At 41.7% G+C, this 57,671-nt stretch carries 60 protein-coding genes (2 of these 60 only partly in view); 48 read left to right on the top strand and 12 right to left on the bottom strand.

Annotated features, from left to right (window positions below; translation table 11 throughout):
• The 5 genes from FGG15_RS08585 to FGG15_RS08565 all read right to left on the bottom strand — a co-directional run.
• A protein-coding gene (locus FGG15_RS08585; RefSeq protein ID WP_138835200.1) for a VCBS repeat-containing protein crosses the window boundary here: on the bottom strand, positions 1-2,211 show its 5' portion. 1,131 nt of this gene lie to the left of the window's left edge; the window shows 2,211 of its 3,342 coding nt (coding positions 1-2,211); it begins with the start codon at positions 2,209-2,211; the stop codon falls past the left edge of the window.
• An 82-nt stretch (positions 2,212-2,293) separates the two neighbouring features.
• Positions 2,294-3,661, bottom strand: coding sequence for an arylsulfotransferase family protein (locus FGG15_RS08580; RefSeq protein ID WP_138835198.1), 1,368 nt, complete (start codon positions 3,659-3,661; stop codon positions 2,294-2,296).
• Between the two features lie 154 nt (positions 3,662-3,815).
• Entirely contained in the window at positions 3,816-5,093 is a 1,278-nt protein-coding gene (locus FGG15_RS08575; RefSeq protein WP_138835196.1) for a hypothetical protein, read from the bottom strand.
• Between the two features lie 35 nt (positions 5,094-5,128).
• A complete protein-coding gene (locus FGG15_RS08570; RefSeq protein ID WP_138835194.1) occupies positions 5,129-6,850 on the bottom strand; it encodes a SusD/RagB family nutrient-binding outer membrane lipoprotein in 1,722 nt (573 codons plus the stop codon).
• Between the two features lie 19 nt (positions 6,851-6,869).
• Positions 6,870-10,121, bottom strand: a complete 3,252-nt coding sequence (locus FGG15_RS08565) for a SusC/RagA family TonB-linked outer membrane protein (RefSeq protein WP_138835192.1) — start codon at positions 10,119-10,121, stop codon at positions 6,870-6,872.
• Between the two features lie 345 nt (positions 10,122-10,466).
• Between FGG15_RS08565 and FGG15_RS08560 the strand changes: the two genes are divergently transcribed.
• From FGG15_RS08560 to FGG15_RS08380, 37 genes are all read left to right on the top strand, one after another.
• Positions 10,467-11,246 carry a hypothetical protein gene (locus FGG15_RS08560; RefSeq protein WP_138835190.1) on the top strand — a complete coding sequence of 260 codons (780 nt, stop codon included), beginning with the start codon at positions 10,467-10,469 and terminating at the stop codon, positions 11,244-11,246.
• A 182-nt stretch (positions 11,247-11,428) separates the two neighbouring features.
• A complete protein-coding gene (gene rpsL, locus FGG15_RS08555; protein ID WP_031445118.1) occupies positions 11,429-11,803 on the top strand; it encodes a 30S ribosomal protein S12 in 375 nt (124 codons plus the stop codon).
• Positions 11,804-11,809: 6 nt separating this feature from the next.
• Positions 11,810-12,286 carry a 30S ribosomal protein S7 gene (rpsG, locus tag FGG15_RS08550; RefSeq protein WP_138835188.1) on the top strand — a complete coding sequence of 159 codons (477 nt, stop codon included), beginning with the start codon at positions 11,810-11,812 and terminating at the stop codon, positions 12,284-12,286.
• Positions 12,287-12,294: 8 nt separating this feature from the next.
• On the top strand, positions 12,295-14,421 hold the full coding sequence (gene fusA / locus FGG15_RS08545) for an elongation factor G (protein WP_138835186.1): 2,127 nt from the start codon (positions 12,295-12,297) through the stop codon (positions 14,419-14,421).
• Between the two features lie 12 nt (positions 14,422-14,433).
• On the top strand, positions 14,434-14,739 hold the full coding sequence (gene rpsJ, locus FGG15_RS08540; protein ID WP_007094989.1) for a 30S ribosomal protein S10: 306 nt from the start codon (positions 14,434-14,436) through the stop codon (positions 14,737-14,739).
• Positions 14,740-14,898: 159 nt separating this feature from the next.
• Positions 14,899-15,516, top strand: coding sequence for a 50S ribosomal protein L3 (rplC, locus tag FGG15_RS08535; RefSeq protein ID WP_138835184.1), 618 nt, complete (start codon positions 14,899-14,901; stop codon positions 15,514-15,516).
• Positions 15,516-16,145 (top strand): 50S ribosomal protein L4, encoded by a 630-nt coding sequence (gene rplD / locus FGG15_RS08530; protein ID WP_138835182.1) that lies wholly within the window; start codon positions 15,516-15,518, stop codon positions 16,143-16,145. The genes rplC and rplD overlap by 1 nt, the downstream gene beginning before the upstream one ends.
• Positions 16,146-16,152: 7 nt before the next feature.
• Positions 16,153-16,443 (top strand): 50S ribosomal protein L23, encoded by a 291-nt coding sequence (rplW, locus tag FGG15_RS08525; RefSeq protein WP_138835180.1) that lies wholly within the window; start codon positions 16,153-16,155, stop codon positions 16,441-16,443.
• Between the two features lie 9 nt (positions 16,444-16,452).
• Positions 16,453-17,277, top strand: a complete 825-nt coding sequence (gene rplB / locus FGG15_RS08520; protein ID WP_138835178.1) for a 50S ribosomal protein L2 — start codon at positions 16,453-16,455, stop codon at positions 17,275-17,277.
• Positions 17,278-17,289: 12 nt separating this feature from the next.
• The gene (gene rpsS / locus FGG15_RS08515; protein WP_097047030.1) at positions 17,290-17,568 is read left to right on the top strand and encodes a 30S ribosomal protein S19; all 279 of its coding nucleotides are present in this window, start codon (positions 17,290-17,292) and stop codon (positions 17,566-17,568) included.
• A gap of 7 nt (positions 17,569-17,575) precedes the next feature.
• Positions 17,576-17,983 carry a 50S ribosomal protein L22 gene (gene rplV / locus FGG15_RS08510; protein WP_138835176.1) on the top strand — a complete coding sequence of 136 codons (408 nt, stop codon included), beginning with the start codon at positions 17,576-17,578 and terminating at the stop codon, positions 17,981-17,983.
• A gap of 8 nt (positions 17,984-17,991) precedes the next feature.
• A complete protein-coding gene (gene rpsC / locus FGG15_RS08505) occupies positions 17,992-18,708 on the top strand; it encodes a 30S ribosomal protein S3 (protein WP_073181012.1) in 717 nt (238 codons plus the stop codon).
• Positions 18,709-18,728: 20 nt separating this feature from the next.
• A complete protein-coding gene (gene rplP / locus FGG15_RS08500) occupies positions 18,729-19,148 on the top strand; it encodes a 50S ribosomal protein L16 (RefSeq protein ID WP_097047032.1) in 420 nt (139 codons plus the stop codon).
• A 19-nt stretch (positions 19,149-19,167) separates the two neighbouring features.
• Positions 19,168-19,359 carry a 50S ribosomal protein L29 gene (rpmC, locus tag FGG15_RS08495; protein WP_138835174.1) on the top strand — a complete coding sequence of 64 codons (192 nt, stop codon included), beginning with the start codon at positions 19,168-19,170 and terminating at the stop codon, positions 19,357-19,359.
• A gap of 12 nt (positions 19,360-19,371) precedes the next feature.
• A complete protein-coding gene (rpsQ, locus tag FGG15_RS08490; protein ID WP_136465042.1) occupies positions 19,372-19,632 on the top strand; it encodes a 30S ribosomal protein S17 in 261 nt (86 codons plus the stop codon).
• Between the two features lie 2 nt (positions 19,633-19,634).
• The gene (gene rplN, locus FGG15_RS08485; protein WP_073181004.1) at positions 19,635-20,003 is read left to right on the top strand and encodes a 50S ribosomal protein L14; all 369 of its coding nucleotides are present in this window, start codon (positions 19,635-19,637) and stop codon (positions 20,001-20,003) included.
• 17 nt (positions 20,004-20,020) lie between these two features.
• A complete protein-coding gene (gene rplX / locus FGG15_RS08480) occupies positions 20,021-20,332 on the top strand; it encodes a 50S ribosomal protein L24 (RefSeq protein ID WP_138835172.1) in 312 nt (103 codons plus the stop codon).
• Between the two features lie 2 nt (positions 20,333-20,334).
• Positions 20,335-20,886, top strand: coding sequence for a 50S ribosomal protein L5 (gene rplE, locus FGG15_RS08475; RefSeq protein ID WP_138835170.1), 552 nt, complete (start codon positions 20,335-20,337; stop codon positions 20,884-20,886).
• Position 20,887: 1 nt separating this feature from the next.
• The gene (gene rpsN / locus FGG15_RS08470; RefSeq protein WP_116218582.1) at positions 20,888-21,157 is read left to right on the top strand and encodes a 30S ribosomal protein S14; all 270 of its coding nucleotides are present in this window, start codon (positions 20,888-20,890) and stop codon (positions 21,155-21,157) included.
• 17 nt (positions 21,158-21,174) lie between these two features.
• A complete protein-coding gene (rpsH, locus tag FGG15_RS08465; RefSeq protein WP_138835168.1) occupies positions 21,175-21,573 on the top strand; it encodes a 30S ribosomal protein S8 in 399 nt (132 codons plus the stop codon).
• 19 nt (positions 21,574-21,592) lie between these two features.
• Positions 21,593-22,135, top strand: coding sequence for a 50S ribosomal protein L6 (rplF, locus tag FGG15_RS08460; RefSeq protein WP_138835166.1), 543 nt, complete (start codon positions 21,593-21,595; stop codon positions 22,133-22,135).
• 11 nt (positions 22,136-22,146) lie between these two features.
• Complete coding sequence (gene rplR, locus FGG15_RS08455; protein ID WP_138835165.1) at positions 22,147-22,500, top strand: 50S ribosomal protein L18; 354 nt, start codon at positions 22,147-22,149, stop codon at positions 22,498-22,500.
• 6 nt (positions 22,501-22,506) lie between these two features.
• A complete protein-coding gene (gene rpsE / locus FGG15_RS08450; RefSeq protein ID WP_138835163.1) occupies positions 22,507-23,031 on the top strand; it encodes a 30S ribosomal protein S5 in 525 nt (174 codons plus the stop codon).
• Between the two features lie 54 nt (positions 23,032-23,085).
• Positions 23,086-23,265 carry a 50S ribosomal protein L30 gene (rpmD, locus tag FGG15_RS08445; RefSeq protein WP_055397075.1) on the top strand — a complete coding sequence of 60 codons (180 nt, stop codon included), beginning with the start codon at positions 23,086-23,088 and terminating at the stop codon, positions 23,263-23,265.
• Between the two features lie 13 nt (positions 23,266-23,278).
• Complete coding sequence (gene rplO, locus FGG15_RS08440; RefSeq protein ID WP_138835161.1) at positions 23,279-23,731, top strand: 50S ribosomal protein L15; 453 nt, start codon at positions 23,279-23,281, stop codon at positions 23,729-23,731.
• A gap of 11 nt (positions 23,732-23,742) precedes the next feature.
• Positions 23,743-25,089, top strand: coding sequence for a preprotein translocase subunit SecY (gene secY, locus FGG15_RS08435; RefSeq protein ID WP_138835159.1), 1,347 nt, complete (start codon positions 23,743-23,745; stop codon positions 25,087-25,089).
• A gap of 74 nt (positions 25,090-25,163) precedes the next feature.
• On the top strand, positions 25,164-25,379 hold the full coding sequence (gene infA, locus FGG15_RS08430) for a translation initiation factor IF-1 (RefSeq protein ID WP_014031991.1): 216 nt from the start codon (positions 25,164-25,166) through the stop codon (positions 25,377-25,379).
• Positions 25,380-25,383: 4 nt separating this feature from the next.
• Positions 25,384-25,500, top strand: a complete 117-nt coding sequence (ykgO, locus tag FGG15_RS08425; protein WP_013621733.1) for a type B 50S ribosomal protein L36 — start codon at positions 25,384-25,386, stop codon at positions 25,498-25,500.
• Between the two features lie 2 nt (positions 25,501-25,502).
• Positions 25,503-25,877 (top strand): 30S ribosomal protein S13, encoded by a 375-nt coding sequence (rpsM, locus tag FGG15_RS08420; RefSeq protein ID WP_138835157.1) that lies wholly within the window; start codon positions 25,503-25,505, stop codon positions 25,875-25,877.
• 140 nt (positions 25,878-26,017) lie between these two features.
• Positions 26,018-26,410, top strand: a complete 393-nt coding sequence (gene rpsK, locus FGG15_RS08415) for a 30S ribosomal protein S11 (RefSeq protein WP_138835155.1) — start codon at positions 26,018-26,020, stop codon at positions 26,408-26,410.
• A gap of 97 nt (positions 26,411-26,507) precedes the next feature.
• Complete coding sequence (gene rpsD / locus FGG15_RS08410) at positions 26,508-27,113, top strand: 30S ribosomal protein S4 (protein WP_138835153.1); 606 nt, start codon at positions 26,508-26,510, stop codon at positions 27,111-27,113.
• Between the two features lie 18 nt (positions 27,114-27,131).
• The gene (locus FGG15_RS08405) at positions 27,132-28,124 is read left to right on the top strand and encodes a DNA-directed RNA polymerase subunit alpha (protein ID WP_097047045.1); all 993 of its coding nucleotides are present in this window, start codon (positions 27,132-27,134) and stop codon (positions 28,122-28,124) included.
• 63 nt (positions 28,125-28,187) lie between these two features.
• Positions 28,188-28,688: a 50S ribosomal protein L17 gene (gene rplQ / locus FGG15_RS08400; protein WP_138835151.1), complete on the top strand. Its 501-nt coding sequence runs from the start codon at positions 28,188-28,190 to the stop codon at positions 28,686-28,688.
• A 97-nt stretch (positions 28,689-28,785) separates the two neighbouring features.
• Positions 28,786-29,898: a glutamine-hydrolyzing carbamoyl-phosphate synthase small subunit gene (carA, locus tag FGG15_RS08395; protein ID WP_138835149.1), complete on the top strand. Its 1,113-nt coding sequence runs from the start codon at positions 28,786-28,788 to the stop codon at positions 29,896-29,898.
• A 116-nt stretch (positions 29,899-30,014) separates the two neighbouring features.
• Positions 30,015-31,307 (top strand): phosphopyruvate hydratase, encoded by a 1,293-nt coding sequence (eno, locus tag FGG15_RS08390; protein WP_138835147.1) that lies wholly within the window; start codon positions 30,015-30,017, stop codon positions 31,305-31,307.
• Positions 31,308-31,421: 114 nt separating this feature from the next.
• Positions 31,422-32,966, top strand: a complete 1,545-nt coding sequence (locus FGG15_RS08385) for a glycogen synthase (protein ID WP_138835145.1) — start codon at positions 31,422-31,424, stop codon at positions 32,964-32,966.
• Between the two features lie 123 nt (positions 32,967-33,089).
• Positions 33,090-34,373, top strand: coding sequence for a citrate synthase (locus tag FGG15_RS08380; RefSeq protein ID WP_138835143.1), 1,284 nt, complete (start codon positions 33,090-33,092; stop codon positions 34,371-34,373).
• A gap of 48 nt (positions 34,374-34,421) precedes the next feature.
• On the opposite strand, the gene FGG15_RS08375 is transcribed toward FGG15_RS08380, so the two are convergent.
• Positions 34,422-34,889 (bottom strand): hypothetical protein, encoded by a 468-nt coding sequence (locus FGG15_RS08375; RefSeq protein ID WP_138835141.1) that lies wholly within the window; start codon positions 34,887-34,889, stop codon positions 34,422-34,424.
• Between the two features lie 288 nt (positions 34,890-35,177).
• Between FGG15_RS08375 and FGG15_RS08370 the strand changes: the two genes are divergently transcribed.
• The 4 genes from FGG15_RS08370 to FGG15_RS08355 all read left to right on the top strand — a co-directional run bounded on the left by FGG15_RS08370 (position 35,178) and on the right by FGG15_RS08355 (position 40,032).
• Positions 35,178-36,092, top strand: a complete 915-nt coding sequence (locus FGG15_RS08370) for a dimethylarginine dimethylaminohydrolase family protein (protein ID WP_138835140.1) — start codon at positions 35,178-35,180, stop codon at positions 36,090-36,092.
• Positions 36,093-36,180: 88 nt separating this feature from the next.
• Positions 36,181-38,025, top strand: a complete 1,845-nt coding sequence (locus tag FGG15_RS08365) for an FAD-dependent oxidoreductase (RefSeq protein ID WP_138835138.1) — start codon at positions 36,181-36,183, stop codon at positions 38,023-38,025.
• Between the two features lie 94 nt (positions 38,026-38,119).
• Positions 38,120-39,049, top strand: a complete 930-nt coding sequence (gene ctlX / locus FGG15_RS08360; RefSeq protein ID WP_138835136.1) for a citrulline utilization hydrolase CtlX — start codon at positions 38,120-38,122, stop codon at positions 39,047-39,049.
• A gap of 62 nt (positions 39,050-39,111) precedes the next feature.
• A complete protein-coding gene (locus tag FGG15_RS08355; protein WP_138835134.1) occupies positions 39,112-40,032 on the top strand; it encodes a TolB-like translocation protein in 921 nt (306 codons plus the stop codon).
• 56 nt (positions 40,033-40,088) lie between these two features.
• Here FGG15_RS08355 and FGG15_RS08350 read toward each other — a convergent pair whose 3' ends face one another.
• The 3 genes from FGG15_RS08350 to FGG15_RS08340 form a co-directional block, all read right to left on the bottom strand.
• Positions 40,089-41,186 (bottom strand): IPT/TIG domain-containing protein, encoded by a 1,098-nt coding sequence (locus FGG15_RS08350; RefSeq protein WP_138835132.1) that lies wholly within the window; start codon positions 41,184-41,186, stop codon positions 40,089-40,091.
• A gap of 266 nt (positions 41,187-41,452) precedes the next feature.
• On the bottom strand, positions 41,453-42,934 hold the full coding sequence (locus FGG15_RS08345) for a peptidase associated/transthyretin-like domain-containing protein (protein ID WP_138835130.1): 1,482 nt from the start codon (positions 42,932-42,934) through the stop codon (positions 41,453-41,455).
• A 98-nt stretch (positions 42,935-43,032) separates the two neighbouring features.
• The gene (locus FGG15_RS08340; protein WP_138835128.1) at positions 43,033-43,458 is read right to left on the bottom strand and encodes a hypothetical protein; all 426 of its coding nucleotides are present in this window, start codon (positions 43,456-43,458) and stop codon (positions 43,033-43,035) included.
• A 106-nt stretch (positions 43,459-43,564) separates the two neighbouring features.
• Between FGG15_RS08340 and argS the strand changes: the two genes are divergently transcribed.
• Genes argS through FGG15_RS08325 form a run of 3 tightly spaced genes read left to right on the top strand, consistent with a single transcriptional unit; the run spans position 43,565 to position 46,940 of the window.
• Complete coding sequence (argS, locus tag FGG15_RS08335) at positions 43,565-45,343, top strand: arginine--tRNA ligase (protein ID WP_138835126.1); 1,779 nt, start codon at positions 43,565-43,567, stop codon at positions 45,341-45,343.
• The gene (locus tag FGG15_RS08330; RefSeq protein ID WP_138835124.1) at positions 45,343-46,161 is read left to right on the top strand and encodes a zinc-dependent peptidase; all 819 of its coding nucleotides are present in this window, start codon (positions 45,343-45,345) and stop codon (positions 46,159-46,161) included. Before argS ends, FGG15_RS08330 begins: the two co-directional genes overlap by 1 nt.
• Positions 46,162-46,166: 5 nt before the next feature.
• Positions 46,167-46,940 (top strand): phosphatidylinositol-specific phospholipase C/glycerophosphodiester phosphodiesterase family protein, encoded by a 774-nt coding sequence (locus tag FGG15_RS08325; protein ID WP_138835122.1) that lies wholly within the window; start codon positions 46,167-46,169, stop codon positions 46,938-46,940.
• Between the two features lie 16 nt (positions 46,941-46,956).
• Here FGG15_RS08325 and FGG15_RS08320 read toward each other — a convergent pair whose 3' ends face one another.
• The 3 genes from FGG15_RS08320 to FGG15_RS08310 form a co-directional block, all read right to left on the bottom strand.
• Entirely contained in the window at positions 46,957-49,524 is a 2,568-nt protein-coding gene (locus tag FGG15_RS08320) for a TonB-dependent receptor (RefSeq protein ID WP_237561778.1), read from the bottom strand.
• Complete coding sequence (locus FGG15_RS08315; protein ID WP_138835118.1) at positions 49,505-50,416, bottom strand: FecR family protein; 912 nt, start codon at positions 50,414-50,416, stop codon at positions 49,505-49,507. Before FGG15_RS08315 ends, FGG15_RS08320 begins: the two co-directional genes overlap by 20 nt.
• 153 nt (positions 50,417-50,569) lie before the next feature.
• Positions 50,570-51,067, bottom strand: coding sequence for an RNA polymerase sigma factor (locus FGG15_RS08310; protein ID WP_138835116.1), 498 nt, complete (start codon positions 51,065-51,067; stop codon positions 50,570-50,572).
• Positions 51,068-51,178: 111 nt separating this feature from the next.
• On the opposite strand from FGG15_RS08310, the gene FGG15_RS08305 reads away from it, so the two are divergent.
• The 4 genes from FGG15_RS08305 to FGG15_RS08290 all read left to right on the top strand — a co-directional run.
• Entirely contained in the window at positions 51,179-52,930 is a 1,752-nt protein-coding gene (locus tag FGG15_RS08305) for a hypothetical protein (RefSeq protein WP_138835114.1), read from the top strand.
• Positions 52,931-53,029: 99 nt separating this feature from the next.
• Complete coding sequence (ffh, locus tag FGG15_RS08300) at positions 53,030-54,358, top strand: signal recognition particle protein (protein ID WP_138835112.1); 1,329 nt, start codon at positions 53,030-53,032, stop codon at positions 54,356-54,358.
• Positions 54,359-54,473: 115 nt separating this feature from the next.
• On the top strand, positions 54,474-55,358 hold the full coding sequence (gene folD / locus FGG15_RS08295) for a bifunctional methylenetetrahydrofolate dehydrogenase/methenyltetrahydrofolate cyclohydrolase FolD (protein ID WP_138835111.1): 885 nt from the start codon (positions 54,474-54,476) through the stop codon (positions 55,356-55,358).
• Positions 55,359-55,426: 68 nt separating this feature from the next.
• Positions 55,427-57,671: the 5' portion of a sensor histidine kinase gene (locus FGG15_RS08290; RefSeq protein WP_138835110.1), read on the top strand. It continues 920 nt past the right edge of the window; the window shows 2,245 of its 3,165 coding nt (coding positions 1-2,245); it begins with the start codon at positions 55,427-55,429; its stop codon lies beyond the right edge, outside the window.

The raw sequence follows: 57,671 nt of genomic DNA, 5'->3' as shown, positions 1-57,671 counted from the left end.
TTCTGCGAACTCATTGCCGCCGCTAACCACATAGAGGTCCAAGTCCTGATCTCCATCAAAGTCAAAAAACATCGATTCCATATCCTCAAAAGAAGCATCATTGGCTAGGGCAGGGCAGGGCAATTTTTTGAATCCCGCATGGGTTTGCACGTACAGTTGCCCAGATTGTCCTGAAGCTCCGCCAATATGAAGATCTAACTTTCCGTCATTGTTGATATCGCCCTTGGTAATAAAAGGACCTAAATTGGACTGTTTATAAGGGAGTAGGATCTCTTTTTCAAAATCGTCAAAGGGATTTTCCTTGTGTGTGAAGTCCAAGCCTATGTTTCTGGCATTTAGCTCTTGAAATAGGTTGTTTTTCCGTTTGGTTTGATGCGGTAAGGAGGCATCTTCTTCCTTAAAAACTAGGGTAGAGTTTGCTGGAACATTGATTTTTTGCTCCATTTTCCCGGATTTCCAATAGACGGATACCGTATCAATGGTTTGTTGGGGGCCAATACCAAAGAGTGCATTGGGCTCTTGGGCGGACCGATAGCCTCGCACCCTTTTTATTTCAATCATCTGGGAGTTTTCCTTGGTACTGATAACGACCTTGGCAAATTCCTCAGAGCTATTTCCTTCTGTAATGACCTTAAGATAATTTCCTTTTCCCTCCTCAACGGATAGATTTTTATAGACAAAGGCGGCATCGTCCATGTTGTTGACCACCAAGTCCAAATCTCCATCATTGTCCAAATCCCCACTGGCTGCACCATTGCTAAACGAAAAGTCATCCAAACCCCATTCTTGGGAAACGTTGTCGAATTTTAAGGTAGACGTGCTTTTGTACATAATGTTGGGCAGCCTTTCGGAAGGCATAGACTCGTAGAGTTGCTGTTTTACCTGGAGAGGTACGTTGTTACCATACCTTTGTCTTGCTTCAAAAACCTTTCTTTGAAGGTCATTGTCCAGGGCATAGCGTCGGTATCCATTGGTAATATGGATTTCCTTTTGTCCATCCAAATCAAAATCGTTCATGAGGACAGACCAGCTCCAATCGGTATTTGCCACACCGGAAAGTTGGGAAATATTGTTGAATTTTAGGTTGCCAATATTTTTTTGAAGGGAGTTGTACATATATTGGTGCTGAAAATCCCTTTTGTTCACTAAATAATCAAACCTACTGGTACTCATGGAGGCCATTAGGGTTTTGGAGCGAACATGATCGTTGGCGGCCATGTCCAACACAAAAATATCTTGGAGATTGTCATTGTCAATGTCCGCAATGTCCATACCCATACCATAGAAGGAAATTTGGTTGGTTGTTTCCTTGATACGGTCCGAAAATGTTCCATTTTTATTGTTGAGGTAGAGTACATCTGGAAGGTAATAATCGCTTGCTAAATAGATGTCCAACCAGCCATCTTCATCAATATCCGAAATGGCAAGTCCGAGCCCGAAAATCGGTTTTTCCAGACCAGCTGCCCGGGTTACATCCACAAACTTACCTCCATCGTTTCGATACAGATGGGATGAATTATAGTAGATGCTTTCAGGATTTGATTTAATGTAACGTTCCAGGCTTATAGGGTCAAAACCGTAAAGCTCATTTTCATTCATGACCATGCAATCCAGGTCGCCATCCTTATCATAATCGAAGAATGCTGATTGTGTACTTATGCCTTCATCAGCAAGTCCAAAAGCCGCTGCACTTTCAACAAAGGTTCCATCCTTTTGGTTGATAAACAACAGATTTTTACGTTCCTGACGATTTTTTGGACCCCCTTGGGAAAAGTAAATATCCATCCAACCGTCAGCATTAATATCCGCAAAGGTTACCCCATTGGACCAATGTTTTCCAGTATTGATACCGGATGATTCGGTTATATCCTTAAATCTAAGTTCCCCTTGATTCAAATAGATTCGGTTTGGAACTTGATTTCCACAGAAAACCACATCCAAAAGGCCGTCATTGTTCAAATCTTCCATGCCTACCCCAGCACCATTGTAGAAGTAATCATAGTCAAAAAGATTTTCCATGGTACCTACATCATGGGTAATGGTGTTGCTGAAGCTTATTCCGCTATGCGTGCTTTCCAGTTTTTGGAAAAGCTTCTCTTCTGCAATCTTTGGGATTGGATCTGTGGAATTAGCACTGTCCTTTTTGTCCGTACCACAACCCATCATAAAAAGGAACAGGGATACGTATATATATGTATGAATCTTGGGCATGGGCAAATTCAATTAGTAGCGGAATATACTATATTATTGAAAGCTAAAAGTTGACATTGGTCAATAATTCAACCAATAATCGCTATAGTCCAAGAGCAACTATCCCAGGATGGTCTGTTTCGTAATGATAGGATCTCCAATAGAATCCTGGTGTATGAAATTTCCAAACCACTTCGCCAGCTTCGGTAACTTCCCAAACGCCAAAATCGCCTTCGGTTATAAGTCTGTTACCACTGGGAATCCTTACCATACCGGAAACTCTAGGAGCGAAAAGGTCTGCATCCGTAAAACTCCAAGCTACAGCCGGCTCGTTATCTTCGTTGGCTTGCAGTTCCAGTGGGTTTGGCAACTCAAGTTCATAGGCTGTGGACTGTTCCAAATCTGCTCCGTTGGAGTAAATTGAAAACTTCCCTACATCTGCACCGTCCAGTAATCTAGGATGATGGTTGTTTCTAAACAGTCTCTCACCCAATGCATTATTGTAGGCTTTTGGATTCCCAAACCTGTAGATTAGGTCGCCACCCATACCAAAGTTGCCCCCAGAACTGGTGGAAGCTTCTGCTGTGGTAGTGCTATGGTCTATTACCCAGACTTCGTGATAGAAGTTTACACTTAGGAAAATCAAATCGTTGTTTTCATCATATTCAAGACCGTTTGCATGCATGATGTCCCCTTCCTTATCGGTCACATAATTTAGGTTGATACGATTGGGATTGTCTGCTATTACACCAAAATTGTCCTTGGTGTCATCATGATCTTGGACCAGATGGTCCCAGGCATGCCATTCCCAAACAATTTCATCCGTGGTAGGGTCTACCTCGATAATAGCTTCTGGAAAAATAGGAATATCCAAGCTAGAACCTGCTTGTTCTGCCTGTTCTGCGGTTCTTCTTTCCCAAACAATGGTAATCACATTTCCATTGGGGAGCAGTTCAACATCGTGATGGGTAATATAGTCTAGTGAAGAATAATCGAAATTCCAATCTACGGTACTATCTGGATTTACAAATTGGAGTTTACCTCCCTGACCTCCGTATTGGATGTCCGGGTCCTCTGCTTTCATAATACCCAAAAGACGACCATCTTCCAGCAGTTCTACATCATTGCCAATACCAAAGGGTAGGTCCCATTCGTGAAGGATAATGGAATTTTTGTCCATGAGGTACACCCTGTCAGCGCCAGCGTCGTTTATAAGGACATAGCCATTACTTACCAAGTCGGCATTAAAGATTTCCACAGTGCCGGCTTCCTCACCTACACCGGGAGGGTCGGTAGGTTCGTCATCTGTGGGTTCGTCGTCTGTAGGTTCATCATCCGTTGGCTCGTCGTCTGTTGGATTTTGCCCTGTATCATCCACAGGGTCGATGGTGTTGTCATCGCTGTTGCATGCATTCATCAAAAACAAGATGGATAGCAATGAAGCCAGAATCAATCGAAAAGGTCGCTTCATAGTAATTTTTGAGCTAAAGGTAGTTAAATTCAAGAAAATTGAACCTGCACCAATGGGAGTTACTGTGCGGGTCTAATATATAAGGAAATTCATTATTAAAAAAGGGGCATCAACGATGCCCCTTTTCATAACTAAAGTTAACTTAATAACCGTATTATTCACATACAAGAATAGTAATCTCGCCCACAGCTGGGAAAGGTCCATCGCTTGCTGCCGTTTTTAGGTTAGGATCCTGAATGGTGTAGGTCACTTCACTTTCCCAAGCACCTGCAGTATAGGAAATAACCAAAGTAGTTGCTCCTTCAGGTACAGTGAAAGTGGACGTTCCATTTTCCCCGTTCTCAAGTGTGTAGCTTACCACGTCGCCACCATCGATTTGTACATCGATAGAAGCTCCATTCCAACCATCTCCGTAAGAGTCAAAATGGTTGATGGTGTACTCACCAGGGTAAGGCGCGTCAGCATTCAACTGAATACATTCTGTTACGAAAACCGGTCTGTAGTATTCTGTATCGTTTTCATCGGTAGTAACAACTCTTCCATCTACAGTTACGATTTCGTAACGCAATTGGAATTCGTCGTTAACCCCTAGATCGTCAAACGTAAGGTTAGGACCATACAAATCATCCAAAGTGATTACGTAATCCAAAGTGCTTACACCATCTGCGATATCCAAATCGGCGATGTTCCAAGTTGCAAAAAGTGCTTCTGGCTCTGAAGCATTAACATCATCAACAATACTTCTGTCAACGAAAGCGCGATAAAGATTCAAAGTTTCTACCAAAGCTTGGTCGTTTCCATCGTCAATGGTGATGGATACAGAGTAATCCATGTTAGGATTGGTCAAAGAAACTTCGTTGGCATTTACGTCTTCGATTTCAAATTCGATACCATCATCAACCAATTCAGTGTATTGGTATGGAGAGCTAAAGAAGGAACCTCCACTCACGTTACCAGTGGTATCGGAGTTTTTAAAGGACCTTCCATCTGTTAAGAAAAGCTCCATGTCAATTACGAATTGATCACCAGGAAGTACATCGGTAAGTGCAATGCCTGTTGCTGAAAGAACCTCAGCCATAGTTACACTGTACTCAAAACTTGGCAATCCTTCGGTCTCACCAAATTCGCTAGCAGCGATAGTAGCCAAAGCAGCATTGGCTACAGAGCTATCTGTACCGTTGTTGTCTACAAAACTTGCAGTAATCTCAACACGATCCAACAAATCTCCTCCTTCGGCATCCTGTTCTTGGATTGAGAAGTCCAAAACGCTGGCAGTGTCAAACATATCCAACGCTCCTGTTGCGGAAAGCGTTCTTAAAATAGCTCCACTGGACACGGTTTCTTGTACAACAATCGTGGCCTTGTCGTCTTCACTACACCCTGCGATAAATATGCCCAGGGCAAGCAAGACATAGGTCTTGAAATTTTTCATGTAATTCATTTTTACGTTTTTCATCGCTCTTTTTTTTAGTTAGCCGCGGGAGCGGTTGCGTTAGTATCCCAAAATACTGGCTGCGTCTGATCAGCTTTCTGGCTGATATTAGAGTTATTGTTCACCGCATTTGCAGGATAGTACATAGATCTAATGAAAGTTCCAGGATCTGGCTCCAAGTTAGGTTGTAGGGTAGTTGGGAAACCTGTTCTTCTATAGAAGTTGTAAGGCTCAACACCATTTCCAAAATGGGCAATAAAGTACTGCTCACCCAAAACATCCCATTTTCCATCAGCATCAGCATCGTCAAAATCGATACCTATTTGTGTGGCGTATGCATTTACATCACCTTCAGAAGGTACGAAAGATAGGTCTGCACCAGCTTCTCTTCCTGTCAAGAAAGCTTGAACCTTAGCTACTGATTTGGCGTAACCTGCAAGCATGAATGTCCTAGCATCACCAGTATTACCAGCGGCCATGGCCATCTCAGCTCTCATGAAATCAACACCGAAGGCAGTCAATAGGTTAGTGATACCTGTTCCACCACCACCAGCTGATGGGCTAATGGCCAAGAAGCTGTCATCATCAAATCTACCACCTACTGGATACGTTCCGTAAGTTGCTCTTAAAAGACCATCTGGTGGAATACCATCAGCCTCTCCGTGGGCTCTACCCCAGAAACCGTTAGGTAACCAGCAGAAATCTCCACCAAATCCAGCGTTGATATAGTGCTGAGGAGGAGTCTCCAAAGAACAGTTCAACAACTCCTCGTTTGGAGCAATCTCTGCACCAGGAACAGCATTGGTCTGTCTGTAAAAGTAGTAACGAGTCCTTGGATCGGCAGATTCGTCCATTAAGGACATCAACCAGTTGGACATGTATTCACCAGCACCTGCAGCTTGGTAGTTGATACCATACCTTGGGTGTCTTGTGTCAGGTTGTGTAGCACTTGTAGCAGGCCAGTTCCAAACAAAATCGTCTGCGGTATCTTGGATATAGTTACCACTAGTGATGATAGCGTTGAAGCTAGCGGCCGCACCTGAATCTACCAATCTACGCTGAACGTAAATCTTCAATTTAAGCGTATTGGCAGCTCTTTCCCACTTTGCATAGTCGTTTCCGTAATAGAAATCAACTGCTGGGTTAGCTGTTGGGGTGCTATTAAAATTTGCAATGGCTTGATCAATAAGTACCAAACATGCATCATAAATGCTTGCTCCAGAATCCAACACTGGATTAAAGTTCTGCTCCCCTCCCTGTACAATTTCAGAATAAGGAACATCACCAAAGAAATCTACCATACTGATCATCAAGTAAGCCTCAATAAATTGAGCGATACCGATATGTCTGGTCAAACCAGCTTCTTGAGCAAGAGGAGCCATGGCTCGGATGTCGGCAAGTACACCTCTATAGGCATTCAACCACTCATCGTTCATGTCACTATCCTGGTAAACGGTATTATAGTTTCTACCGTTCATGTTTACGATACGGGTCATTTCCATACCCAGTTCGTTGAAACCGTCACCCGTGGTGTTACCACCGGACTGCCAGTTGTCATTAAGGTCAAAATCCGCATCGCCCTCAAACTGCCGTACGAAGTCTTCCTGAATGGAATTCAAGAAGAAGTCAACACCCGCCTGATCTGGTGTCAGGAAATTTGGGTTGGCGGTAAGGTCGAGCTCCGTGGTCTCACAAGAGGTGAATGCAAGCAATCCTCCTAAGACCGTCAAAGTCATATATCTGCTAATGTTTTTCATTATAATTATTGTTATGTTCTTAGAATGATGCTTTTACACTAAGGCCGTATCTTCTTGAGCTTGGTCCGTTGATAAAGTCAAAACCAAAACCGTTACCTACACCAGTACCACTTGTGTTTGGATCAAAGTTAGCTCCCTTAGGAGTATTGATAGCTCTGTACCAAAGGTTGTTTCCAGATATTGTAAAGGAAAGGGAACCGAAAGGTGTCTTGTCCAAGAATTTGGATGGCAGGCTGTAGCTCAAAGAAGCTTCCTGTAATCTAACTGTGGTAGCGTCGTAAACTTGAAGCTCACTTGGGCCGAACAATAGGTTACTGAAGAAATAAGTTGAGTTGTTGATTTGTCTGTTATTGACATTACCAGCAGCATCAACTCCAGGCAAAATAAAGGTGTTTTCCCTGTCGATGGTCTCCGTGATCAAACCTCTACCCAATAGTGTAGAGATTGTAGAAGAGTAAATATCCCCACCTTGCGTCCAGTTCCACTGGAAACCTAGGGTGAAATTTTTGTAAGACAATGAGTTTCTAACGTTGGCTACCCAGTCTGGGTTTGGATCACCGATTATACCATCTGTTGGATCTTGTACGTAGTTACCGTCAGCTCCTACCACATAGTTTCCACTTGCATCAGTAGCAATTCTACTACCAAAGAATACACCTAGGGGCTCGCCTTCGATAGCAGCGTTACCCAAGTTGGAGAATCCAGAGTATACTACTTGGTCTGTATCCAATCCTAGATCTGTAACTGTAGTTTCATAGGCTGTAAAGTTAAGGTTGGTAGACCAGTCAAAGTCACCTTCCTCATCACCTCTGATCCAGTTTACTCCAAGATCAATTTCAACACCTTCAGATTCAATCTCACCAATGTTGGTTGCAGTTACAGTAAATCCAGTTGCGGGATCTAGAGGTCTGTCCAAGATCAAATCGTTTGTCTTTCTTTGGTAAATGGAAGCATCTAAAGTAATTCTGCTATCCCACCATCTAGACTCGATACCGATTTCAATCTCTTCCAATGTTTCTGGTTGAAGATTAGGATTCCCCAAACGTGTACCTGTGGTGTTGGTTACAACGTTTTGCCCAGTTCCATCCTGAACATCCTGAGTATCCAAAATCAAAGTACTAGCCACTGGATAGTTGGTAGTCAATACATCAAAGTTTGCTGAAACCCCGATACCTGCACGAACTTTCAAGTAGTTCAATACATTCTCAGACTTTAGACCATCAATGGCCGCAGTAGGGATGAATGACAAACTTGCAGATGGATAAAATTGAGTTCTGTTATCTTTTGAGAAGTTAGATACCCAATCGTTTCTAGCAGCAAGCGTAACATAAAGGAAATTGTCATAATCAAAATCTGCTTGGGCATAAACCCCTGCAATGTTCAACTCACTAAAGGATTGAATTTCATTTTGATTCAAGAAGTTAAAGTGTCTCAACACTCCAAATACCTGCTGGCCATCACTCGCTACACCATTTTGATCAAAAACAGTTCTACGTGTGGTACCACCAATGTTGAATGTAGATCCAATTTTTTCAGTGATATCATAATCTCCATTCAGCACCAAGTTGTGGTCCCAAATAGTATTGGTGTTGTTCCAAGTTTCATAAACACCACTTGCCAACCTTACATCACCGGAGTTACTGTTGATACCTCCCTTATTTTGGTGGTTGGTATTGTTCTCACTATATACATCGATACCAGCACGGTAAATAACATTCAAATTGTCATTCAACTCGTACTGCACTGTGGCTTGACCAAATACCCTGTTGGTTTCCTGTCTTGACTCTGCGTTTGCAACAGTCCATAATGGGTGCTGGATAGAGTTGTTCTGTCTGTAGTACACACTACCACCAGTAATGGGGTCTTGGAAAGGAAGTCCTTGTACATCGATACTTCTTGGAGTAAACCAAAGATCACCAAATACAGAAGAACCAGTACCAGTAGCTCCGTTACCCTGGCTTAATGCTACAGGAGGAGAGATGAATTTGGTTCTTGCGAAGTTAACTGTACCGTTGATTGTGAACTTGTTGGACAATTGTGCTCTACCACCAAGAGACAACGTGTTACGTGTTACACTGTTGTTTGGAGTAAATCCATTATCCTTTAAGTAACCGTAGTTCATGTTGTACCCTACTTTACCATCGTCAGAAGCTCCTCTAACATTCACAGAAGTATTAGCAACTGCACCTGTTCTAAAGAAGTTCTTTACACTATCATAAGGTCTCCATTCATAACGCTGTCCCTGAAATTCCGGGAAAGCTGCCTGAATACCCGCAGTGGATGTTGAGTATGGGTGAGCCAATGTTCCTTGATCATCGATTGCGGCTTGTGCACCCCAACCGGAAGCTCCCTCTCTTCTAAAGCTCGGTCCCCAGTTACTGAAGAACCATCCAAAAGACTGGTCAAAACCGTTACCGTACTCATCTTGGTAATCTGGCAACGAAGCAATTTCGTTGAAGAAAAGCGAAGAGTTAACTGTGATTTCAGTCTTTTTTGGACCTCCTTGAGAAGAACCACCCTTAGTGGTGATCAAGATTACACCGTTACGTCCTTGCGAACCATAAAGTGTTGCAGCTGCAAGACCTTTTAGTACGTTTACACTTTCTATACTGTTTGGGTCAAGATCCAAGAACCTACTTGAACCGTTGTTACCATTCACGAAATCCTGACGGTCTCCATTTCTACCTTGAGAATTGGTGTCCGTACTAAATGGTACACCATCAATGATGAACAAAGCTTGGTTACTACCACTAAAAGTAGTTTGACCTCTAATTACGATGTTGGTACCAGATCCAGAAAGACCACTTTGTTGTGTAATCTGAACCCCGGAAGCTTTACCCTGTAGCACCCTGGCCACATCACCTTCAGGACGTTGTTCCAAATCGTCAGCACCAACTTCGGTTACTGCATAACCCAGTGCTTGCTTCTCCCTCTTAATACCAAGGGCCGTAACCACAACCTCTTCAAGAGCCTGAGTGTCCTCTTCCATTTGAACATCGATCACGTCACTTGCACCAACGACCCTTCTAGCGTCTCTCTGTCCGATATACGTGAAAAGAAGTGTCTGACCTTGACTCGCACTAATCGTATAGAGTCCGTCAAAATCTGTTTGGGTACCCGTAGTGGTACCATCAACGACAATGTTGACCCCAGGTAACGGAAGGCCATCGGCATCCGTAACAGTACCTGTAATCGTCTTGTCTTGTGCAAAAGAAACATGCACAACAAACGCCAATAACAGCGTTAACAATCCATTAAGTTTTGTTCTCATTTTAAAATTATTTGAATTAGCTAGGCGCTAAAATCATAATTTCATGTTAATAATCCAAACTAATTTTACTAAAATTTTAAGACCATGGGTACAAATACAAAGCGTGCAAAATGACATTTGATAATTGTGTTGTCAACAATTGGAAGGGGTAAAAATTGTCAAAAAGACAAATTTGGGGGGTAAAGCAAAAGTGTTATGGATCTTTAAAAATGCTGAAATAGCTGTTGTATTTGTAAAAATGGGGCGCTTTAAGACGGAAATAAAACAGTTTTTTGTTAAAAGTCTTTTGGTGGAAGTTGGGGTGGGTTTTAATTTGTAATTTATACCTTAATATATATATGGGGTATGAGAGCAATATTTTTTTTCTTTTTCGTCTTTAGTTTTGGATCCTTGTTGTTAGCGCAACAAAGAGCCAATGTCCAACCTGGTGTAATCAGTGTTTATCAAAAAGGGCTTCAGGGTATCGGGCCTGATTTCGGCAACAATCCAGCGTCAGAAAACTTTTACAGTCAGATGAGGGATAAATTTGCCGCTCTTGGTATTGAGCAACAGTTGAATTTAAGTGATATTGAGGGGTCTATTTATAGTAATGATGTTTTTGAATCCGGTGCGATTCTGTTCAAAGGGGAAGAGGATCGTAAAATGTTCATGCGATATAATGCCTTCAATGATGAATTTGAGATAAAAAACTCCAATTTGAAAGAAGACAAGACCCTTGCGCTTCTCAAAAATCAAAATATTTCATGTGTTCTAAATGGTCAACTATATTCCTATATGATCCTTTTGGACAAGAAAGGGGAACGAGATCAGGCTTATCTTAAGGAGATTGTATCGCTGGGTAACTATCGTTTGTTTGAGCAGAACAAAAAATTATTCAAGGAAGGAAAACCGGCGAAAACCTCGCATGCCGTTTCCTTTCCACATCGATTTGTGGACGAAACCAATTATTATTTGGCATTGGATGATGCATTTCCTGTCTACATTCCTGTAAAGAAAAAAGACTTTGTGGCCCTATTTTCGGAAGAACATCAGCCGCAAGTCAAGAAATTCATTAAAGAAAAAGGCATCGATTTGAAAACCAAAAGAGGACTAGTTAATGCTGTAACTTTTGCTGGGAATCTTTAAACGATCTTGAATTGAAAACCTGTTATTTGTTCGGGCTTCATCTCCCTCTTTTTTTACCCTGGATATTTGATTTTCAAGATTGATTGGAAATTTAATCTTTCCGGATTTGAATTATTACGAAATATCACTACATTTGCAGCCCTCAAAATGAGGGTTGTTTTGATTTTTAATAGAAATTTTTAATGCCAACAATTTCACAATTAGTACGAAAAGGAAGAGTCACCATTACCAAGAAGAGTAAATCGGCTGCTTTGGATTCGTGTCCTCAAAGAAGAGGGGTTTGTACGCGTGTTTATACAACTACACCTAAGAAACCAAACTCTGCAATGCGAAAAGTTGCAAGGGTTAGGTTGACCAATGGTAAGGAAGTAAACGCATATATCCCTGGTGAAGGACACAATCTCCAAGAGCACTCGATAGTATTGGTTAGAGGTGGAAGAGTAAAGGATTTACCTGGTGTGCGATACCACATTGTTCGTGGTGCATTGGATACCGCAGGGGTAGCAGGTAGAACGCAACGTAGATCAAAATACGGAGCAAAACGTCCTAAAAAATAAGAAGACATGAGAAAAAGACAGGCGAAAAAAAGACCATTGTTGCCAGACCCAAGGTTTAATGACCAACTGGTAACTCGCTTTGTGAACATGATGATGTGGGACGGAAAAAAATCCGTTGCCTTCAAGGTTTTCTACGATGCAATTGATATTGTAGACGAAAAAAACCAAGACGAAGAAAAAGAAGCTTTGGAATTGTGGAAAGATGCGCTTTCCAATGTAATGCCACATGTTGAAGTAAGAAGTAGAAGAGTAGGTGGTGCTACATTCCAGATTCCAATGCAAATTCGTCCAGACCGTAAGATTTCTACCGCCATGAAGTGGTTGATCAGTTATGCCAGGAAGCGTAACGAAAAATCTATGGCTCAAAAATTGGCAGCTGAAATTTTAGCTGCTGCCAAAGAAGAAGGTGCCGCGGTCAAGAAAAGAGTGGATACTCACAAAATGGCTGAAGCCAATAAAGCATTCTCACACTTTAGATTCTAGTCAAAACAATGTCAAGAGATTTAAAATATACAAGGAATATTGGTATTGCGGCACATATTGATGCTGGAAAAACCACTACTACAGAACGTATTCTTTTTTATACAGGTGTAAGTCATAAAATAGGTGAGGTGCATGATGGTGCAGCCACTATGGACTGGATGGAGCAAGAACAGGAACGTGGAATTACCATTACCTCTGCTGCTACAACCTGTACATGGCAGTTCCCAACCGAACAGGGAACACCTACGGCTGATGCCAAAGGATACCACTTTAATATTATTGATACTCCCGGACACGTTGACTTTACCGTTGAGGTGAATCGTTCTTTGCGTGTATTGGATGGTTTGGTCTTCTTGTTTAGTGCGGTTGATGGCGTAGAGCCACAGTCCGAAACGAACTGGAGATTGGCCGATAACTACAAAGTGCCAAGAATTGGTTTCGTAAACAAAATGGACCGTCAGGGTTCTAATTTCCTTATGGTCTGCAAGCAGGTAAAGGAAATGTTGGGCTCCAATGCGGTGCCAATTGTTTTGCCAATTGGTGAAGAGGCTGACTTTAAAGGTATTGTAGATCTTGCAAAGAATAGGGCAATCGTATGGCATGATGAGAACTTTGGTTCTACATTTGATGTTATCGACATTCCTGCAGAAATGCAAGATGAGGTTAAGGAATATAGAGCTGCTTTGATTGAAGCTGTAGCTGAATATGATGAGGAGTTGATGGAGAAGTTCTTCGAAGATGAAAATTCCATCACGGAAGAAGAAGTTCACGCTGCTTTGAGAGCTGCTGTTATGGATAGGGCAATCATTCCTATGGTTTGCGGTTCTTCGTTCAAAAATAAAGGAGTTCAGTTCTTGTTGGATGCTGTATGTCGCTATTTACCTTCTCCATTGGACAAGGATGATATCGTTGGTACAGATCCTGATACGGGAAATGAAATTACTAGAAAACCCGATCCAAAAGAGCCGTTCTCTGCTTTGGCATTTAAGATTGCAACCGATCCATTTGTAGGGCGATTGGCATTCTTTAGAGCATATTCTGGTCGTTTGGACGCTGGTTCTTATATATTGAACAACCGTTCCGGTAAAAAAGAGCGTATCTCACGTATCTACCAAATGCATTCCAACAAGCAAAACGCTATTGAGTACATTGAGGCTGGTGATATTGGAGCTGCGGTTGGATTTAAGGATATCAAGACCGGTGATACCATGTCTTCTGAAAAGCACCCAATTGTGCTAGAAAGTATGGATTTCCCTGATCCTGTAATCGGTATTGCGGTGGAGCCTAAAACTAAGGCGGATGTGGACAAATTGGGGATGTCTTTGGCAAAATTGGCTGAAGAAGATCCAACGTTCCAGGTAAAAACAGATGAAGCTTCAGGTCAGACCATTATTTCTGGTATGGGTGAGCTTCACTTGGATATTATTGTTGACCGTTTACGTCGTGAATTTAAAGTTGAAGTGAACCAAGGTCAACCTCAGGTTGAGTACAAAGAGGCAATCACACAAGTTGCCGATCATAGGGAAGTCTATAAAAAGCAGTCTGGTGGTCGTGGTAAGTTTGCGGATATCGTCTTTACTATGGAGCCTGCAGGCGATGATGTAGTGGGATTGGAATTTGTAAACACAATTAAAGGAGGTAATATCCCTAAAGAATATATCCCATCTGTAGAAAAAGGATTCAAAGAGGCTATGAAGAATGGTCCTTTGGCCGGATTTGAGATGGATAGTATGAAGGTTACTTTAAAGGATGGTTCTTTCCACCCTGTGGATTCGGATTCATTGTCCTTTGAGTTGGCTGCAAAAATGGGATACAAGGTTGCTGCAAAAGCTGCACGATCTGTATTGATGGAGCCCATTATGAAGATTGAGGTGTTGACACCTGAAGAAAACATGGGTGATATTGTTGGTGACCTTAACCGACGAAGAGGAACTATTAGCGATATGAGCGATAGGGCCGGGTCTAAAGTTGTTAAGGGTGAAGTGCCACTTTCCGAAATGTTCGGATATGTAACTGCTTTGAGAACATTGTCTTCCGGTAGAGCAACTTCCACAATGGAATTTTCACACTACGCAGAAACTCCTACCAATATTGCAGAGGAAGTAATTAAATCAGTAAAAGGAGTAACCGCTTAATTTTTCAGCAAGATGAGTCAAAAAATTAGAATAAAACTTAAATCTTACGATCACAATTTGGTGGACAAATCTGCTGAAAAGATTGTAAAGACAGTTAAGACAACAGGTGCTGTGGTTACTGGGCCAATCCCATTACCAACGCACAAAAAGATATTTACAGTTTTGCGTTCACCTCACGTGAACAAGAAATCGAGAGAGCAATTCCAGCTAAGTTCGTACAAGCGATTGTTGGATATTTATAGCTCTTCTTCAAAAACCATTGATGCTTTAATGAAATTAGAGCTTCCAAGTGGTGTTGAAGTCGAAATAAAAGTGTAAATTTGCACGCCTTTTGAGATAAAGGTGAACATGTCCTGAGCTGCGGGCGAGGGAAAAACGGGAAAAAGAAAAATATCTGGGTCACAGAATCTTTTCTTTGACCCAATTTTTTTGCCAAGCAATTGGCACTTGAAAAAGTAAACAATTAATAATTAATATATGTCTGGGTTAATAGGTAGAAAAATCGGTATGACCAGCATCTTTGACGAGAATGGAAAGAATATTCCATGTACCGTTCTTGAAGCTGGACCATGCGTGGTTACCCAAGTCAGAACCGAAGAGGTGGACGGGTACAGTGCCCTTCAGCTTGGTTTCGATGACAAGGCAGAAAAACGTGCAAACAAGGCCGAACAGGGCCATGTTAAAAAGGCAGGTACTTCTCCCAAGAAAAAAGTCGTTGAGTTCCGAGATTTTGAAGGTGAATTTAAATTGGGAGATACTTTAAATGTAGAACTTTTCCAAGAAGGAGAGTTTGTTGATGTTATTGGTACATCAAAAGGAAAAGGTTTCCAAGGTGTTGTTAAAAGACACGGCTTTGGTGGTGTTGGACAAGCAACCCACGGTCAGCACAACAGATTGAGAGCTCCTGGTTCCATTGGTGCTGCTTCTTATCCAGCCCGAGTTTTCAAAGGAATGAAAATGGCTGGTAGAATGGGTGGTGAACGAGTAACGGTTCAAAACTTAAGAGTATTGAAAGTAGTTCCTGAGAAAAACCTTATTGTAGTTAAAGGTGCTGTACCGGGTCACAAGAATTCGTACGTAACAATTGAGAAGTAATGAAGGTTGCAGTTTTAGATATCAAAGGAAAAGATACAGGTAGAAAGGCCGACCTTTCTAAGGATGTATTTGGAATAGAGCCCAATGAGCATGCCATTTACTTGGATGTGAAGCAATACTTGGCGCATCAAAGACAAGGTAACCACAAGGCTAAGGAGAGAGCTGAGATCGTTGGTAGTACTAGAAAGATCAAAAAGCAAAAAGGTACTGGTACCGCAAGGGCTGGTAGCATTAAGTCTCCCATTTTTAGAGGTGGTGGTAGAATTTTTGGTCCTAGACCGAAGGATTATACCCAAAAATTGAACAAAAACGTGAAGCGTTTGGCCCGTAAATCAGCCTTGACTTTAAAGTCGAAAGAAAAGGCGATCACGGTTGTGGAGGACTTTAATTTTGAAGCTCCAAAAACCAAAGATTTCAAGGCGTTTTTGAGCTCCTTGGGCATAGAAAACAAAAAGTCTCTTATCGTATTGGGTGACTCAAATAAAAATGTATATTTGTCGTCGCGCAATTTGGAGCGTTCCGAAGTTTTAACTAGCTCAGAATTAAGCACTTACAAGATAGTTAATGCTGGTAGTGTTGTGCTTACTGAAAGTGCTTTGGAAGGAATAGAATCGAACCTTAAGAAATAAGAATATCATGAGTGTGTTGATAAAACCAATCATTACGGAAAAAATGACCGCGGATAGCGAGCTTTTCAATCGTTATGGTTTCTACGTTGACCCAACAGCCAACAAGCTTCAGATTAAGGAAGCGGTTGAGGCTGCTTATGGTGTTTCTGTGGAAAAGGTAAGAACCATGAACTATGGTCCAAACCGTAAGAGTCGTTATACAAAAACAGGAATCCAGCACGGAAAGACAAATGCATTGAAAAAGGCGATTGTTGACGTGGCGGAGGGTGATATTATTGATTTTTACAGTAATCTATAAAGACGAGAAATGTCAGTTAGAAAATTAAAACCGATAACCCCCGGACAGCGTTTTAGAGTAGTAAACGGATTTGACGCGATTACTACTGATAAGCCGGAGAAAAGCTTGCTTGCTCCGTTAAAAAAGTCGGGTGGTAGGAACAGTCAAGGAAAAATGACCATGCGCCATAGAGGTGGAGGTCATAAAAGAAGGTATCGTGTTATCGATTTCAAAAGAGATAAGCAGGGAGTTGATGCAACCATTGTATCTATCCAGTACGATCCCAACAGAACTGCATTTATCGCTTTGGTAGAATACAAAGACGGTGAAAAAAGATATGTGGTTGCCCAAAACGGAATGCAGGTAGGTCAGAAAATTTCTTCTGGTTCAAAAGCTGCACCTGAAATTGGAAATGCACTTCCATTGAGTGAAATTCCATTGGGTACTATTATTTCTTGTATTGAGCTAAGACCAGGTCAAGGTGCTGTAATGGCACGTAGTGCTGGTACTTTCGCCCAGTTGATGGCCAAGGATGGTAAGTTTGTTACCATTAAATTACCATCTGGAGAAACCCGTATGATATTGGCCAACTGTTTGGCTACTATAGGTGCGGTTTCCAACTCTGACCACCAATTGCTGGTATCTGGTAAAGCAGGTAGAAGCAGATGGTTGGGTAGAAGACCAAGAACTAGACCAGTAGCCATGAACCCTGTTGATCACCCAATGGGTGGTGGTGAAGGAAGGGCTTCCGGAGGTCATCCAAGATCTAAGAACGGTATTCCTGCTAAAGGATACAGAACCCGTTCCAAGACCAAGGACACCAATAGATATATCATAGAACGTAGAAAGAAATAAAAGAAAAAGTAAATGGCACGTTCATTAAAAAAAGGACCTTACGTTCATCATAGTCTGGAAAAGAAAGTCCAGAACAATATAGATTCAGGTAAGAAAACGGTTATCAAAACATGGTCAAGGGCCTCTATGATTACACCGGATTTCGTAGGACAGACCATAGCGGTTCATAACGGGAGACAATTTGTGCCTGTTTATGTTACTGAAAACATGGTAGGTCACAAACTTGGAGAATTTTCACCTACACGATCTTTTAGAGGTCATGCGGGAGCTAAAAACAAAGGTAAAAAGTAAGTAAGCTATGGGAGTTCGTAAAAGACAAATGGCCGAAAGGTTAAAAGAGGAGAAGAAGCAACTTGCAATTGCCAAGTTGAACAACTGCCCAACTTCGCCAAGAAAAATGCGCTTGGTTGCTGACTTGGTTAGAGGAAAACAGGTAGAAATGGCATTGGCCATCTTGAGGTTTAACCCCAAAGAAGCTTCCAGAAAATTGGAGAAACTTTTACTTTCTGCAATTGCCAATTGGGAAGCCAAAAATGAGGAGGCCAACATTGAAGAGGCTGACTTGATCATTAAGGAAATCCGTGTGGATGGTGGTACAATGTTGAAAAGACTACGTCCGGCACCACAAGGAAGAGCACATAGAATTAGAAAACGTTCCAACCATGTTACCATGATCTTGGAAGCTAATAACAACGTTCAAAGCTAGAGTATAATATGGGACAGAAGACCAATCCGATAGGAAATCGCTTAGGAATTATCAGAGGATGGGAATCCAACTGGTACGGTGGTAACGATTACGGCGATAAGCTGGCTGAGGATGATAAGATTAGAAAATATATCCATGCACGTTTGGCCAAGGCCAGTGTGTCTAGGGTAATTATTGAGAGAACCCTAAAATTGATCACCATTACCATTACTACGGCAAGACCTGGTATTATTATCGGTAAAGGTGGCCAAGAGGTAGATAAACTTAAGGAAGAGCTTAAGAAGATCACCAACAAAGAGGTTCAGATCAATATCCATGAAATAAAGAGACCTGAATTGGATGCCAATTTGGTTGCGGCAAGCGTTGCAAGACAGATTGAAAGCAGAATTTCATACAGAAGAGCTATTAAGATGGCTATCGCCGCCGCAATTCGTATGAATGCCGAAGGTATCAAGATTCAGATTTCAGGACGTTTGAACGGAGCTGAGATGGCGCGTTCAGAATCTTATAAGGAAGGAAGAATTCCATTATCCACTTTCCGTGCAGATGTGGACTATGCATTGCATGAAGCACATACTACTTACGGAAGATTGGGAATTAAAGTGTGGATCATGAAGGGTGAAGTTTACGGAAAAAGAGAACTATCCCCACTTGTAGGATTGTCCAAGGGTCAAGGTAAAGGCGACAAACGAGATGGTAAGAAGCCACAACGTCGTAGAAAGTAATAAGATAAAGTAAAGGTAAAATGTTACAGCCAAAAAGAACAAAATTTCGTAAAGCCCAGAAGGGGCGTATGAAAGGGAACTCGGGGAGAGGACACCAACTTTCCAATGGAATGTTCGGTATCAAATCCTTGGATTCACACTTCATTACCTCCCGTCAAATTGAGGCTGCGCGTATTGCTGCGACAAGGTATATGAAAAGACAAGGTCAGCTCTGGATAAAAATTTTCCCGGACAAGCCCATCACCAAAAAGCCTCTAGAGGTACGTATGGGTAAAGGTAAGGGTGCTCCAGAATATTGGGTGGCCGTTGTTAAGCCTGGAAGAATCATGTTTGAGGTAGCTGGTGTTCCTATGGACATTGCCAAGGAGGCATTGCGTCTTGCAGCACAAAAGTTACCGGTAAAAACAAAGTTTATAGTAGCTAGGGATTATTCCGCTTAATTTTTAATTGGGAAGAAAGATGAAACAATCAGAGATAAAAGAACTTTCAATTGAAGAGCTAAAGGAAAAGCTGGCTGATTTTAAAAAGCAACATGCTGATTTAAAAATAGCACACTCGGTTACTCCTTTGGAAAATCCTTTACAGATCAGACAGACTAGAAGGACGGTAGCGAGACTTGCAACAGAATTAACTAAAAGGGAGGTACAATAATTGGTTTGCCTTATGGAAGATAAAAGAAATTTAAGAAAAGAAAGAATAGGCGTTGTTACCAGCAGCAAAATGGAGAAGTCCATTGTAGTTGCTGAGGTAAAGCGAGTAAAGCACCCTATGTACGGTAAGTTCGTTCTTAAGACCAAGAAGTATGTGGCCCATGATGAGAAGAATGACTGCAACGAAGGCGATACCGTTAAAATAATGGAAACCCGACCATTGAGCAAGACGAAATGTTGGAGATTGGTTGAAATCCTTGAAAGAGCTAAATAATTATGTTACAGCAAGAATCAAGATTAAAGGTTGCGGACAACACAGGGGCAAAAGAAGTTTTGACCATCCGCGTACTTGGAGGAACTAAGAGAAGATATGCTTCTTTGGGAGATAAGATTGTAGTAACCGTAAAGGAAGCTACTCCCAATGGAACTGTAAAAAAGGGTTCTGTCTCTACTGCGGTTGTGGTACGAACAAAAAAGGAAGTAAGAAGACCAGATGGTTCTTACATCCGATTTGATGACAACGCTTGTGTGTTGTTGAACCCAACAGGTGAAATGCGTGGAACAAGGGTTTTTGGTCCAGTGGCCAGAGAACTTAGGGACAAGCAGTTCATGAAGATTGTTTCACTAGCTCCAGAGGTGCTTTAACAGAAATATCAGTTAAGATGAAGTTGAAAATAAAAACAGGGGATACCGTTAGGGTCATTACAGGAGACCATAAAGGCACCGAAGGAAAAGTGCTTCAGGTAGACCGTGAAAAGAACAAGGCTATCGTGGAAGGAGTCAATACGGTTTCCAAGCACGAAAAACCTAGTGCAAAGAATCCTCAGGGAGGAATTGTAAAAAAGGAAGCGCCTATCCATATCTCAAACCTTTCATTGATCGACCCAAAATCAGGAGAGACCACTCGTGTTGGGTATGAAGAAAGAGATGGGAAGAAAGTTAGGTTTGCCAAAAAATCCAATGAAGTAATTTAGTTATGAGTTACATTCCAAGATTAAAGCAAGAATATAGAGAGCGCGTAATTAAGGCGTTGTCCGAAGAATTTGGTTACAAAAACGTAATGCAAGTTCCTAAATTGGAGAAGATTGTGGTTAGCCGTGGGGTTGGAGCTGCTGTTTCTGACAAAAAGCTAATTGACCATGCTGTTGAGGAATTGACCAATATTACCGGTCAGAAGGCTATAGCAACAATTTCCAAAAAGGACGTAGCATCCTTCAAGTTGAGAAAAGGAATGCCCATTGGTGCTAAAGTTACGCTAAGGGGTGAGCGCATGTATGAGTTTTTGGATAGATTAATTACTTCTGCCCTTCCTAGGGTGCGCGATTTCCAAGGGGTGAAAGCTACTGGATTTGATGGTAGAGGAAATTACAGTCTTGGTGTTACCGAGCAGATTATTTTTCCAGAGATCAACATCGACAAAATCAACAGAATTAATGGAATGGATATCACTTTCGTTACTTCTGCAGAAACAGATAAAGAAGCAAAATCATTGTTAACCGAATTGGGAGTACCCTTTAAAAAGAACTAGTATGGCTAAGGAATCAATGAAAGCCCGTGAAAGAAAAAGGGCAAAAATGGTTGCAAAGTATGCAGAAAAGAGAAAAGCTTTAAAAGAAGCTGGTGATTACGAAGCCCTACAAAAGCTTCCAAAAAATGCATCTCCGGTACGTATGCGCAACCGTTGCAAATTGACCGGTAGACCAAGAGGATATATGAGAACATTTGGTATTTCCAGGGTTACTTTCAGGGAAATGGCCAATCAGGGCTTGATTCCAGGAGTTAAAAAGGCAAGTTGGTAAACAGATAAAGAAGAGAAATGCTTACAGATCCAATTTCAGATTATTTGACCAGAATTAGAAATGCCAGTAGGGCAGGTCATAGGGTGGTAGATGTTCCAGCATCCAATCTAAAAAAACAGATGACCAAAATTTTGTTTGATCAAGGATACATCTTGAGCTACAAATTTGAGGAAAACAGCACACAGGGCAATATCAAAATTGCCTTGAAGTACGATAAGTTTACCAAAGAGCCTGTGATTAAGAAATTACAGAGGGTGAGCAAGCCGGGACTTCGTAAATATGCAGGTTCAGAAGAGCTTCCAAGGGTACTTAACGGTTTGGGAATAGCTATTGTGTCAACCTCCCATGGGGTAATGACCAGCAAGCAGGCCAAGCAAGAAAACGTAGGTGGCGAAGTATTGTGCTACGTTTATTAATTGAGAAAAGAAAAGAAAAATGTCTAGAATAGGTAACAATCCAGTTGCAATCCCAGAAGGTGTCACTGTTGAGGTGAACGACAATGTGGTTACCGTAAAAGGTAAGTTGGGAGAGCTTTCCCAAGAATTTTCGGGTGTTGCAATAAAGGTTGAGGAAGGAAATGTTCAGCTAGAAAGACCATCTGATTCCAAAGAGCACAAAGCAAAACACGGACTTTACCGTGCCTTGATTGCCAACATGATCGAAGGAGTGTCCAAAGGATGGACCAAGGAATTGGAATTGGTAGGGGTAGGATATAGAGCAAGTAACCAAGGACAAAAATTGGATTTGGCTTTAGGTTTTTCCCATAACATTGTATTGGATATTGCTCCCGAAGTCAAAATCGAGACTATTTCCGAAAAGGGTAAAAACCCTATTGTTAAGTTAACATCTCATGACAAGCAGTTGGTAGGACAAGTTGCTGCCAAGATTCGTGCTTTCCGTAAGCCAGAGCCTTACAAAGGAAAGGGAGTCAAGTTTGTTGGTGAACAATTAAGAAGAAAAGCAGGTAAATCAGCATAATTAGGAAGACTATGGGATTATCTAAGACAGAAAGAAGATTACGAATCAGAAGAAGGATCAGAAAGATATCTTCTGGTACTGAAGCAAGACCCAGGTTGTCTGTTTTCAGAAGTAACAAAGAGATATACGCTCAATTGATTGACGACAATAAAGGTGTTACTTTGGCTGCTGCCTCCTCAAGAGATAAAGATCTTGAAGCAAAAGGTACCAAATCTGAAGTGGCAACCTTAGTTGGAAAAGCCATTGCTGAAAAGGCAAAAAAGTTAGGTGTTGAAGCTGTAGCTTTTGATAGAGGCGGAAACCTATATCACGGAAGGGTTAAATCATTGGCTGAAGGAGCTAGGGAAGCAGGACTAAAATTCTAATATACTATGTACCAGAAATACAAAAACGTAGAAGTAGTTAAGCCAGGCGGACTGGAGTTGAAAGATCGTTTGGTTGGAGTCCAAAGGGTTACCAAAGTTACCAAAGGTGGTAGGGCATTCGGTTTTTCAGCAATTGTTGTTGTTGGTGATGAGAATGGTGTAGTAGGACATGGTTTGGGTAAATCCAAAGAAGTTGCCACGGCCATTGCCAAGGCAATCGAGGATGCCAAAAAGAATTTGGTTCGTATTCCTTTGAACAAAGGAACCCTTCCACATGAGCAAAAAGGTAAGTATGGCGGTGCTCGTGTTTACATTCAGCCTGCATCGCATGGTACCGGGGTAATCGCCGGTGGAGCGGTAAGGGCCGTATTGGAAGCTGTTGGCGTACATGATGTATTGTCAAAATCACAAGGTTCTTCCAACCCGCACAACGTTGTAAAAGCTACTTTTGATGCGCTATTGCAACTTAGGGGAGCACAGACCGTTGCCAACCAAAGAGGAATTTCTTTAGAAAAAGTCTTTAAGGGATAAACCACGTTGACGGTAAACAGTAAAACTGAAGACTGACAACTGAAAACTAAGAAAATGTCAAAGATTAAAGTTAAACAGGTAAAAAGCGCTATCAAAAGGACTCAAAACCAAAAGAGAACTTTGGAGGCTTTGGGGTTGCGTAAGATAGGTCATGTTGTTGAACACGATGCAACACCTAATATCCTTGGAATGATTAATAAGGTAAAACATTTGGTTTCCACTGAGGAAGCTTAAAATATAAAGGCACATGGAGTTACATAATCTTAAGCCAGCAGAAGGTGCTGTACAGAAAGCGGGAAAACGTGTAGGACGTGGAGAAGGTTCCGGTAAAGGAGGTACTTCTACCCGTGGACACAAAGGGGCCAAGTCAAGATCTGGATATTCCAAAAAGATTGGTTTTGAAGGTGGACAAATGCCTTTGCAACGTCGTGTTCCCAAATTTGGTTTTAAGAATATCAACCGAAAGGAATACCAGGGCATTAATTTGAGCAAATTGCAAGAATTGGTGGATAACGGTGTTGTAAAGAAAGAAGTGACCTTGGAAACCCTAGTGGAAAACAGATTGGCACACAAGAACGACTTGGTAAAGATTTTGGGAGACGGCGAATTGAAAGCTGCCCTTAAAATATCTGTACATAAATTTAGTGCTTCCGCTAAAGCTGCAATCGAAGCTGCTGGAGGTGAGGCAATAAGTTTATAAGAATAAGAAGCATGAAGAAATTTATAGAGACCATATCAAATATTTGGAAGATTGAAGAGCTAAGGCAACGAATTATTGTTACCCTTGGCTTGCTTTTAGTGTACCGTTTTGGTGCACAAATCGTGCTTCCAGGTATTGATACTTCCCAATTGGGAGCTTTGGCCGATGGGACTGATGGGGGATTACTAGGATTATTGAATGCTTTTACAGGAGGTGCTTTTGCCAATGCATCTGTGTTTGCTCTGGGAATCATGCCCTACATCTCTGCATCCATTGTGGTGCAATTGATGGGTATTGCCATTCCATATTTGCAAAAACTGCAGAAAGAAGGTGAAAGTGGAAGAAAGACCATCAACCAAATTACACGTTGGTTGACCATCGGTATTTGTATCGTTCAAGCACCTGCTTATTTATATAGCCTTGAAGCCGGTTTTGGTGTTCCTGCTACAGCATTTGTAATCGGAAAAGGTTTGGATTTTATGATTCCAGCCGTGATTATCCTGGTAACTGGATGTGTGTTTGCCATGTGGTTGGGAGAGAAAATAACCGATAAAGGTATCGGTAACGGTATTTCCCTATTGATCATGATTGGGATTATTGCAACCATGCCACAATCCTTTGTTCAGGAGTTTATCTCAAGAACCACAAACAACACTGGTGGAATCATGTTTATCTTGATCGAGGTAATCATTTGGTTCTTGGTAATCTTGGCTAGTGTATTGTTGGTGATGGCTGTGCGTCAGATACCAGTTCAATATGCAAGAAGAACAGCTTCGGGAGGGTACGAAAAGAACATTATGGGGTCTAGACAATATATCCCATTAAAGTTGAATGCTTCAGGGGTAATGCCAATTATCTTTGCACAGGCTATTATGTTTGCGCCAAGTTTGATTGGAAAGACCTTTAATGATACTGCAGTAGGACAGTGGATGGAGGTTCAGTTTGCCGATATTTTCGGATTGGCCTATAACATTCTGTTTGGCATATTGATTATCATATTTACCTACTTCTATACGGCCATTACGGTTCCTACGAACAAAATGGCAGATGATCTAAAAAGAAGTGGTGGATTTATTCCGGGGATTAGACCTGGAAAGGAAACGGGTGATTTCTTGGACAAAATCATGTCCTTGATCACTTTGCCTGGTTCTGTTTTCTTGGCCTTACTGGCAGTATTGCCTGCCGTAGTGGTGAAGTTGATGGACGTACAGGCAGGATGGGCATTGTTTTATGGTGGTACCTCCCTATTGATCATGGTAGGTGTGGCCATAGATACTGTACAACAGGTAAATTCTTATTTGTTGAACAGACATTATGACGGTTTGATGAAAACCGGAAAGAATAGAAAAGTAGCATAATTAGACGATAGACTTTAAGGGATGGACATAAGTCGAACACTATCACCTAAAGACTAAAAACTAAAGACTAAAGAATGGCAAAGCAGCCTGCAATAGAACAAGACGGAACCATAATCGAAGCATTGTCAAACGCAATGTTTAGAGTAGAATTGGAGAACGGTCATGTTGTAACAGCACATATCTCTGGAAAAATGCGTATGCATTACATCAAATTACTTCCAGGGGACAAGGTAAAGCTTGAGATGAGCCCATACGATTTAACAAAAGCAAGAATTACTTACAGATACTAATACGATGAAAGTAAGAGCATCAATAAAGAAGAGAAGTGCCGAATGCAAGATTGTTCGCAGAAAAGGCAGATTATACGTAATCAACAAAAAGAATCCTAGATTTAAACAAAGACAAGGGTAATTATGGCAAGAATTGCAGGGGTTGATATACCCAAACAAAAACGCGGAGTAATTTCACTTACCTACATTTACGGAATTGGTAAAAGTAGGGCCCAAGAAATTTTGGAGAATGCCAAAGTGAGCGAGGATACCAAGGTTTCCGATTGGAACGATGATGAAATCGGTAGAATCAGGGAAGCTGTTTCCTCTTACACTATTGAAGGAGAACTTCGTTCTGAAACTCAATTGAACATCAAGCGATTGATGGACATCGGTTGTTACCGTGGGATTCGTCATAGATCCGGATTACCGCTTAGAGGTCAGCGTACCAAAAACAACTCTAGGACTAGAAAAGGAAAAAGAAAGACAGTTGCCAACAAGAAAAAAGCAACTAAATAATAATTAGATAGAAGTCATTAGTTAGTATTTAGACGTTAGAAGAATCTGTTTGAAATGTAAAAGTCTAGGATTCCAATAACTAAAACTAACATCGCGTGCCGCTGAAGCTTTGGCGGAGGCGCAACTAGAAACTAAAAAGTATGGCAAAGACAAGTGCTAAAACAACTAAGAAACGTAAAGTAGTTGTTGAATCTGTGGGAGAGGCTCATGTGACCGCTTCCTTTAATAACATTATCATTTCCTTGACCAATAAAAAAGGTGATGTAATTTCTTGGTCTTCAGCTGGAAAGCTTGGATTTAGAGGTTCTAAAAAGAACACTCCATATGCAGCGCAGGTTGCTGCTGAAGATTGTGCCAAAGTTGCACATGAGGCGGGATTGAGAAAAGTAAAGGTTTACGTAAAGGGACCAGGTAATGGTAGGGAATCTGCAATTCGTTCCATCCACAATTCCGGTATCGAGGTTACGGAAATCATCGATGTTACCCCACTTCCGCACAACGGTTGTAGGCCTCCAAAAAGAAGAAGAGTTTAATTAATCATAATCGGCCCGTTAGGGTCTTCACGAAGGTGCATGGAGATTATCGAAGGATAAGCCTTAATTCATAATCGCACTTTCAAAAAATTAGAAGATGGCAAGATACACAGGACCAAAATCAAAAATCGCTAGAAAGTTTGGAGAAGCGATTTTCGGAGACGATAAAGCCTTCGAGAAAAAAAGTTATCCTCCAGGACAACACGGTAACAACAGACGCCGCGGAAAAAAATCTGAATACGCTATCCAGTTAATGGAGAAGCAAAAAGCCAAGTATACCTATGGTATCTTGGAAAGACAGTTTAGAAACCTTTTCGACAAAGCCAACAGAAGCAAAGGAGTAACCGGTGAGGTTTTGCTTCAATTGTGCGAGGCCCGTTTGGATAACGTAGTCTACAGAATGGGGGTTTCAAACTCAAGAAGGGGAGCAAGACAATTGGTTTCCCACAGACACATTACCGTAAACGGTGAGATCGTTAACATTCCTTCCTATAGCTTAAAGGCAGGCGATGTAGTTGGTGTTCGGGAAAAATCAAAGTCCGTACAGTCCATTCAAGATTCCTTGGCTGCCAATAGCAGTGTTTACGAATGGATTACTTGGAACACTGAAAAATTGGAAGGAACCTTTGTTGCCGTTCCCGAAAGACTTCAGATTCCTGAAAATATCAAGGAACAGCTAATCGTCGAGTTATACTCTAAATAAAATCAACATTAATCCAATATGGCATTACTTAATTTTCAGAAGCCCGATAAAGTTATAATGATAGATTCAACAGATTTCGAAGGGAAATTTGAATTTCGCCCTTTGGAACCTGGTTATGGATTAACAGTTGGGAATGCGCTGAGAAGAGTTCTACTTTCCTCTTTGGAAGGTTTTGCAATTACTTCCGTGCGTATTGATGGAGTTGAACATGAGTTTTCTGTTATCCCAGGCGTTGTTGAAGACGTTACGGAAATGATTCTGAACCTGAAACAGGTTCGTTTCAAAAGACAGATTGATGATGTTGAAAGTGAAACAGTTTCTGTTTCCGTAAGCGGAAAAGAGCAGTTGACCGCTGGAGATTTCCAGAAGTTCATTTCAGGATACCAAGTATTGAATCCTGATTTGGTCATCTGTAACATGGATCCCAAAGTAAGTATTAACCTAGAGGTTATTATCGAAAAAGGTCGTGGATACGTTCCTGCTGAGGAAAACAAGAAATCCAATGCCCCCTTGGGAAGCATTGCGGTTGATTCTGTTTACACTCCAGTAAAGAATGTAAAATACAGCATCGAAAACTTTAGGGTAGAGCAAAAGACCGATTACGAAAAATTGGTTTTTGAAATCATCACTGATGGTTCCATCCACCCAAAAGATGCATTGACCGAAGCTGCCAAAGTTTTGATTCACCACTTTATGTTGTTCTCTGATGAGCGTATCACCCTTGAGGCTGATGAAATTGCCCAAACAGAGACTTACGATGAAGAGTCATTGCACATGCGTCAGTTGTTGAAGACCAAATTAGTAGACATGGATTTGTCCGTTAGGGCATTGAATTGTCTTAAAGCTGCCGAAGTGGATACTTTGGGAGATTTGGTTTCTTTCAACAAAAACGATTTGATGAAGTTCAGGAACTTTGGTAAAAAATCCTTGACCGAATTGGAAGAATTGGTTATCAACAAAGGACTTCAGTTTGGAATGGATTTGTCAAAATATAAATTGGACAAAGATTAAGTAATCATATTTTGCTCTCCTGATGACTATCGGGATTTGGTAGCAAGATGATAAAACAGAAAGATGAGACACGGAAAGAAATTTAACCACTTAGGGAGAACAGCTGCCCACAGAAAGGCAATGTTGGCCAATATGGCTAGCTCCCTAATAGAGCATAAGAGAATCAACACTACTGTTGCCAAAGCCAAAGCGCTTAAGCAGTTTGTTGAGCCATTGATCACCAAGGCCAAAACAGAGAACAACCAAACTACTGAAAAAGGTACGCACAACAGAAGGATTGTTTTCGCTAGCCTTAGAAACAAGTATGCAGTTACCGAACTATTTGGAGCGGTTGCAGAAAAAGTTGGTGAAAGACCTGGTGGATACACCCGAATTATCAAATTAGGTAACCGACTTGGGGATAATGCCGATATGGCCATGATCGAGTTGGTAGACTTCAATGAGTTATACAACGCTGGTAAACCTGCCAAGAAAACTACTAGAAGAAGTAGAAGAGGAGGAGGTAAAAAAGTTGAAGCTGCTCCGGTAGCCGAAACCAAAACAGCTGACGATTCAGAAGAATAAGAAGAATGTTATTAACTATTGTATTAGTGGAAAAAGGATAAGTGAAAACTTATCCTTTTTTTATGTTTTTTTGTCAAACTGAAATTTTAAAACCACAATGAAGTATCACGCTAAGAAAAAGGCACTGGTGTTGTTGGCAGACGGCACCATTTTTTATGGAAAGGCCATCGGAAACAAAGAAGGGACCGCCGTTGGAGAAGTATGCTTTAACACGGGAATGACCGGTTACCAGGAAATTTTTACAGACCCCTCTTACTACGGGCAACTGATGGTGGCCACCAACGCACATATAGGCAACTATGGAGCCAATTTGGATGAAGTGGAATCCGATTCCATTAAAATTGCTGGATTGATCGTCAAGAATTTCAGTTATGAGTATTCAAGACCTGATGCAGATATGAGCCTTCTGGAGTTTTTGGACAAAAACAACCTATTCGCCATTTCCGATGTGGATACCCGCGCTTTGGTGAGCTATATTCGGGATAATGGAGCCATGAACGCTTTGATCTCTACACGAGTGGATGAGCTGGATGCGCTAAAGGAAGAGTTGAAAAAGGTACCGAGTATGGAAGGATTGGAATTGGCTTCCAAAGTTTCCGCCAAGGAACCCTATTACTTTGGCGAGGAAGACGCCAAAATCAAAATTTCAGCCTTGGATATAGGCATCAAAAAGAACATTCTACGGAATTTGGCAAAGAGGGGCGCCTATGTCAAGGTATTTCCGTACAATACGCCTTTTAAGGAGCTGGAAGCTTGGAATCCGGATGGGTACTTCATATCAAATGGACCTGGAGACCCAGAGCCATTGACCGATGCGATTGCAACAGCCAAGGAGATGATAGAGTCCAACAAACCCTTGTTTGGAATCTGCCTAGGTCATCAAGTATTAGCCTTGGCCAACGGGGTGTCAACCTATAAGATGCACAACGGGCACCGAGGAATCAACCATCCTATTCTTAATTTGGTCACCGGAAAAGGGGAAATTACTTCCCAAAACCATGGTTTTGCCATAAACAGGGAAGAAACCGAAGCCAATCCAGATTTAGAGATTACCCATATGCATTTGAATGATAACACTGTTGCTGGAATCAAAATGAAGGATAAGGAGGTATTTTCGGTACAATACCATCCGGAAGCCAGCCCGGGACCCCATGATGCAGATTATCTATTTGACCAATTTTTTGAGGCCATAGAAACTGGGCGCAACTAAAACGTTGTAGTTTATTTTTAGGTTATTATCAGTGTTTTATGAGCCTTATCATGAAGCAAAACTGCACTCCTTTTGTATCTTTGCCGAATTAATTTCAACCATAAATTTAAGTTCACATGAGCATTATTATCAACATTCATGCAAGACAGATTTTAGACTCGAGAGGTAATCCTACCGTAGAGGTAGATGTGATTACCGAAAATGGCATTTTGGGAAGAGCTGCCGTACCTTCCGGCGCTTCTACAGGAGAGCATGAAGCCGTTGAACTTAGGGATGGTGGAAGTTCGTTTATGGGCAAAGGCGTAGGCCAGGCCATGAATAACGTAAATACCATAATTGCCGAAGAATTGGTGGGCACTTCAGTTTTTGAGCAAAACCAAATTGACGATGCCATGATTGCCTTGGATGGAACTCCAAACAAATCAAAGTTGGGTGCCAACGCTATTTTGGGCGTGTCTCTAGCCGCTGCTAAGGCTGCTGCAAATGAGTTGGGAATGCCTTTGTATCGCTATGTAGGAGGTGTTAGTGCCAATACCCTTCCGGTTCCTATGATGAATATCATCAACGGGGGATCTCACTCGGATGCCCCAATCGCATTCCAGGAGTTTATGGTAATGCCGGTTAAGGCCAAAAACTTTAGTCATGCCATGCAAATGGGAACTGAAATTTTCCACAATCTTAAAAAGGTACTTCACGATAGAGGTTTGAGCACTGCAGTAGGAGATGAAGGTGGGTTTGCCCCAACCTTGGAAGGTGGTACGGAAGACGCTTTGGATACCATTGCAAAAGCAGTGGACAAAGCTGGATATAAACTAGGGGATGAGGTAATGATTGCATTGGATTGCGCTTCTGCCGAGTTCTATGTGAATGGAAAATACGATTACACCAAGTTTGAAGGTGATAAAGGAGTGGTTAGAACTTCCGAAGAGCAAGCGCAATATTTGGCAGATTTGTGTGAAAAATATCCTATCATATCCATTGAAGATGGAATGGATGAGAACGATTGGGACGGTTGGAAAGTGTTGACAGAAAAAGTTGGGGATAAAGTACAATTGGTAGGAGACGATTTATTCGTGACCAACGTGGAAAGACTTTCCCGTGGAATTGAAAATGGCATAGCCAACTCCATTTTGATCAAAGTAAATCAAATTGGTACCCTTTCAGAAACTATTGCTGCTGTGAATATGGCCAAAAATGCTGGATATACTTCAGTAATGTCTCACCGGTCTGGAGAAACAGAGGACAATACCATCGCAGATTTGGCCGTAGCGTTGAACACGGGACAGATTAAGACAGGTTCAGCTTCACGAAGTGATAGAATGGCCAAATACAACCAATTATTGAGAATTGAGGAAGAATTGGGAAGTACGGCCTATTATCCGCAGGAAAAAGCATTCAAAGTAAATTAATTGTTGATGATTTAATAGCAATGAAAAGGCCTTTCAGAAATGTGAAAGGCTTTTTTTTGTTTCAAAAAGGAACTTTGGCTAACTTAATTCAATAAACCAAGCAAACTTACCTAAATGAAGAATTTTCTTTTTGTAGCAGCCGAAAACGATGCCTTGGCCAATTGCAAGGCGGGTGGAATGGGAGATGTGGTTAGGGATGTTCCCAGACAGATTTCGGAACATGGGGACAAAGTTCATGTGATTGTACCCTCTTACAGCAGATTGCATCAGGATGGACTTTTCAAGACCCACCTTAATTTTAGTCTTCGGGGACTCTCGTATACCGCCGAATTGTTTGAGGTGAAACCCAAAAAGGAATTTCCCAATATAGTTCACTATGTGCTCCATCATCCGGAAATTGAAGCCGGAGATATTGCCCATATTTATCACAATGACCCTGAAGAGCCCTTTTATACGGATGCCATTAAATATTTCATCTTTAATACAGCGGTGGCCGAAGCGGTTAAAAAAGGAGCGTTTGGAGACATAGACATAATTCATTTGCACGACTGGCATGCCAGTTTGCTCTTATTTTTAAGAGCATACCATCAAGAGTATACCAACCTAAAGGATATCCGTTTTGTGTACAGCATCCATAATTTGGCCATACAAGGGATTCGTCCTTTTGATGACAATTATTCCTCGGTTAGAAATTGGTTTCCCGATGTCGTTTTTGACCATAGGACCTTGATGGACTATCGCTATCAGGACTGCATCAACCTGATGGCCGTTGGAATCCGCTTTGCGGATGCCGTGCATACCGTATCCCCATCCTATAAGGAAGACGTAATGAAACCTAGCTCGCCTCCAGAGTTTATCGGAGGGGAAAGTCTGGAGCAGGATTTGCGCACTGCGGATGAGGAAGGAAGATTGTTCGGGATTTTGAACGGGTGTAACTACAAGAACATCAATATAGAGGAAAAAGGGTTTATTTACCGTAATACGGTCAAAGCCCTGTTCCGATGGTTACAAGAAGAATCCAAAAAGTATAAAGCGGACTTTTTGGCCCACACCGGGGAGAAGATCATGGAGTATGTGGATAAACGGCCCAAGTTCATTGCCTCTAGTGTAGCTAGGCTTACGGAACAAAAATTCTACTTTTTTAGACGGTCTCCGGAGGCTTTTGTGGAGATCTTAAAGAAACTGGAAAAAGTAGATGGGATTTTCATGTTGTTGGGTACCGGAGCTCCGGAATATGAAGAATTGTTCAGACAGTTGAGCTATGAACATAAAAACTTCGTTTTTACCAACGGGCAATCCGAAAGTTTGATAGACTCTATTTACTTGGAATCCGACCTCTATTTTATGCCGAGCTTATTTGAACCCTGTGGCATTAGCCAGATGTTGGCCATGCGAAATGGAAATCCCTGTTTGGTACACCACACCGGTGGACTTAAGGATACGGTTAAACACATGAAAACGGGCTTTGCCTTTGACGGTGAAACGTACGACGAAAAGATAAAGAGTATGTTGGATGGTTTTGATCAGGCATTGGATATGTTCCAGAATGATAAACCGGCATGGAAAAAAGTGCAGACTGCCGCCAAAAAAATGAGGTTTACCTGGAAAAAATCGGTAGACAAGTACTACAAAGACCTCTATCAGTTCGATACGGAATAAGCTGTTGGAAACTTAACATTTATTTGTGTTTTTGCGCACCTAGAAAGGGCGCTCAGAAATTGTTAATGGCTGCGCTTTTTCGTAATTTTCACCTTCTGTTTTATTAATCCTTTATCAGTTAAAATGTCGGACAAAGCAATACTCGAATATGCAGGTGAGAAATACGAATTTCCAGTTATCAAAGGCTCTGAAAATGAGCACGCTATTGATATCAAAACCCTTCGTGGCACTAGCGGAATAGTAACCATAGACCCGGGATATAAGAATACCGGTTCCTGTGAAAGTGCTATTACCTTTTTGGATGGGGAAAAGGGAGTTTTACGCTATAGAGGATATTCTATCGAAGATCTGGCCGAAAAAGCTGATTTTTTGGAAGTGGCATACCTTCTGATTTTTGGAGAACTTCCCAACAAGGAACAACTGGAGACATTCCATAACGATATTAAGGAGGAGTCCCATGTGGATGAGGAAATGAAAAAGATTTTGGACGCTTTTCCAAAATCTGCGCACCCCATGGGCGTGCTTTCTTCATTAACCAGTGCTTTGGTGGCATTTAATCCCACTTCAGTTGATGTTTCATCAGAGAAGGCAATGTATCACTCTATTGTACGCATTTTGGCCAAATTTCCAGTATTGGTAGCTTGGACCCAACGAAAGAAGAAAGGATTGCCATTGGATTATGGGGATGATAGCTTGGGTTATGTCGAGAACATCCATAAAATGATGTTCAAGAAACCTAGCCAAGAATACAAAAGGGATGGTATAGCCATTGATGCTTTGGATAAACTGCTCATATTGCATGCAGATCATGAGCAGAACTGTTCCACTTCCACGGTTCGGATAGTTGGTTCGTCCCATGCGGGATTGTTTGCATCCCTTTCTGCGGGAATTTCTGCCCTTTGGGGTCCCTTGCACGGAGGTGCCAACCAGGCAGTTTTGGAGATGTTGGAGGCCATTCAGGAAGATGGCGGGGATACCAAAAAATATATGGCCAAGGCCAAGGATAAAAATGATCCTTTCCGTTTGATGGGCTTCGGTCACAGAGTATATAAAAACTTTGATCCAAGAGCCAAAATCATTAAAAAGGCTGCGGATGAGGTTTTGGGCAATTTGGGTATTGATGATCCCATTTTGGATATCGCCAAGGGCTTGGAAAAAGAAGCCTTGGAAGATGAGTACTTCGTAAAACGCAAGTTATATCCAAATGTGGACTTTTACTCTGGAATAATCTATAGGGCCCTAGGAATTCCTACCGAAATGTTTACCGTAATGTTTGCTTTGGGAAGATTACCGGGATGGATTGCACAATGGAGGGAAATGCGTCTACGTGGAGAGCCCATAGGACGTCCTAGACAGATTTATATTGGCGAAAATCATAGACCCTTTGTCTCTGTAGCCAAAAGATAATATAGTGTACATATCAAAAGATGGAGAGGCGACTTTGAGGTCGCCTTTTTATTTGGCATTTTTTTCCTGGGTATCTGAAGTAAGATTTAAGGATTTATCCAGTTGGTAACAAATTTGCATGGCACCCAAAAGATAATAGGACTTTGCTTCAGATAGAGAATCGGATTGCAGGGTATTCTTATATTTTTTATAGGCAGCATGCAAAAACTGATGGGCTTCCAAAGCGGTAAGATTGTTTACTACAGAGTCCATGGATTGGCTGTATTTTTTTAAGGAGGTGTCCATCCCTTCAAATGACGAAGAACCCTCTGAATTTGATTGAGGTTGCTTTGTTAAATGCTTGGATAAGTCTAGCGAATCAATACAATCGGAATATTTGGTGGATTGGTCAGGGGCATTGGGAGCCGGACCCCCAAAAGTAATTGGGAGGGAAACTTTTTCGGGGAAAATGCTTAAGGAGGCCAAACCAAGGCTCACCACTGCTATAAAACCGATGAATGGAACAATCTTTTTCATCCAAGGACAGTATCTTCATTTAAAGTTAGTATTATCCCAAGTATTTTTGGCAGGTTTGAACAGTATTTTTTAAAAATAAATCAAATTTAATATATTGATAATCAATAAGTTAAATCATATTGGGGGATTTGACATTTATTGTTCCAAAAACCCCCTATCCAACAATGACATTTTCTATTTCGTGAGGTGGAAAATCACTTGCAAAGCACTAGTTTTGCCATAGTATTTTTGAGGATTTCCTCCCAATACGGATAGTGACGCATCCTTTTGGAATTGAAAATTGAAACTATGATGCAATTGCATATTGAAAACGAAACCAGCCCATTAAAGGCAGTTATCTTGGGTACGGCCGAAAGCTGTGGCCCTGTACCCAAACCGGAAGAAGCTTATGACCCAAAATCATTGGAACACATTTTGGCAGGAACCTATCCAACCGAAGCGGATATGGTCAAGGAAATGGATGCTTTTGCCCAAGTGTTCCAAAAACATGGCGTTACCGTTTACAGACCGGATGTGCTGATAGATTGTAACCAAATATTCTCAAGGGACATTGCCTTTGTTATAGAAGATAAATTATTTCATTCCAATATTCTTCCAGATCGCGAACGCGAATTTGAGGCCATTCACGGAGTACTTGAAAAAATAGATCCGAATAAAATTATTAGACCTCCCCAAGAAGTGCATATTGAAGGAGGGGATGTGATGCCCTGGAATGACTATATTTTAGTAGGGACATATACAGGTACAGATTATCCTGATTTTATCACGGCTCGGACAAACAAAGAGGCCGTGGAATTTCTAAAAGCACAATTTCCCCATAAAAAGGTCAAGCCATTTGAGTTACGGAAATCCAATACCAATGCCAAAGAGAATGCTTTGCATTTGGATTGCTGTTTTCAACCCGTGGGCAAGGACAAGGCCATTCTGCACAAAAACGGTTTTTTGGTGGAAGAAGAGTACCATTGGTTGGTGGATTATTTTGGAAAAGAGAACATTTTTGAAATTACAAAAGAAGAAATGTATCAAATGTACAGCAATGTATTTTCCATTTCCCCTGAGGTTGTGGTTTCCGAACAAAACTTTACCCGCTTAAACAACTGGTTACGCAAGCAAGGTTTCACAGTTGAGGAAATTCCTTATGCAGAGATAGCCAAACAGGAAGGACTGCTGCGTTGTAGTACTATGCCGTTGATCAGAGACTGAACGGGAGCTAATTTTTAACTTTTTCTGTATACCGATATTCGGTCTGCAATCTTGAATTTGTAGAAGAGAATTTCTGTAGTTTTGAGATATGACCAAATTTGTTAGAACATCCTATTTTTTAATTTGTTCTTTACTTTCGCTAGTCGCCTACTCTCAAAGCGAGGTTGAAATTGTAATTATCGGTGGAGGTGCCGGTGGCACGTCTGCAGGTATTCAAGCCGCACGCATGGGTGCCAAGGTTCAGATCATTGAAAAAACCGCATGGTTGGGAGGAATGCTCACTGCGGCTGGGGTGTCCGCGATAGACGGTAATCACAAAATGCCGTCAGGGATTTGGGGTGAATTCCGCCAAAAACTATATGATCATTATGGTGGACCCAAGGCTGTCGCGACAGGATGGGTCAGCCATACCCTTTTTGAGCCTTCTGTAGGCATGGCGATTTTGACAGAAATGGCCAACCTTGACAATCTGGATGTTGAGTACCAAGCTAAATTCGATAGTGTGGAAAAATTGGATGGCAAGTGGTTGGTGCAGTATAAGAAGAAGGGCAAATCATTTTCTACCGAAGCTTCCATTCTAATTGATGCTACCGAAACAGGGGAACTGCTACCCTTGGTTGGGGCCAATTTTCGTTTGGGAATGGATTCCAAAGCGGATACTGGGGAAAAGGAAGCACCTGAAAGTGCCAATTCCATAGTACAGGATTTAACCTACGTAGCCATCCTAAAGGATGTTGGGGATGAAAAAAATCGCAAGGGCCTCGTTAGAAGACCAAAAGACTACAACCCTAATGCCTATGCCTGTGCCTGCAAGCGCGAGGGAGGTGAAATGTTCGGTTCCGTAGCGGATTGTGATCAAATGCTGACCTATGGGAAATTGCCCAACGACAAATACATGATCAATTGGCCCAATTGCGGGAACGACTTTTTTGTGGATTGGCCAGAAATGACTCAAGCCCAGCAAGAAGAGGCATTGAAGCAAGCAAAAGACTTTACCCAAGGATTTGTGTACTATATTCAGAATGATTTGGGATATAACAATTTAAGATTGGCCAATGAATTTCCTACAAAAGACAGTTTCCCCATGATTCCATATCATCGTGAGGGGAGACGAGCCAAAGGAAAAACATTTCTGGTCGTGGATCATTTGGAACGGCCGTATGATTTTAAACTCTACAGAACCGGTGTGGCCGTGGGAGATTACCCCATTGACCATCATCATGACAAGAACTCGGATACTCCAAAAATCGAATTTATCAACATCAAGGTTCCGTCGTACTCCATTCCAATGGGTAGTTTGATTCCTGAACAGGTAGATAACTTTTTGGTTTCGGATAAAAATATCGGTGTGTCAAACATAGTCAACGGGACCACCCGTTTGCAACCGGTGGTCTTGGGTATTGGACAGGCTGCTGGAACAATAGCAGCTATTGCGGTAAAGGAGCAAAAGAATACTTCCGAAGTGTCTATCAGGAAAGTGCAACAGGCGCTTTTGGAGAGCAGGGCCTTTATCATGCCATTTGTGGATGTTCCACCAGATGACAAGGCCTTTGGAGCCATGCAGCGAATAGGAGCTACTGGGATTCTCCAAGGATATGGGATACCCTATAAATGGGCCAACGAGACCTGGTTTTATCCTGAAAGGATTGTCTCGGAATTTGAATTGAAAAAGGGCCTGTTGCCCCTATATCCGAAGTTAAAAAATGAGCATGTCTCAGGCGTAGGGGTTACGCCACAGTTCTTGGCAATATCGTTAAACAAAATTGATTCGGAGATCACTTTGGATGTTATTAGGGAAATTTGGGGTTCAGAAGGCATTGGAACCCCATTTTCTGCATCTTTACAGCTTGACCGACGTACAGTTAGTGTTTTGATAGACAAGCTGTTAAACCCCTTCGGGCTTGAGGTGGATTTCCACGGAAATTTCAACTAAAAAAAAGCTCTTTTTGGTATTTTTTCTTAGCTAAAATTGTTCCAATTGCACGTATATTTACCCTCGCAAATAAAAAGAAAAAGATAAGCGAGCAATGCAGATTACCAATACCATTTTAATGGTCCGGCCAGTGAACTTCAGAATGAATGAGCAAACGGCCGTTAACAACTATTTTCAGGAGCAACCCAAGCTCACAGCAACCGAAATCAATACCATGGCCCAGCAGGAGTTTGATGCCTTTGTGACCAAGCTAAGGGGTCACGGGGTTCGCGTGGTTGTCATAGAAGATACCAAGGAACCGGATACCCCAGATTCCATTTTTCCGAACAACTGGATATCCTTCCATGCCAGCGGTACCGTATGTGTATATCCGATGTTTGCCGAAAACCGAAGGAAAGAACGAAGGGAAGACATTTTTGATATCTTGGAAGCAGAAGGATTTGTAATCAATAACGTAATGGATTACACCGCTGCTGAGGAAGAAGGGATTTTTTTGGAGGGTACCGGAAGCATCTTAAAGGATCGTGTAAATCAAAAAGCTTATTGCGCCTTATCTGAACGGGCCCATGAAGAGCTATTTATTGAGTTCTGTGAAGATTTTGACTGCTTCCCTGTCATCTTTACAGCGAATCAGACGGTGGATGGTAAACGTTTGCCAATTTACCATACCAATGTAATGATGGCCATGGCGGAGACATTTGCCGTTATCTGTTTAGATACCATTGATGACAAAAAAGAACGCAAAAGCGTGGTTGAGCACCTGAGGGCAGATGGCAAGGAAATTATTGACATCACCGAGGCGCAGATGTACCAATTTGCAGGCAATATGTTACAGGTGGTTGGTGCTGAAGGGCAACGATATATGGTAATGAGTTCCGCAGCTTATAACAGCTTGCGCCCGGACCAAATTACAGCTATAGAAAAGCACTGCCCTATTATCCATAGTTCCTTGGATACCATTGAAACCTGCGGTGGAGGCTCTGCCCGCTGTATGATGGCAGAAGTGTTTTTACCGAAAAATTAAGAAAGTCGCATAGTAGTTCATTTCGTATCTTGATTGTTCCCTCAAATAAGGGTGGGTTCAATATGGGAAATTCAAGAAAGCTTAGCTCGGCATTGTTGGTTTTAGGAGTATCCGTCTGGATAGGATGTACCAACCCAAAAGAGATTATCAAGTTTGAACCAGGAAACATTTCTACAAATGCCGTAGAGTATTCGTGTACATTTTCTTCAGACGGTACGGAAATCTACTTTACACGAAGTGAACAAGCATGGGGCAGTGGGGATATGAAAAGTGGTATTTACCATGCAGAAAATAAAAATGGTAAATGGTCCACACCCAAACTAGCTTCGTTTTCCAGAACCCATGACGACAGCGACCCACACTTGACCAAAGATGGAAACACGATTTTCTTTATTTCCAATAGACCAGGAACAGACCAAAGTTCTTCAGCAGATATTTGGAAGGTGACCAGAAATGAAAAAGGTAGATGGGGGAAACCTTCGGTTCTGCCTTATCCGATAAACTCTGAAAAAACGGAATACAGCCCTCGAACGGATGGGGAAGGCAACCTCTATTTTGCCTCTGACCGACCCGGTGGGTATGGGCAGGGAGATTTGTACATGTCCAAGTTTCGGAATGGAGCGTTTCAACCTCCTGAGAACTTGGGAAACACGCTTAACTCGGCCTTTGGCGAATGGAACTTGGAAGTCAATGACAAAGGTAACCTGATTATTTTTGAAGCTTCCCAGAGAGAAACCAACGTTTCGCCCTATGGAGATCTTTATATTAGTTTTAAGAAGGACAGTGTTTGGACACAACCTCAAAACATGGTAGAACTGAACACTTCTGGCAGTGACCTTTATCCCTATTTGACCAAAGACGGTAAACACCTATACTATACCAGTAGTGACAGCTTAAAAGGGAAAAGCACCTATATTTATGTTATTAAATTTAGGAAGTTGAGTTGGAAATATAGGCAGCAATCCAAAACCTTGAAGGATTAAGGAAACCATTAAAAGAAGGGCCGCTGAGCAGCCCTTGAGTTACGCAGAGCCTGCTATTACGGAACTATAACCTCAAATTCATTATCACCACTTTGGATAATCTGACCACCGACGCTCACCTCGATTAATCCAGTGGTTGCTTCATTTGGAACCGTGACCTCTATTTGTTCATCCGATGAAGATGTGACTTCTGCCTCTACCCCATTGAAGGTTACCGAGATGACTCCTAGGTCAAAATCGGTGCCTGTAATAGTTACCTTGGTACCTATTGGCCCCTCAAGAGGGTCCATTTGGGAAATGGTTGGAGGAGGTATCACTAAGAAATCTTTGTCACTAACAATGGACTGCCGTGGAGAGGAGAGGGTAATTGGTCCATCCATAACATTGAGCGGAACCTCCACCTCAATTTGAGTATCCGTTATACCTTGGATACTTGCCTTAAGGTCATTAAAATAAATAGATATGGGTACACTTGAAAGAAAGTTACTTCCATTTAGGGTAATGGTGTGACCGGCATAACTCTCAGCTGGTTCAAAACCAGAAAAGGAAAGTTCATTACCAAAATAATAGGAGCTTGTTCCGGTTACTTCTTCAACCCTTACGGTAATTGGACCATGTACATCACCTCCTGGGACAATCACTTTTAAACCCCCATCCGTAATTTCGGTAACAGTGGCTTCAATTCCATTGAATTTTACCAGATTTTCTTCTAGGGTGCTTCCAAAGTTCTTTCCATATACTGTGACTTCGGTTCCAACACTACCAAATCCAGGATCAAATTTTTTGATTTTCGGTTCTGGTGTTTCGATAACCGTGAAGTCTTTTGTGGAGAAGCTGATATTGTTGTTTGAAATTAGGCTAATTCGTCCTGACTTTGCATTTTCAGGCACGATAACTTCAATTCCGGTTTCGGACACAGCGTTTATTTTAGCGGCAATGCCTTCAAATTTAACTGTGATTTCTTCTGCTGACACTCCATAGTTTCCACCACTTATGTTAACGGTGGTCTTGCCAGCTTTTCCTTCTGCAGGACTGAAACTGGAAATGTAAGGTAAATTGACTGCAGCGGTGTCCTTAGGAGATTCATCTTGACAGGACAAAATCAAAAAGCCTACAATTAATAGGCACAAGCAAAGTGGGGTTTTCTTTCCCATAACTTAAGAATTTAAAATTTGGGATAAAGAAAGAACAGGGGTTTGTAATTGGAGGGTGCCAATTGATGGATGGACGTTTTGGGTTGACGGATGACCCCTCCGTGTTGATACAGGGTATCAACACACCTCCCCTCTTTAGAAAGGAGGAGCCTAATAGCAGCCAATACGTTACTATAGTGCCGTATTACTAAAATTTATCTTGAAATAAACTCCTCTCTTTTCAAGGGGAGGTGGTTCCAGCTATACTGGAACCGGAGGTGTGGAAATTACTCCCCTTCTACTACAAACTCCCTAATGGCCCTATTAGGCTCCATAATGGTGTAGCCCTTCCAAAACTCAGGATTATAGGCCGATAGGTAAGTGGCCTTTACGGTTTCGTCCTCTTTTAAATTTTCAAAATCCGTTTTGGAAACTGTATCAGAATCATACACTACCAGTTCGTATTTTTCGGTGTTGTAATTAACCAGGTCCAGTGCCAGGGAGAGTTCGTTTTGTTTTCTTCGGCCTTTAACATGTTTGTTCTTCTCAATCACTTTTAGCGGTCTGTCCACCCCCATTTTCTTCCCAAAGGTGAAATTTATGAACTTATGCTGATATTTATCCCCGCTAAACTTGGAAAACACCGTGCTGCCAAAATATTTAAGTTCTTGATAGCTAAAACCCAATAATTTAATGCTGCGTAGGATCTTTACATTTTCATAATCCATGCGCATAATGGCAAAATCCTCGATGTTGACGAAAAGTTTTCCCTGAAAATCGGCACCACGCTTTGGGGCAAAGCCCACAACATACACTCCTTGGTTGTCCAACTCGGAGTAGCCCAAAAGCTCATATTCGTAGCGGTTCAACTTTTTAACTACATCCAATTTCGACTTACCAAAAAACTGCTCCGTAATCTCACCCAAAATATGTTTGCGATTTCCCAAAAAGTAGTTTTTTTCCGGTTTTTTGAGCTCTTCCTCAATTTCAGCTACTTCGTCCTCATTTTCCAGTATGGAATCCACTGGCACTTTTTCCCCAAAAATCCCCGATTTGATTTTCAGATAGGAATCCGGTTTTACATTGGCCCTAAAAATAGCCTCCATTTTATCTGAAAGAGCTTCCATGGATCCCTCATTGCTTTTGTCATACAATTCGGCAGCCTTTAAGATCTCCAACTTGTTTTCCTCTCCATTTTTATAGTAATCGCCCAAAGTTTCGGTATAATAGGCCGAGTTTTTTGGTAGAATGGACACGATGCTATCAATCAAATGCTTGTCCAGTTCCGCTATGGTAGATTTTTTGAATTCAATGTTCATTTTCTGAAGGGTGTTAAAACTGGACTGCCTCAAAAAGAAACGCTGTTTTAACGGCTCCGTATTGTAATTGGTGGGAAGTCGGTCTTCTACTCTTTCCATAATTTCATCAACGGTCAATTCTTTGTCAAATAGATAGACCCCTGTGAGTTCTATGGCCTTGGCCGAGATGGCAATGACGCTGTCTTGTAGTTGTTGCAGGGTAAATCCCTTTTTCTGATACCCCATGGAGGAAATGTATATGGAGTCTGGGGTGATGGTTTCGTCCAAAATAAAGCTGAAAAGTCCTTCTTCATTGGTAATAACACCCTGGTGTTCCCCATACTGAACGGTGGCATAGGGAATTCCCTTTTGAGTTTTGGCATCGATGAGTTTGGAGCCGATGGTCTGGGCGGAAAGATTGCCCAATGCTAGAAAAAAGCAAAGGGTAAGTAGCGGATTGAATTTGGGCATCTGTTCGTTCTTTTGATTAAAGACAGTCTAAATAACTAAAGGGTTGCTTAGACGTAGACGACTTTAACAGGAATTTGTAACAAATGTTGGCTGAAAATCTAAAGGTCTTCAATAGAAGTTGGGGTGTTATCCGCTTTATAATCCAACAATTTTTTAAAAAATTTCTGGATGGCCTTGGTGTCTGATTTAACCTTGATGAAGTAATGATCTTTATAAATCGAATAAACAGCCATGTCTCCCTTGTATATTTTGAGCTTGTAATAGGGGATAATTAACCCATAAGTTTCCAAAAGGGATCGGAAGCGGACAATGATGCCTTTGGGGCGTATCTCAATGTTGCAAGTATTCAAATTATTGTCCAGAATGAGTAGGTTTTGGATTTCTATACTGGTTTCTGTAATATAAAGTTTGGGAGAACCAATTCCACCCATGTTAAACCGTTCTTTTAGCGAAAAGGGCTTCCCAACCGCAGCATCTATCTTCTGTGTTCTTGTTTTGTCATTGTAGGATACGTTCAAAAGCATCTTTAAAATTAACCAAAATCGCTGGGTTAGTTGAGGTCAAAGCCCATTATTCTTGGTGGAAACGCACAAAAAATATGTAGTTTTGCTGGCTGAAAAGCCCAGATACATGAGTTTGCAAAAAGTAATTTCACAAAGTGTGATCAAAGCGGTAGGGGAGTTGTACCAAGTGGAACTTCCAACCGTTGAATTTCAGCCCACCCGAAAAGATTTTGAAGGGGATATTACCGTGGTTGTTTTTCCCATGTTACGCTTTGTAAAAGGTAACCCTGTTGAAATTGGAAACAAGATTGGCGAGTATCTGCAGGAACATGTATTTGAAGTAGCCAAATTCAACGTGGTCAAGGGTTTTTTGAATCTTGTGGTTGAAGACGGATATTACCTTGATTTTTTCAATTCCATAGTGGGCCAAAAGGAGTATGGATATGTGAAAACAGCATCCAATGATGCCGTGATGGTGGAATATTCTTCCCCCAACACCAATAAACCTTTGCATTTGGGCCATATTCGAAACAACCTCCTTGGATATTCGGTTTCGGAAATCCTTAAAGCGGCAGGAAAGAAGGTGTACAAAACCCAGATTATTAATGATCGTGGGATCCATATCTGTAAAAGCATGCTGGCCTGGCAGAAGTTTGGAGAAGGCGAAACCCCAGAATCGTCAGGATTAAAAGGGGATCATCTGGTTGGGAAATATTATGTGGCCTTTGATCAGGCCTATAAAGCCCAGATTGCCGAGTTGGTGGACTCAGGAACATCCAAAGAACAAGCTGAAAAGGAAGCCCCCATCCTACTAGAAGCCCAGGAAATGCTTCGGAAATGGGAATCAGGGGATGCTGATACCGTTGCCCTTTGGAAAAAGATGAACGGCTGGGTCTATGATGGATTTGATATGACCTATAAAAATCTGGGGGTTGATTTTGACACCTTGTACTATGAAAGTGACACCTATCTTTTGGGCAGGGACATGGTAAAGGATGGTCTGGAACGAGGTGTTTTCTTTAAAAAAGAAGATGGAAGCGTTTGGATTGATCTTACGGATGAAGGATTGGATGAGAAAATTGTACTACGGTCAGATGGCACAGCGGTGTATATGACCCAGGATATTGGTACGGCCATTCAACGGGTCACCGATTTCCCAGACATCAAAGGGTTGGTATACACGGTTGGGAATGAGCAGGACTATCACTTTAGAGTACTTTTCCTTATCCTGAAAAAATTGGGTTACCAATGGGCTCAGCAACTGTACCATTTGAGTTATGGAATGGTGGATTTGCCCAGTGGAAAGATGAAGAGTAGGGAAGGCACCGTGGTGGATGCGGATGACTTGATCAGCAACATGGAGCAGACCGCAGAAGAAATCTCCAAGGAGTTGGGCAAATTGGACGGTTATTCCGAAGGAGAAAGAATAAAGCTGTACCGTACTATTGGACTCGGGGCACTTAAGTACTATATCCTAAAGGTGGACCCCAAAAAACGAATCCTGTTTAACCCAGAAGAGTCGGTGGATTTTCAAGGGAATACCGGGCCGTTTATCCAATACACCTATGCTCGGATCCAATCGATATTACGAAAGGCCAATTTTGATGTCTCGACTGCGTTGGACATGACATTAGAACTACATGAAAAGGAAAAAGAATTGCTCAAACAAATCCAACTCTTTCCAGAAACGGTACAATTGGCCGCAGAAAATTATAGTCCGGCTTTGATTGCCAACTATACATACGACCTCGTAAAGGAGTTCAACTCCTTCTATCAGCAGGTTTCCATTTTAGGAGAACCTGACGAAAACAAAAAACTTTTTAGGGTACAATTGTCCAGTAAAGTAGGAGAGGTCATTCAGTCGGCCTTTAAGCTTTTGGGGATAGTTGTTCCTGAACGGATGTAATGGATGGATTAGGGCTTACACCAACACAAAAAGAAATCGCTGCACTGGTTTTGGCGATTGGTCTGCTGTATGTTTTTGCCCGAGTAGGATATCAGCAATTTTTTGGAGAGCGATTCACTTTTTATAATGTATTTCATCCGGTTCGCCGGATTACGGCTAGGGAACGAAATTTCATAAGTAGTTTTTTGCTGCCTTATCGTCAATTTAACGATAAAGAACGCAAGACCTTCCTAAAACGATTTGCCTGGTTCAAATCCAAAAAACCTTTTGTCTTTTATGGCGATATAGAGAACAGCGAGGAAATTAAGGCTTATGTGTCCGCTTCGGCCATTCTATTGACTATGGGGATGAACGATTTCAGGTTTGAGAAATCCATTTCAAGAATTATCATTTATCCGGATAAATATTACTCCAGAATCGGGAAAAGTCATCATATTGGAGAGTACAACCCCAACTTAAGAATCCTGGTTTTTTCTGCGGAAGACTTGGCCAAAGGATTCAGTATACCCAATGACAACAGGAATCTTGGTATACATGAAGTGGCTCATGCGTTGATGTTCGAAACTAGAAAAAAAGCTTCCTGGGAAGCTCGTAGATTCAAGGTGGGTTTGATACAAATCAAAAATATTTTTGAATCCAGGGAGTTTCAGGATACCTTATCCAATTCGAACTATTTTAGGGAATATGGAATGACCAACTTCTATGAATTCTTTGCCGTAATGGCGGAGAATTTTGTAGAAAGCCCAAAACAATTTAAATCTGAGTATTCCGAGTTATACGATACGGTTAAAAGGATGTTCAACATGGAATTGATTTGACTTCTATGAGATCAATAAAAATTGCTCTCCTGTTTTTTCAGAGCGTCCTTACCTTGGGTATTGCCCAGACGAACGTTGGTATTCACTCCCATAATGATTATGAACAAAGAATTCCTTTTTGGGATGCGTTTTCCGCAGGCGCGAAATCCATAGAAGCGGATGTATTTTTGGTTGAAGGCAAGCTCTTTGTGGCCCATGAAGAAGAAAATATTCGTCCTGAAAGAACCTTGGAAACCGTCTATTTGCTCCCGCTAAAAAGAGCGGAACAAATGTATGGCCGTAAATCTTTGGATTTTCAATTGATGATTGATGTTAAGTCAGAAGCCTATACAACCCTCAAAGCTATCGTTGAGCTTTTGGAAAAATACAGGCCCTATTTAAAACCTTATAACAAAACAGGGGTTTCCATTGTTATCTCGGGAAACCGACCGCATGAGAAGGACTATGCCAACTATCCGGATTTTATCCTGTTTGATTGTCAGGATATTTCAGGAATGCCGCAGCAGATGTGGCCCAAAGTGGCCATGATCAGCACCAGTTTTAGGAATTTCTCCAAGTGGAACGGTACGGAAGACATTTTGGTAAGGGATGAAAAAAAGGTGAGGGGATTTGTGGAAACTGCCCGTGAATTTTCAAAACCTATTCGTTTTTGGGCAACACCGGATACGGAAAAAGCATGGCACAAATTACTATCCTGGGGAGTGAGTTACATTAATACGGATAATCCGGAGGAGGTACAGGTCTATCTTAAAAAGAAAGTGCCTTCGCAACGTGAATAAGTTGAGATTCCCGCGATTAAAAATTAACCCTAAAACTAACATTTGGGGTAAGACCCAAAGAGATGTTTTCCACCGTTTCAATCTGATTCTCTTCCGTGAGGCGGTAGTATTTGTTCAAGCTGTTTTTACGGTTGGTCATGTTCAGCAAGGAAACTCCGGCATTAGCTTTTATTCTTTGACTGATATTGAACTTATAGATTGCAGATGCATCCATCCTGAAATAATCGTCTAACCTGCTGCTGTTGGGTTCCTTGTAGTTGATTTGGACGGGAAAAACAGAGGTGTCCACTGCCAAATCCCCATCTTGGGGTTCCGTAAAGGGCTTTCCGGACCTATAATTGACGCCAAGACTCAATTTCAACTTGTTGTAGGTGTAGGTTCCTGCAAAAGTCAGGGTGTGCCTAATATCCAGGTTGTTGGGGAAACTATTGGGAACAATGGTCTCAAACGTATAGTCGTTTTTATTATAAGTATAGCTTAACCATGTGCTGTAATTATTGCCTTTTTTGTTGACTAGGAATTCCATCCCCTTCACATCATAACTCCCAATTTCACCACCAAACTGGTTTTGGTTTTGAAACCCTTGCGTGCTGGTGCTGATTCCATCCACTTTTTTATAAAATCCTTCCAAACCAATATAGAACTTATTGGTATCGTAGTTGATACCCATTGACCCTTGCTTACTTTGTGTGATGGGCAAAGTGTCGTCATCGGATAAAATCCAACGTCGTTTTTCTATGCCAAGAAAATTCTGTTCCAAGTCGATCACCTGATTAGTAGACTGACTCTTAAATTCGCCCAGAACCTCTAATCTGAAGTTTGGTGCAAATGAGTAGCTTAAATTCAATCGGGGTTCCACCAAAAATTTAGTAAAGGTTCCCAGATTTTCCATGTAGTTTAGGCGTACTCCGGCCCTTCCCGCAAATTTTAGATCATCGGTTTTGTAGCCAACCCCGGAATAAGGCGCATGTATCCGTACCACTCCTTTAATTTCGCTTTTAAAATTAGGTTGGTTGATAATGGTTGTATTCGCAATTCCCGTTTCTATGTATTGATAACCGTTGTTCCACTCAAAATTATCGGTCAGTTTGTATTTGGTATCCAGCTTAAGTGCTGTCTCCAACACCTCGTTCCGTTGCAACAACAGTTGTATCTGGTTGGCAAAAATGCTTTCGGCATCCAAAACATACCTAGTGTAATACAAGTTTAGATTGGAAGAGAAATTGTTGGTCCAATCGCTATGCAGCTGTCCTCCCACTGAGATATTGGTCTGGTCCAAAATACTGTTGGTGCTCTCAACATCGGTAAGGTTGGTTTCCGTATAGTCAAGGTTATTGGCCATACCAATAAAATTCAGGCGTAACTGGTGATAATCATTGATGTCATAAAGTAGTTTGCCCGTAAAATCATAGAAGAAGAAATTCTCATTACGTAGAATTTCATCCGCAACTGCAATATTATTTTCATTGGTCACCTCACTGTCCTGGAAAGCCCGGTCGAAAAATTTGTTGTAGGTTGGGGTGTTCAAAAAGTCGGTAGTGGAACGCCGTGCGGAAAATTGGAGTCCAAGTTTATGGGTTACAGGGATTTGACCATAGATATCCCCACTGATAAAGTTAAATCCCGCCCCTCCTACAAAATAATCCGTAAGCTCATTACTGGTTTCCATTTGTATAACGCTGCTTACACCGTCTCCGAACGCAGAGGGCGTACCATTTTTAAAAACGGTGATTTTATCCGTGAGATAGGGATTAAAGGCCGAAATCAAACCAAAAAAATGCCCTGATTGGTACATTTTTATACCATTCCATAAAATGAGGTTTTGGTCGTTGGTACCTCCGCGAACGTTGATATCCGATACGGTTTCATCAATACTTTTAATTCCTGGGAGTGCTTGCACGGTTTGAAGGATGTCAGGTTCAATCAAGCCGGGTAAAATACCAAAATCTGCTGTATTTAGGGTGATGCTGGCATCTGTTTCCTTGATAATTCCGGTGGTAAGGAACTGGTAAACCACCACTTCTTGGAGTTGCTCGTAATGCTGGGCCATCAAGATTTTGGGGCAACCGCCTTTTTTCATTAACTCTTCAACGGTTACGTATTTGGTATTAAAGCCCAAATATCGAATTTTTAGGGTTGCATTTCTAGGAATATCAGTTAGCAGAAATGATCCATCAGGGTTTGTAGACTGGGCAATTTCGGTTCCGAAGACCTCTACTGTGGCACCCGGGATATTGTTTTCTGCAAAATTGTCCAAAACCTGTGCGCAAACACGAACCAGGGAATTTTTGGTAAGCGTATAGTAACGGTCGTTAAGCTTTTGGGACTTGATTTGGAGCTCGGAGCCAATGAAATCCAGGATATCCTGTAAGGCCACTAGATTGCTGGGAACAGCGATGGTAATACCTTCCAGGTCCTCATGGATATAGGAAAACTTGATATCAAACTTTTCTTCCAGGGTCTTGATATAGGCAACAAGGGGTGTGGGTGTCCCAGATTCTACCTGTGCACTAAGATTTGGGGTCAGGAGAAGTATAAACACCAAGAAGAGGCCTAATTGGCTGCTAAGGAGTCTTTTCAGCATAGAAAAGTACATTATCGCCCTCAAGTTTGTAATTCATTCGAGATGGGGTGCTTATACTTTTTAACGCCATATTTAAGTCTGTGTTGCTAAAAGTTCCTGTAAATAACAGATTCTTATCAACATTTTGTGTTTTTACCTTGATATTGAACTGACGCTCCAGTTCATTTAGCACAAATTCCAAGGGAATGCGCTCAAAGGAGCTTTCGTTGTTAACCCAGGTGGGCTGCGTGGTATTGGGTTTTGGAGCATCCATTATTTGCCCATCAATCACCACAAATGAACTACCAGCTGGCAATTGGGTCTCCGTATTATTGTACGTCACACTGACTAAGCCTTCAAAACAGGTCACTTCAAAAAAGTCTTCCCTGTTTTCCACATTGAATTGGGTGCCCAGTACAGCCACTGTTCCATGATTGGTGGAAACAGTGAATTTTTTTCCTTTGGCAACTTTGAAGAATGCCTCACCCTTAAGGGCTACATTTCTTTCCTCATCCCAATTTTTTTCACTGTAAGAAATTCTGGAGTCCGCATTCAAAAGGATTTCCGAATTGTCTGGAAGAACTACTTCAGTGCGTTCCGCCAACGCTGTGGTAACGGATTCATCCAAAGTGTTTACATAGAAATAAGAGCCTGTCAACAAAATTGCAATGGCCGCTGCCACACGCAAGAACTTCTTGAACGGGTGTAGCGCAACCACTTTTGGGGCAGCTCCAATGCGCTCATCCATAAGCTTTTGAAAAGCTTGGTCCGCATTGAATTCAGGGGCTTCCATTGTGCCGGAAACCTTCTTGAGCTTATTGTAGGAAGCATAGGCATCGGACTTTTTAAACTCCGATAGCTCCGCTTCTGAAAGCTCTCCGCTAAGCCATTTTGCCAAATAATTTTCTTGCATGATTTCTATGCTTTACACATTAATAACAACTCACTTCCAATTTACCCTACCTCTTAAATTTTGAATTATTAATTCTTAATGCTTAATTGTTTCAATCAATTGGATGGCGAATGCCAATTTTTTAATTCACAATTTAACATTCTCAATTCAAAATTAAATGCCGTCAATCTGCTCCCTAAGGGTTTTAAGTGCCAAGTGCATCCGTTTTTCTATAGCCTTTACGCTAACCCCTTCCATTTCTGCAATTTCGGCGTATTTTTTGCCATCTATTCGATTCAATAAAAAGGTGGTGCGCTGATTTTCAGGTAAATCGTTCAGGGCTTTGTCCAGTTTTTCCTTGTATTGTTGTTCCTCCATCAAGAACTCAGGGGATTCATTGGAGTGTTCCAAAGTGGGGGCAGCATACTTCAATCTTACCTTTTCTGCTTTGAGCACATTTAAATACAGATTGTTGGCCACGGTATATAAATAGGACTTGGCTTTCTCCGGTACCACCTTGGCACAATTCTCCCAAAGTTTCACAAAGGCCTCCTGCACAGCATCGTGCGCTTTCTCCTCGTTGCCAAACTTATAATATATATAGTTGAATACCGTTTTGGAATTAGCCTTGAAAACGGAGCTAAAAACCTGCTCTTCGCAAACGTTGTCCATTTAGGAGGTTTTGTTTTGACCAAAGATATTTGAAAAAAAACAAAGATGAAGTAGGGTTTTTTATCGGTGAGTTGTTTTAAGATTGAATTCTAACTAAAAATCCAAATCGTTATGAAAAAGTTGATAAATTTAATGTATGCCGGCTTTGTGCTAATGGCCCTTACATTTACTTCCTGCCAAGATGAATTCGAAGAAGTGACAGGAGGTACTGAAAATGAGACCATCCAGGCTGATTCTTCCACCGCCCTGTTAATTGAGAAAACATCTTCCAATGATGGTTCTTTTGACAATATTGTGGATGGTGCCAGTTGTATAGCGCTAAACTTCCCTTATACCGTTGAAGTAAACGGAATTGAAGTTACCATTGATTCACGCGAAGATCTTCACACCATCGAAGATATTTTTGATGAGGTGGATATTGATGATGATATCCTTGAAATTATTTTCCCTATTACAATTACCCTTGCCGATTTTACCGAAGTAGTTATCGAGAACATTGAACAACTTCGTGAATTGGCTGCCGATTGTAAGGAAGGTGGAGATGATGATGACATTGAATGTATCGACTTTGTGTATCCAATTACCCTTTACACTTTTGACATCAATGAGCAACAGACAGGTGAGGTCATGGTGGAGAGTGATGAGCAGTTGAGAAGATTCTTTAAAGGATTGGAAGATGATGATCTAGTTAGCATCCAGTTTCCGATTACTTTGAAAAAATATGACGGTACCGAAATCGTTGTGGATAGCAATGCAGAATTGGCCCGTGCCTTGGAATTGGCCAAAGATGAGTGTGATGAGGACGACGACAATGATTATAACGATGACGACTTTGATGAAGAAAGGTTCGATTTCTGTTTAACTCAATGTCCATGGAAAGTAATGGAGGTAGTTCGTGATGAGGTGAACCAGACCGATCAGTACTATGCTCGTATCATTAAGTTCTTTGAAGGAGGTGGTGTAACAGTTACCGATGGTTCTGGAAATGTTGTAGAAGGAACTTGGAGCAGCAGCTTTACCGATCGTGGACCGCTTTTGACCTTGGAGTTTGAAACCTTGGTTGACTTTAACTTGGAGTGGTTAGTGTACGAAATTGGTGATCATACCATCAAATTGTATAATGAGAACGGTAACAAGATCATTCTTAAGCAACTTTGTGAAGACGATTTACCAGGACCTGACACCTTGCGTGAGATCTTGAAAGAATGTGAGTGGATCATCAAAAAGGTGAAAAACCAAGGAGAGGAAATTGACAGATTGCTGGGTTGGGAATTCAAATTCTTGCCAGAAGGTGTTGTAACCTTGAGCAACGGAGAAAGCACTTCCGAAGGAACCTGGGAAATTGGAGAAAACAATGAAGGTGTTCTTTCTTTGCTGATCACTATGGGTGACGAACCAGGTGTTAGCTTTGAATGGCCTCTAAGAGACTTGGATGACCATAGATTGAAATTTGAAGTGGAGGAAGTGGACTATGAATTGACCTTGCTTCGAGTATGTGATGATAATGCCAACGACGGGGATGTTACCGAAATCAGAAGCGCCATGAAAGATGGTACTTGGGTAGTGGCCTTGTATGAAGAAGATGATATGAACAAGACCGAGGATTTTGCCGGTTTGGACTTCTACTTCAATGAAATGCATCAAGTAAACGTGGATGAAAACGATAATCCGATCATCCAGGGTGTTTGGAGAGTTTTAAGAGGAGATGACAACTATTTAAAATTCTTCCTCAGCTTTGACCACGATGGTAAGTTCAATGACATTACCGATGATTGGTACATTGAATCCGTGACCGCCAATCGTATAGAATTGGTTCACGAGGATGAAAATTCCACCGAAACTTTAGTTTTCGAGAAATTATAAGATTTTCCCCTATCTTTTTTTGAAAAGGACGGCTCTCCCCAAAGCCGTCCTTTTCTTTTTATTCTTAAATTTGTCCCTCCTTTAAAATGACGGGAACTCATGTTCGATAATTTAAGTGAAAAGCTGGATAAGGCACTTCACGTCCTCAAGGGGCGCGGCCAAATAACAGAGATCAATGTAGCGGAAACTGTGAAAGAGGTCCGTAGGGCCTTGTTGGATGCCGATGTCAATTTTAAAATTGCCAAAGAGTTTACCAATAAAGTTAGGGAGAAAGCTTTGGGTCAAAACGTGTTGACCAACTTACAGCCGGGTCAGCTCATGGTTAAGATCGTTAAGGACGAGCTTACCCAATTGATGGGAGGTGATGCCGAAGAAATCGACTTGTCTGGGAACCCAACTGTGGTGTTGATGTCCGGATTACAAGGTTCGGGTAAAACCACCTTTTCTGGAAAATTGGCCAATTATCTTCAGAATAAGAAGAGCAAAAAGCCGCTATTGGTCGCCTGTGATGTATATCGGCCTGCGGCGATAGATCAGTTGCATGTAGTTGGGGAGCAAATCGGTGTTGAGGTATATTCCGACCGGGAAAATAACGATCCTGTGGCCATTGCCAAGGCTGGGTTAAAGCATGCCAAATCCATTGGTTGCAATGTGGTGATTATTGATACGGCGGGTCGTTTGGCCGTGGATGAGCAAATGATGACCGAGATTGCCAACATTCATAAGGCTATTGATCCCCAGGAAACGCTTTTTGTGGTCGATTCCATGACGGGACAGGATGCGGTAAACACCGCTAAAGCGTTTAATGACATCCTTAATTTTGATGGCGTTATTTTGACCAAGTTGGACGGGGATACCCGAGGGGGTGCTGCCATATCCATTAAGTCCGTTGTAGACAAGCCTATCAAATTTATCGGTACAGGGGAAAAGATGGAAGCCATTGATGTTTTCCATCCATCACGTATGGCGGATAGGATTCTGGGGATGGGAGATGTGGTTTCCCTTGTAGAACGTGCCCAAGAGCAATTTGATGAGGAGCAAGCCCGGAAAATCCAAAAGAAAATAGCCAAGAACCGCTTTGGTTTTGACGATTTTTTAAGCCAGATCCAACAAATCAAGAAAATGGGGAACATGAAGGACCTCATGGGAATGATTCCTGGAGCAGGAAAGGCTCTAAAAGGGTTGGATATAGATGATGATGCGTTTAAGCATATAGAGGCCATTATCCACTCCATGACCCCTGATGAGCGATCTACCCCATCCAAATTGAATGCAAGCCGAAAAAAGCGAATTGCGGCTGGTAGCGGACGTACCATACAAGAAGTCAACCAGTTGTTGAAACAATTTGAGCAGATGAGCAAAATGATGAAGATGATGCAAGGTGGTGGTGGTAAAAAGATGATGCAGATGATGCAGAACATGAGATAACTTTTAAACACCAAACACCAAACACCAAACACCAAACACCAAACACCAAACACCAAACACCAAACACCAAACACCAAACACCAAACACCAAACACCAAACAACAATAACCAACCCATGGAAATTCTTGATGGAAAAAAAGTATCCAATCAAATAAAAGACGAAATAGCCGTTGAAGTTGCCCAAATGAAGGAACGGGGTGAAAAAGTACCTCATTTGGCTGCAGTTTTGGTGGGAAATGATGGTGCTAGTCTCACCTATGTAGGCAGCAAAGTGCGCTCCTGCAAAAAAATTGGTTTTGAGTCTACTTTGATCCATCTTCCGGAAGAAACCTCAGAAGAAGAATTATTGGGTCAGGTTCAAGCTCTTAATGCAAACCCTGATATTGACGGATATATAGTTCAATTGCCCCTTCCCAAACATATAGACGAGCAAAAAGTGCTCATGGCTGTGGATCCAGATAAGGATGTGGACGGTTTTCACCCCGCCAACTTTGGAAAAATGGCCTTGGATATGGAATCCTTCATTCCTGCCACTCCCTTTGGTATTATGGAGCTGTTGCGCAGGTATGATGTGGATACCTCGGGAAAGCATACTGTTGTTATTGGAAGAAGCCACATCGTGGGTAGGCCTATCAGTATTTTGATGAGCCAAAAGGGAAAAGCAGCAGATTCCACCGTAACCATTACCCATAGTAGAACCAAGGATCTAAAGAGTCTCACCCTACAAGCGGATATTGTGGTATCGGCCCTTGGCGTTCCCAATTTCTTAAAAGCCGATATGGTCAAAGATGGGGTGGTCATTATTGATGTGGGGATAACCCGAGTCCCAGATGAATCCAGGGAGCGGGGCTATTACATTACCGGTGATGTGGACTTTGATGGGGTTAGTCAAAAGGCGTCCTATATTACCCCGGTACCTGGTGGGGTAGGGCCAATGACCATTGCCATGTTGCTCAAAAACACCTTATTGGCAAGGGAAAGACATCAGATTAAAAACTAGCTTATCCATCTCAGGGTAAGCAGATTAATATGCTATATTTAGCATAAAACTAATTCAACCCGACCGCCATGAGGGCGTATCTTTCAACCTTTCTCACGGCCTTGTTATTTGTGCTTGGCCCCTACCTCTTTGGCCAACGTTATCACACCACCCGATACGCTGATGACAGTGGATTACCTTCGCGGATTGTCAATGATGTTATCCAAGACCAACAGGGATTTATTTGGGTTGCGGGGAACAATGGACTCTACAAGTTTGATGGCAAGAAATTCAACCCTCATCTAGCTTCCTTAAAGGATACCCTTGGGTTGAGGGACAACAAAATTACCTCCCTAATCCAAGCTAAGGATGGCAAAATGTGGATTGGCACGGCCAAAGGGCTTCATCTAATGCAGGGCGATAGCATCAGGTATTTTCAGTTGTTGGATGAACCCACTGACAGCCAGGATTATGTGCTCAACGTTTTTGAAGACCGAAATGAAAACCTGTGGATTGGAACTTACGGAGGGCTTTTTTTGGTGGAAAAATCCAAGAAAGCCACTCATTTTTTTGATGGAGAAGGTCAAGCTTCTGTTTCAAAGACTACCATTTGGCGCACGACAGAGGATAATCAAGGGAGATTATGGATAGCTACCAAAAATGGCCCTTTTGTAATGGATTCCCATCAAGATTTTCAATTCAAAAAGGTCAAGACCCCGTTGCTTGGGAGTTTACAAGATTTGGAAGCCTTGGATTTTTTTGGTTTTAGGCAATACAATGATTCGATCATGTTGGTGGAATCCAACAAAGGTATTTTGAAAGGTGTCATTGATGGGAGCCGTTCCATGAGAATAAGCAAGTTTTTGGATGAAAGCGGGAAGGAACTTGAAGAGCATTTCATTGAAAACTTTATGATTACGCCCAATGGGGATATATGGGCTGCCACTTGGAAGAAAAACTTTAAAAAATATCGATACCAAGAAGGACGTTTATTGGAGCAATCCGTAATATCCAAAAACGGTTTGTTGAACATGTCGGGAAATTCCAAATCCGTATTTGAGGACAAGCAGGGCAGCATTTGGATCACCAACACCAATGGGCTTTACAAATTAAGTAGAACAAGGGAGGAAGTCTTGGTGTTCCCTTCTAGGTATGAAGCGGATTGTTTGTCGGACTTTTATGGAATATATTCCATTAAGGAAGACCATAAGTCCAATTTGTGGATCACCACCTCCACCAAACTTTATCGCATAAAAAAACAAGAGGTATTGGAGGGAAAATGCCCAGAAGCGTATTTGGTCTTTGAAGATGGGGATATGCAACTTTCGCGAGATATTAACATCGACAGCCAAAACAGACTATGGATAGGTGCGGATGGTGGGCTTTTTGTCACCCAATTGGACAGTAAACAGCGTCCGGGTCCATTCCACAAAATTGATAAATCCGATGGCCTGCCTTCCAATTGGTCTTATGATGTCCTGGAAATTGCAAAAGACACCTTCTGGGTCGGAAACTACACTGGACTGGTTCGGATGATTCTTCCCGAAGGAAATTTTAAGAAACCCGAGATTGAGGTCTTTACTTCTGAAGAGGATAAGCCCAATAGTCTGGTTAATTCCCAGGCTATGGATTTGGAATGGGATAGAGCGGGCAATTTGTGGATTGGCACTTTCAATGGAGTTAGCCGGCTTTCGAAGGGGGAAAACAAGGGTTATTTTGAGAATTATACCCATACATTTGGCAAATTTGAAGGCCTGAGCCATAATTCCGTCAAAAAAATTTTTAGGGATAGTGGGGATAGGCTTTGGATTGCTACCCAACGAGGATTAAATTTATATAGACCAGATATCAATGGATTTTATCAGTTTGGACATGCTGAGGGATTACCTTCGGAATATATTCTGGGCATACAGGAAGATTCCAAAGGTTTTTTATGGATTTGTACCACCAATGGAGTCCTCAGGGCAAAGTACAACGTAAGTGGAAATCAGTTTGTAGAACGTAAGCATTATACGTCCCAAACAGGTCTGGCCGATAACATCCCCTATAGAAATTCCATTTGGATTGATGATGGCGATAATGTATTTATTGGGAGTAGGGAGGGAATAAGTGTAATAGGGAACCATCTTACTGAAACTCAAGAAGTGGAATTTGATTTGGTGTTGATAGCCTCCGAGGTCATGCAAAAGGGAACCCATGGCTTCACTTCGATCCCCGATGGTGGGGATAACGGGCAAATTAAGTTATCACATAAGGAAAATACGATAAGAATAGATTACCGAGCCCTAGATTTTACCCAACCTGAAAATCTTGAATATAGGCACAAATTATTAC

Source organism: Flagellimonas algicola (assembly GCF_005937185.1).
GTDB lineage: Bacteria > Bacteroidota > Bacteroidia > Flavobacteriales > Flavobacteriaceae > Flagellimonas > Flagellimonas algicola.
This window is presented reverse-complemented; position numbering and strand designations above follow the sequence as displayed.

Bases quoted from the DNA above. Each gene is read 5' to 3' on its own strand.
- FGG15_RS08575 (WP_138835196.1), bottom strand. From the start codon at position 5,093: ATGAAAAATTTCAAGACCTATGTCTTGCTTGCCCTGGGCATATTTATC.
- FGG15_RS08320 (WP_237561778.1), bottom strand. From the start codon at position 49,524: ATGCTGAAAAGACTCCTTAGCAGCCAATTAGGCCTCTTCTTGGTGTTT.
- rpsJ (WP_007094989.1), top strand. From the start codon at position 14,434: ATGAGTCAAAAAATTAGAATAAAACTTAAATCTTACGATCACAATTTG.
- rplE (WP_138835170.1), top strand. From the start codon at position 20,335: ATGAGTTACATTCCAAGATTAAAGCAAGAATATAGAGAGCGCGTAATT.
- FGG15_RS08565 (WP_138835192.1), bottom strand. From the start codon at position 10,121: ATGAGAACAAAACTTAATGGATTGTTAACGCTGTTATTGGCGTTTGTT.
- rplO (WP_138835161.1), top strand. From the start codon at position 23,279: ATGGAGTTACATAATCTTAAGCCAGCAGAAGGTGCTGTACAGAAAGCG.
- secY (WP_138835159.1), top strand. From the start codon at position 23,743: ATGAAGAAATTTATAGAGACCATATCAAATATTTGGAAGATTGAAGAG.
- FGG15_RS08350 (WP_138835132.1), bottom strand. From the start codon at position 41,186: ATGGGAAAGAAAACCCCACTTTGCTTGTGCCTATTAATTGTAGGCTTT.
- FGG15_RS08580 (WP_138835198.1), bottom strand. From the start codon at position 3,661: ATGAAGCGACCTTTTCGATTGATTCTGGCTTCATTGCTATCCATCTTG.
- rplC (WP_138835184.1), top strand. From the start codon at position 14,899: ATGTCTGGGTTAATAGGTAGAAAAATCGGTATGACCAGCATCTTTGAC.
- eno (WP_138835147.1), top strand. From the start codon at position 30,015: ATGAGCATTATTATCAACATTCATGCAAGACAGATTTTAGACTCGAGA.
- FGG15_RS08310 (WP_138835116.1), bottom strand. From the start codon at position 51,067: ATGGACAACGTTTGCGAAGAGCAGGTTTTTAGCTCCGTTTTCAAGGCT.
- FGG15_RS08325 (WP_138835122.1), top strand. From the start codon at position 46,167: ATGAGATCAATAAAAATTGCTCTCCTGTTTTTTCAGAGCGTCCTTACC.
- FGG15_RS08365 (WP_138835138.1), top strand. From the start codon at position 36,181: ATGACCAAATTTGTTAGAACATCCTATTTTTTAATTTGTTCTTTACTT.
- rpsL (WP_031445118.1), top strand. From the start codon at position 11,429: ATGCCAACAATTTCACAATTAGTACGAAAAGGAAGAGTCACCATTACC.
- FGG15_RS08405 (WP_097047045.1), top strand. From the start codon at position 27,132: ATGGCATTACTTAATTTTCAGAAGCCCGATAAAGTTATAATGATAGAT.
- rpsC (WP_073181012.1), top strand. From the start codon at position 17,992: ATGGGACAGAAGACCAATCCGATAGGAAATCGCTTAGGAATTATCAGA.
- rplF (WP_138835166.1), top strand. From the start codon at position 21,593: ATGTCTAGAATAGGTAACAATCCAGTTGCAATCCCAGAAGGTGTCACT.
- rplD (WP_138835182.1), top strand. From the start codon at position 15,516: ATGAAGGTTGCAGTTTTAGATATCAAAGGAAAAGATACAGGTAGAAAG.
- FGG15_RS08385 (WP_138835145.1), top strand. From the start codon at position 31,422: ATGAAGAATTTTCTTTTTGTAGCAGCCGAAAACGATGCCTTGGCCAAT.
- carA (WP_138835149.1), top strand. From the start codon at position 28,786: ATGAAGTATCACGCTAAGAAAAAGGCACTGGTGTTGTTGGCAGACGGC.
- rpsE (WP_138835163.1), top strand. From the start codon at position 22,507: ATGTACCAGAAATACAAAAACGTAGAAGTAGTTAAGCCAGGCGGACTG.
- rpsG (WP_138835188.1), top strand. From the start codon at position 11,810: ATGAGAAAAAGACAGGCGAAAAAAAGACCATTGTTGCCAGACCCAAGG.
- ctlX (WP_138835136.1), top strand. From the start codon at position 38,120: ATGCAGATTACCAATACCATTTTAATGGTCCGGCCAGTGAACTTCAGA.
- rpsS (WP_097047030.1), top strand. From the start codon at position 17,290: ATGGCACGTTCATTAAAAAAAGGACCTTACGTTCATCATAGTCTGGAA.
- rplR (WP_138835165.1), top strand. From the start codon at position 22,147: ATGGGATTATCTAAGACAGAAAGAAGATTACGAATCAGAAGAAGGATC.
- rplB (WP_138835178.1), top strand. From the start codon at position 16,453: ATGTCAGTTAGAAAATTAAAACCGATAACCCCCGGACAGCGTTTTAGA.
- FGG15_RS08560 (WP_138835190.1), top strand. From the start codon at position 10,467: ATGAGAGCAATATTTTTTTTCTTTTTCGTCTTTAGTTTTGGATCCTTG.
- rplN (WP_073181004.1), top strand. From the start codon at position 19,635: ATGTTACAGCAAGAATCAAGATTAAAGGTTGCGGACAACACAGGGGCA.
- ffh (WP_138835112.1), top strand. From the start codon at position 53,030: ATGTTCGATAATTTAAGTGAAAAGCTGGATAAGGCACTTCACGTCCTC.
- FGG15_RS08375 (WP_138835141.1), bottom strand. From the start codon at position 34,889: ATGAAAAAGATTGTTCCATTCATCGGTTTTATAGCAGTGGTGAGCCTT.
- rplW (WP_138835180.1), top strand. From the start codon at position 16,153: ATGAGTGTGTTGATAAAACCAATCATTACGGAAAAAATGACCGCGGAT.
- rpsH (WP_138835168.1), top strand. From the start codon at position 21,175: ATGCTTACAGATCCAATTTCAGATTATTTGACCAGAATTAGAAATGCC.
- fusA (WP_138835186.1), top strand. From the start codon at position 12,295: ATGTCAAGAGATTTAAAATATACAAGGAATATTGGTATTGCGGCACAT.
- argS (WP_138835126.1), top strand. From the start codon at position 43,565: ATGAGTTTGCAAAAAGTAATTTCACAAAGTGTGATCAAAGCGGTAGGG.
- rpsK (WP_138835155.1), top strand. From the start codon at position 26,018: ATGGCAAAGACAAGTGCTAAAACAACTAAGAAACGTAAAGTAGTTGTT.
- rpmC (WP_138835174.1), top strand. From the start codon at position 19,168: ATGAAACAATCAGAGATAAAAGAACTTTCAATTGAAGAGCTAAAGGAA.
- rpsN (WP_116218582.1), top strand. From the start codon at position 20,888: ATGGCTAAGGAATCAATGAAAGCCCGTGAAAGAAAAAGGGCAAAAATG.
- FGG15_RS08305 (WP_138835114.1), top strand. From the start codon at position 51,179: ATGAAAAAGTTGATAAATTTAATGTATGCCGGCTTTGTGCTAATGGCC.
- rpsQ (WP_136465042.1), top strand. From the start codon at position 19,372: ATGGAAGATAAAAGAAATTTAAGAAAAGAAAGAATAGGCGTTGTTACC.
- FGG15_RS08370 (WP_138835140.1), top strand. From the start codon at position 35,178: ATGATGCAATTGCATATTGAAAACGAAACCAGCCCATTAAAGGCAGTT.
- FGG15_RS08340 (WP_138835128.1), bottom strand. From the start codon at position 43,458: ATGCTTTTGAACGTATCCTACAATGACAAAACAAGAACACAGAAGATA.
- rplV (WP_138835176.1), top strand. From the start codon at position 17,576: ATGGGAGTTCGTAAAAGACAAATGGCCGAAAGGTTAAAAGAGGAGAAG.
- rpmD (WP_055397075.1), top strand. From the start codon at position 23,086: ATGTCAAAGATTAAAGTTAAACAGGTAAAAAGCGCTATCAAAAGGACT.
- FGG15_RS08330 (WP_138835124.1), top strand. From the start codon at position 45,343: ATGGATGGATTAGGGCTTACACCAACACAAAAAGAAATCGCTGCACTG.
- folD (WP_138835111.1), top strand. From the start codon at position 54,474: ATGGAAATTCTTGATGGAAAAAAAGTATCCAATCAAATAAAAGACGAA.
- infA (WP_014031991.1), top strand. From the start codon at position 25,164: ATGGCAAAGCAGCCTGCAATAGAACAAGACGGAACCATAATCGAAGCA.
- rplX (WP_138835172.1), top strand. From the start codon at position 20,021: ATGAAGTTGAAAATAAAAACAGGGGATACCGTTAGGGTCATTACAGGA.
- ykgO (WP_013621733.1), top strand. From the start codon at position 25,384: ATGAAAGTAAGAGCATCAATAAAGAAGAGAAGTGCCGAATGCAAGATT.
- rplP (WP_097047032.1), top strand. From the start codon at position 18,729: ATGTTACAGCCAAAAAGAACAAAATTTCGTAAAGCCCAGAAGGGGCGT.
- FGG15_RS08315 (WP_138835118.1), bottom strand. From the start codon at position 50,416: ATGCAAGAAAATTATTTGGCAAAATGGCTTAGCGGAGAGCTTTCAGAA.
- FGG15_RS08345 (WP_138835130.1), bottom strand. From the start codon at position 42,934: ATGCCCAAATTCAATCCGCTACTTACCCTTTGCTTTTTTCTAGCATTG.
- rpsM (WP_138835157.1), top strand. From the start codon at position 25,503: ATGGCAAGAATTGCAGGGGTTGATATACCCAAACAAAAACGCGGAGTA.
- FGG15_RS08380 (WP_138835143.1), top strand. From the start codon at position 33,090: ATGTCGGACAAAGCAATACTCGAATATGCAGGTGAGAAATACGAATTT.
- rpsD (WP_138835153.1), top strand. From the start codon at position 26,508: ATGGCAAGATACACAGGACCAAAATCAAAAATCGCTAGAAAGTTTGGA.
- FGG15_RS08355 (WP_138835134.1), top strand. From the start codon at position 39,112: ATGGGAAATTCAAGAAAGCTTAGCTCGGCATTGTTGGTTTTAGGAGTA.
- FGG15_RS08570 (WP_138835194.1), bottom strand. From the start codon at position 6,850: ATGAAAAACATTAGCAGATATATGACTTTGACGGTCTTAGGAGGATTG.
- rplQ (WP_138835151.1), top strand. From the start codon at position 28,188: ATGAGACACGGAAAGAAATTTAACCACTTAGGGAGAACAGCTGCCCAC.